Here is a 55,965-nt window from a genome sequence, read left to right on the forward strand (position 1 = left end):
GCGCATCCCCAGACTCGTCCCCGCCGTACTGGCATCCGTCGCCGCGATCGCGTCCCTCACCGGCTGCGGGACCTCGGAGGCCGACGCAGGCACTCGGTCCGGAGGCGGCACACAGGTCACCGTCCGCATCCCGGACCCCGGCAACGCCGGTGTGCTCGCCCTCGGAAAGAAGGACGGGTCGCTGGCCAAGGCGCTTGCCAAGGTGCACGCCAAAGTCGCCTGGACCGGCAGCGCAGGCCCCTTCGCGCCCGCCGCGCAGGCCCTGAACGCAGACCAGCTGGACATCGCCACCGGCTCCATCACCTCCGGCATCACGTCCCTGGCCCAGACGCCCGGATTCAAGTTCTTCGCGGCCACCGCACCCGACCCCGTCGGGGAGGGCATCCTCGCCAAGGAAGGCTCAGGAATCGACTCCGTGAAGGATCTGATCGGCAAGAAGGTCGCCGTGAACCAGGGAGGCACCGGTGAGTACCTGCTGCTCAAGGCCCTGGCCGAGGAAGGCATTCCGGTCGGCAAGGTGAAGCGGGTCTACCTTCGGCCCGACCAGACCGCGGCCGTCTTCAACGCGGGCAAGGTCGACGCCTGGGCGGTCTGGGCGACGTACTCCGTGGCCGAACTGGGCACCGGAAAGGCACGCTTCATCGCCGACGGGCAGGCCATCGGCTCCGACAACTACAGCCTCACCGCCGTGCGCACCGGCTTCGCTCAGAAGCACCCAGAGGTCGTCAAGGCCCTCTACGCGTACCTGCACGACGGCAGCGTGCAGGAGAAGAAGGACCCGGCGGCGTACCTGAACGTCAACACCGGCGCCGGACCGCAGGCGCTGAACGGCGAGGCCAAGCGCATCCAGGTCGAGTTCACCGGCAAGGGCGGCACCGTCGAACCCATCACGGACGCCGACATCGAGCGGTTCAAGGACGTGGCGCGCTTCTACGCCGAACAGAAGGTGACCCCGACCGAGGTCGACATCGCCGCCCACCTCATCGACATCGAGAAGCTGTCGTGACGGCGACACGCATCGAGCTGGTCCAGGAGGAGCCGGCCGATCAGAAGTCCGCCCACGAGGGACTGGTCGTCCCGCGCGCATCGGTGCGGCGGCCCCGCTCGCGGACGTACTCGCTGACCGTACGAGCCCTGGGCCCGCTGGTGTTGCTGGCAGTGTGGTGGATCGCGTCCGCCACCGGCGCGCTGACCCCCGACGTGCTCGCCTCGCCCACCGACGTCGTACGCGCCGTCGGTGAACTGTGGGGCAACGGCCAGCTGCCCGACGCGCTCTCCACGTCGCTCACCCGCTCCGGCATCGGACTGCTCATCGGGCTCGTCGCAGGCCTGACTCTCGGCGTCACCACGGGCTTCACGCGCCTGGGCGACGAACTTCTCGACTCGTCGCTGCAGACCTTGCGTACCATCCCGTTCCTCTCCCTCGTGCCGCTGTTCATGGTGTGGTTCGGCATCAACGAGGTCGCGAAGATTCTGCTGATCGCCGTGGCCACCACCTTCCCGATGTACGTCTCCACCGCCGGTGGCGTCCGCAACACCGACCGCAAGCTGGTCGAGGCCATGCGCAGCTTCGGAATGAGCAGGCTCGCGATCGTGCGGGAGGTCGTCCTGCCCGGCGCGCTGCCGTCGCTGCTCGCAGGGCTCAGGCTCTCCATGACGCTCAGTGTGATCGCGCTGATCGCCGCCGAGGAGATCAACGCCACCGCGGGCATCGGCTATCTCATGGCGCAGGCGCAGAGCTACGCCCGCACCGACATCCTCGCGGTCTGCATCCTCGTGTACGGACTGCTCGGTCTGCTGGCCGACGGGATCGTGCGGCTCCTGGAGCGGGTGCTGATGCCCTGGCGCGCGGCAGTGCAGGGGGAGGCCCGATGAGCATCGCCGTACGCGTCAGGGGCCTGCGCCGGGTGTTCGGCGAGCGCGCCGTCCTGGACGGCCTCGACCTCACGATCGCGCGAGGGGAGTTCGTGGCGCTGCTCGGGGCGAGCGGCAGCGGCAAGACGACACTGCTGCGGATCCTCGGCGCACTGGACGGTGCCGACGGGGGAGAGGTCCTGGTCCCCGAGGCGCGCACCATCGTCTTCCAGGAGCCCCGCCTCGTCCCCTCCAAGCGCGTCCTGGCCAACGTGACCGTCGCACTGCCGCGCAGCGAGGCCGCGCGCGGACAGCGCGCGCTCGCCGAGGTCGGCCTGGAACGGCACGCGCGCGCATGGCCCGCCACCCTGTCGGGCGGTGAGGCGCAGCGCGTCTCCCTCGCCCGCGCCCTCGTCCGCGAGCCCGAACTGCTGCTCCTCGACGAGCCGTTCGCCGCACTGGACGCCCTCACGCGACTGAAGATGCAGGACCTCGTGGGCGAGCTGTTCCGGACGCACCGCCCTGCCGTGCTTCTGGTCACGCACGACGTCGACGAGGCCGTACGCCTCGCCGACCGTGTCTGCGTCCTCCGTGACGGCCGGCTCGTCACCGACGAGCCCGTCGCCGTGGCCCGGCCGCGTGACCCGGGAGACCCCGCTTTCGCCGCCCTGCGCAGGCGGCTCCTGAACGACCTCGGCGTGCACGTCGCCGCTGCCCCGCCCTCCGATACACCCGACACCGCCCTCAGCCCCATCCAGACCGGAGTGATCTGAATGCCCATCACCATCGGCGTCCACAACAGCAACCCGTCCCTTTACTACCTCTCCCGCCTCGACTACGCCGCAGAAGAACTCGCCGCCGTCGGCGAGACAGCGGAGTTCCATCCGTACACCGACGGCGTACGCACCGGACCCCTCCTCACCGAAGGAGTGATCGACTTCGGCGGCACCGGATCGACCCCGCCCATCACGGCGCAGGCGGCCGGGCACGACATCGTGTACACCGCAGTCTCGGCACCTCGTCCCGACCACGGCGCACTCCTGGTCACCGACGACAGCCCGGTGCGCAGCGTCGCCGACCTGAAGGGCGGCACCATCCACCTCGCGATCGGCTCCTGGCAGACCCACCTGATCGCCAAGGCGCTCGACGACGCCGGACTGTCGTACGCCGGAGACGTCACCGCCGAACGCAGCGGTGAAGACAGCGAGAAGCTCCTGCGCTCAGGAGAGATCGCCGCCTGGGTCGCACAGGGCGCACAGCTCGCCGCCGCACGACGCACGGGAGGCGTCCACGTCCTGATCGCCACCGGCGACGTCATCACCGACCGCTCGGTGTTCTTCACCCGCAGGGAACTGGCCGAGCAGCGGCCCGAGGTCGTCGAGGCGCTGACCCGGGCGCTGCGACGGGCCGACGACTGGGCGGCGGCACATCCGCGCGAGGCCGCCCAGATCGCCGCCGAGCACCAGGGCGGCACGGCCGGCGACTGGGAGACGGCACTGCGCGCCCTGCCGTGGCGCATCGAGGAGGTCAGCGACGCGTTCCTCGCCGAGCAGCAGGAGGCCGCGGACATCTTCGTACGCACCGGCTTCATCGAGCGACCCGTCAGGGTCGCGAACGCCGTCGCCCGGAAGGCCTGAGGGAGCGGGACATGGCCTCGGAAGTCCTCTGGTACATCATTCCGCGCGAAGGCGCCTACCCCTGGGAGCCGGCCGGGCGCCGTCCCGTCGACCTCGGCTACCTCCAGCAACTCGCCGGCACCGTCGAACGCCTCGGCTTCACGGGCGCGCTGCTCGCCACCGACCTGTACGACGTGTGGCCGCTCGGCAGCGCCCTGTCCGCCGCCACCAGCACCCGCTTCAAACCGCTGCTCGCCGTCCACCCCGGCCTGATCTCGCCGACCCTCCTCGCCAAGATGGCGCTCAGCTTCGACACTCTCTTCGGGGGCCGACTGCGCTTCAACGTCGTCAACGGCTCGACGAAGGCCCTGCGCGAGTACGGCCTCCAGGTCGAGCACGACGAGCGCTACGAACTCAGTGCCGAATACTGGTCCATCGTGAAGCGGCTGACCGCCGGAGAGGTCTTCGACCACAAAGGCCGCTTCTACGACCTCAAGGACGCCGGAGCCTCCTTCCGCGAGCTGAAGCCGGTGCAGGCCCCGCACGTCCCCCTGTGGTTCGGCGGCTCGTCGGAGCCCGGTATCGAGATGGCCGCCCAGCACGTCGACGTCTATCTGACCTGGGGAGAACCGCCGCATCTGCTCAAGGAGAAGCTGGACCGGGTGCGCGAGCGCGCGGCCGCGTACGGACGGACACTGCGCATCGGGCTGCGGCTGCACCTGATCGTCCGCGACACCGAGGACGAGGCGTGGGCCGCCGCCGACCGGCTGCTGGACGTCACCAGCGAAGCCACCTACGCGCGCCAGCTCGGCGGGAGGGCGGGGGAGGACGGGGTCGGCTGGCAGCGGCAGTTCCGCCAGCACGGCGGCAAGGTCCCGGCGCGGGCCCGCGAGCTGGAGGTCCATCCGAACCTGTGGCCGGGCATGAGCCTGTTCCGGCCCGGGCCCGGCACCGCCGTGGTCGGCTCGGCGTCCCAGGTCGTCGAGCGTCTGAAGGAGTTCGAGGACCTGGGAGTCGACACGTTCATCCTGTCGGCGAACCCGCTCCTGGAGGAGGCGTACCGCGTGGCGGAGACGGTGCTGCCCGCACTGGGTGTCCGGCCCTGACACGGGCCGTCCCCACTCGCGGGCCCTGCCATGGTCCGTCGCCCCCCGGCCCACGTGCCCGACCACGGTGTACGCGTATAGGTTCCTGAGCCATGCCCATGCTTGACGACCTCGACCTGAGGATCATCGCCGCGCTGCAGATCAACGGGCGCGCCTCCTGGCGCGCCATCGCCCAGGCTCTGCGACTGGGCGAGCGAACGGTGGCCCGTCGGGGGGCGCGACTGCTGGAAAGCGGCACGGTACGCGTCACGGGGCTGGAGAACTTCGCCGAGACGGTGGTCATCCGGGTGCACTGCGCACCCGGCCTCGCTCCGCAGACGGCGGCAGCCCTCGCCGAGCGTGACGATGTCGTCTTCAGCTCTACGGTCACCGGCACCGCGGATGTGGTCGCCGAACACGGCGTCACCGTGGAGCGCCTCCGGGCGGAGGGGGGTACGGCTGGGGCCCCCGGAACCGCATCCGCCGTTCGCGGACGGCTTCCCGACACCCTCCGGGAAGCTGGAGTTCCGCTCCGCGTCGGCGGCTGCCGAAGGGCATGACCCGCTGCCGGGCAGTCACCGGTCCCAGGCCCCGGAAGAGGACGGCCGCTACCCGCTGGTCCTGCTGTCCACCGCCTCTCACTTCCGCCTGAACTCCGTCTTCGGGAACAAGCCCGAGCTGCGGCGCCGTGCCGGCGGACCGGAGGTGTCCCTGCATCCCGCGGACGCGGCCGCCTGTGGGGTCAGCGAGGGAGACGCCGTGGTGATCAGCAGTCCGCGCGGGTCCTTCGGCGCGGTCGCGCGCCTGGACGGCCGCGCCACGCGGGGCACGGCCCTCACCGAGAAGGGGCACTGGCCGAGACTCTCCCCGGGCGGCGAAGGCGTCAACGCCACCGTGGCGGAAGACGACGCCGACTTCGGGGGCGGCGCGGTCTTCCACGACAACCGGGTGCGGGTCGAACCGGCCGGGACCGCAGTGACGTAGTGACCTGTGCGACACCTGGCCGTCTCAAGTTGACATTAGCCAATCTTATGGACGATAAAGAACGTGCTTTGGCCATTAATTCACGCAGCGCGATCTTCGAGGCGTGACAGCCGCCGAACGACTACGTGAATGGGTGAAACCGTGTCCCACACCGCCGTCTCGGACCAGCCGACCCCGGACCCCGCCGGGGCCTGGGAGGCATGGCGGGCCGAGCGGCGGCGCTCGGTCACCTCGCCCACCGGGAACCTCGCCCTCGTCGAGACCCGCTGGCTCCCGGCCGGTGAGCGGCCCGACCTCGACGCCGCCCGCGCCGGGCAGCCGGAGACCGTGACGGTCACCACAGTCGAGCGCACCGACCTCGTCACTGGCGAGCCCGAGTACGGCCTGCGGTTCTGGGACGCCCAGTCTCCGGCGATCAAGGACTTCGACGGCGTCGACACCTTCCCGTACGACCCGGCGTGGGTCCTGGAGGCCGACTACACCCCCGTGCCGGGCGCCCGCCGCGTCGCGTTCGAGCACATCCGGGACAACGGAGGCACCCGCGACCTCGTCGTGCCCGGCGACATCTCGCTCACCGTGGACGACCGGGACTACACCCTCAGCGCCTTCGACGACGACGGCACCCTGCTGCTCGTCTTCGGAGACCCCACGAACGGTGACAGCACCTATGGTGCCGGCCGCTTCCTCTTCGTCACGCACACCGGAGAGGGCCGCGTCCGCCTCGACTTCAACCGCGCCTTCGTGCCGCCCTGCGGATTCTCCGATCAGTACAACTGTCCGATGCCGCCGCGACAGAACCGCTTCCACCTGCCCGTCGAGGCCGGCGAGAAGCGCCCTGTCTTCCGCGGCGGCGTCCCCGCGCAGCACTGATCACCACTCCCGGCTTTTCACTTCCCGCAGTACGAAAGCGTGCGTTCCCTCATGAGCATCAAGAAGACCTCCCTGTACGGCACCGCCACCGCCGCCACCCTCGCCCTGACCCTCACCGCCTGCGGCGGGGGCTCCGGCGGCGGCGACGCCTCCGGCGGGACGTACGACAAGAACGCCACCGTCAACATCGGCTCCCTCTACGAGCCGCAGAACCTCGACAACACCGCGGGCGGCGGCCAGGGCGTCACCGAGGCGCTCAACGGCAACGTCTACGAGGGGCTGTTCAGGCTCACCGACGACGGCAAGGTCGAGAAGCTCCTCGCCCAGGACTATAAGGTCAGCGGCGACGGGCTCACGTATACCTTCACCCTGCGCGACGGCGTGAAGTTCCACAGCGGCAAGACGCTGACCAGCGCGGACGTCAAGTACAGCCTGGAGAAGGTGCTCGCCGATGACTCGCAGTCCGCGCGCAAGAGCAACCTCGAGGTCGTCAAGGACGTCGCCACCCCCGACGCGAAGACCGTGAAGGTCACGCTGTCGCAGAAGTCGATCTCCTTCGTCTACAACCTCTCCTACGTCTGGATCATCAACTCCGAGGCGAAGGACCTGAAGACGAGCGAGGACGGCACCGGCCCGTACAAGCTGAACAAGTGGACCCGCGGCTCCGCCCTCAGCCTCGACCGGTTCGCCGGTTACTGGGGCGACGCGGCCGCCAACAAGCAGGTCGTCTTCCACTACTACAAGGACGCCACGGCGCTGAACAACGCGCTGCTGACCAACGCCGTCGACGTCGTCACGAGCGAGCAGTCCCCCGACGCCCTCGACCAGTTCAAGAACAACCAGAACTACAAGGTCAACGACGGCGACTCGACGACCAAGCTGCTGCTCGCCTTCAACGACAAGGCCAAGCCCTTCACGGACGTCAAGGTCCGCCAGGCCGTCTCCGCCGCCATCGACGACAAGAAGCTCCTCGAATCCGTCTGGGGCGGCTACGGCAAGCTCATCGGCTCGATGGTGCCGCCCACCGACCCGTGGTACGAGGACCTCACCAAGGTCAACGCGTACGACACCGCGAAGGCCAAGAAGCTGCTCGCCGAGGCCGGTTACGAGAACGGCTTCAGCTTCACCCTCGACACCCCGAACTACGACCCGCACCCGACCGCCGCGACCTTCATCAAGTCGCAGCTCGCCAAGGTCGGCATCACCGTCAAGATCAACACGATCACGCCCGACGAGTGGTACACGAAGGTCTACAAGAACCACGACTTCACGGCCACGCTCCAGGAGCACGTCAACGACCGCGACCTGGTCTGGTACGGCAACCCCGACTTTTACTGGGGCTACGACAACAAGCAGGTCACCAAGTGGGTCGAGCAGGCCGAGGAGGCGTCGACCACGGCCGAGCAGACCGAGCTGCTGAAGAAGGTCAACCGGCAGACCGCCGAGGACGCGGCCAGTGACTGGCTGTACCTTTACCCGCAGATCGTCGTCGCCAGCAGCAAGCTGTCCGGCTACCCGCTCAACGGCCTCAACTCGCAGTTCTTCGCCTACGACATCAAGAAGAAGGGCTGATGGCGCGGTACCTGCTGCGCCGCCTCGCCTTCCTGCTGGTGTCGCTGGCGCTCGCGAGCGTCGTGCTGTTCGTGCTTCTGCGCATGCTGCCGGGCGACCCCGCCAACGCGCTCAGCTCGGTGGGCGCCAGCCCCGAGCAGATCGCGGCGGCACGGCACTCCATCGGCTCCGACAAGCCGCTGCCCGAGCAGTTCGCCCACTGGATCGGGCAGCTGGCGACCGGTGACCTCGGCACGTCGTTCGTCAGCTCGCTGCCGGTCGCGCCCGAGGTCGGCTCACGGCTGAACGTCACGGTCCCGCTCACGCTCGCAGCCTTCGTGCTGGCGGTCGTCATCGCCGTCCCGGCCGGTTTCGTCGCCGCGTACAAGCGACGGACCTGGTACGGCGCGCTGCTCAGCGGGGTGTCCCAGCTGGGCATCGCCGTCCCGGTGTTCTGGCTCGGCATGATCCTCATCGCGGTGTTCGCGCTGAACGCGGGCTGGCTTCCCGCGGGCGGGTTCCCGCCGGACGGGTGGGTGCAGCCGGGCGAGGCCATCCGCTCGCTCGTCCTGCCCGTTGTGACGATCGCGCTGGTGATGAGCGCCTCGCTGATCCGCTACGTGCGGTCGGCCACGCTCGACGTCCTGGACAGCGACTACCTGCGCACCGCCCGCGCCCTCGGTTCGTCCTTCGGGCGGGCCATGTGGCGGCACGGGTTGCGCAACGCCTCAGTGCCAGTCATCTCCATCCTCGGCATCGAGCTGGCGTCCACGCTGCTCGGCGCGGTCGTCGTGGAGTCCGTGTACGCGCTGCCCGGTCTCGGCTCCATGCTCGCGACCGGCATCGCTCAGCACGACTACCCCGTCATCCAGGGCGTGCTGTTCGTGTCCACGTTCGCGGTGCTGGTCATCGGATTCGCCGCCGACCTCGTGCAGCGGATCATCGACCCGCGGCTGCGGGGCAGGCTGTCGGGAGGTGCCCGATGACGCAGACGGATCTGACAGCTCAGACACAGCAGACGCCGGAGCCGAAGCGGCCGGCCAAGCGTTCCTACACGCTGATCACCGGCTGCGTGCTGGCCGGCCTGATCGCCCTGCTGGCGCTCGTCTCCCTGGTCTGGCTTCCGTACGCCTCCGACGATACGTCCGGCGGACGGCTCACCGGACCGGCCGGAGATCACCTGCTCGGGACCGACAAGCTCGGCCGCGACCTGTTCACCCAGTTGATGACCGGCTCCCGGATCGCCTTCGAGGCGGGACTGGGGTCGGTCCTCATCGCGGCAGCCGTCGGCGTCACGCTGGGCGTGCTGGCCGCCTTCGCGCAGGGCTGGCTCGACGACACGGTCTCCGCGTTCCTCGACATCCTGATCGCCTTCCCGACGCTCCTCCTGGCGATGCTCATCGTCGCCGCCCGCTCGGCCTCGCTGGGCTCCGCCGTGCTGGCCATCGGCCTCGCGCAGAGCGCGGTCGTGGCGCGGCTGGTGCGCGTCCTGGCCAAGCGGGTCCTCGCGCAGGACTACATCACGGCCGCCCGCACTTCGGGCACGTCGTGGCCGCGCATCGTGGCCGGGCACGTGCTGCCCAACATCTGGCCGACCCTCGTGGTGAACCTCGCCCTCCAGTTCGGGCTCGCCGTGCTGGCCGAGGCCGGTCTGTCGTACCTAGGCCTCGGCGCGCCGCCGCCCAACGCCTCGTGGGGCCGCATGCTCCAGGAGGCGCAGGCCACCTTCATCACGGCCCCGGCGGGCGCTCTCGCCCCCGGCATCCTGCTCGTCCTCCTTGTCATCGGCGTGAACCTCATCGCCGACGGCCTGCGCGACGCCCTCGACCCGGCGGCCCGGCGGAGGCGTGCGTGAACATCCTCGACGTACGCGACCTGACCATCCGTACCGCCGACGGGCGCGTCCTCGTCGACCGGCTCTCGCTGACCATCGACCCCGGCGAGCGACTCGGCCTCATCGGCGAGTCCGGTTCCGGCAAGTCGCTGACCACGCTCGCCGTGCTCGGCCTGCTGCCCGACGGGATGACCGCCACCGGCAGCGTCGAACTCGCCGGCACCCAGATCGTGGGCGCCCGCGAGAAACAGCTCACCGACGTACGCGGCAGGGACGCCGCCATCGTCTTCCAGGAGCCGCTCACCGCCCTGGACCCGCTGATGCGCGTCGGCAAGCAGATCGCCGAACCACTGGCCAGGAGGCGGGGGCTGAAGGGTGCCGCGCTGAAGCGGGCTGTGACGGAAGCCCTGGAACAGGTGCGACTGCCCGAACCCGGCCGCATCGCCCGCGCCTTCCCGCACGAGATCTCCGGCGGCCAGCGCCAGCGTGTCGCACTGGCCATGGCGCTGGCCTGCGACCCGAAGCTGCTCATCGCGGACGAGCCCACCACCGCGCTCGACGTCACCGTGCAGTCCGAGATGCTCGACCTGCTCGACACCCTCGTACGGGAACGGGACATGGCCGTCCTCTTCGTCAGCCACGACCTCGCGGTCGTCTCGAAAGTCACGGATCGCGTCCTGGTGATGAAGGACGGACACGCCGTGGAGGAGGGCGACGTGCGCGAGATCGTGCGGGCCCCGCGTGAGGAGTACACCCGGGCGCTGGTGGCCAGCGCCCGGCAACTGGAGTCGGCTCTGGACCTGAGGAGCACGCGATGACGCCCGTACTGGACGCGATGACGCCCGTACTGGAGATGAGCGCGGCCTCCTTCGCCTATCGGGGAAGCGCCGCGCCCGTCGTCGAGGACATCTCCCTCAAGATCGAGGCCGGACAGAGCCTCGCCCTCGTCGGCGAGTCGGGCGCGGGCAAGACGACCCTGCTGCGGCTGCTCCTCGGGCTCGCCCGGCCCACCTCGGGCACCGTCCGCTTCGACGGCGACCAGCTGAACCTGCGCGACCGCCGGCAGATGCGCCGCTTCCGGCGCAGCGTGCAGTGCGTCTTCCAGGATCCGTACTCGTCGCTCGACCCGCGCCGGCGCGTCGGCAGCATCGTCTCCGAACCACTGCGTTCCCTCGGTGTCGACGACCGGCGGACGGCCGTGCCCAAGGTGGCCGAGGCCCTGGAGCGGGTCGGACTGCCCGCCGACGCCGCCGAGCGCTATCCGCACGAGTTCTCCGGCGGCCAGCGGCAGCGCATCGCGATCGCCCGCGCGACCGTCTGCGACCCGCGGGTGCTGCTCGCCGACGAACCCGTCAGCGCACTCGACGTCACCACCCGCGTCAAAGTCGTGGACCTCCTGAGCGAGTTGAAGGAAGAGCGCGGCCTGACCCTCGTCATGGTCTCCCACGACCTGTCGGTGGTCGCCTCGCTGTGCGAACACACGGCGGTTCTCGAGCGCGGCCGCATCGTCGAACAAGGCGACACCGCGCAGGTGCTGGGCGCTCCCGTCGACCCGTACACCCGCTGTCTGGTGGAGAGCGTGCCGCGGCTGCCCGCCTGACGTTCAAGGGCATCCCTATCACGGCCTCGCGAATACCGACTCGTCGTCCGGCGGCCATCGCCGGTAATCGCCTCGAGGGTGAGGTAGGAGGGTGGCGCGGCGGCGGACGCGGTGCCGCCGGCGGCCAGCACTCCGGCCACCGCCGTCAGCAGGAGGGCGAGCAGCAGCCGCCACCGCCCTTGATGGCCTCGTCCGTACCGCATGTTCCGGACCCCCGTGTCCACGCTGTCGCCGGGCTGTCTCCGCGGCGCACACGTTGGGCAAAGGGGCCCGGAGGCGGCATATGTGCGGACCCCATAGAGAGATCCGCAGTATGGGGGTTGAATCGGGGAGGGCAAGCCGACCGTCCACTTCCGGTTGGCTGCTTCGGTGCGGTAGGCCGCGCTGAAGGCGGTCACCGCGGAACTGGGCATCGGTTCGGCCGAGACGGTGCGGACATGGGCCCGCAAGGCCGAGGTCTACAGCGGCCGGCGTCCCCGGGTGGGTTCGGGGGAGGCCGTGGAGATCAAGCGGCTGCGGGCCAAGCTCGCCCTCGACGTGCTCGGCATGGACCTGTGGCGCCGGCTCGTTTGCCGCCGCGTAGGGCGGCCAGGCGTCGGAAGAAGACGCCGAGGGAGGAGTTCTTGTTCCTGATCGCGACCATGGCGGTGATTCCCAGCAGCCGTTTGAGGTTGCTGTTGCCTCGAAAGGTGCGGCCGGACCGGCTCACCCCAGCCGACTCGAGCAGGTGAGCCTTCTTTCGGCTCCCTCCGCATCTTCCGCTTCGGTCATGCCGATGACACGACGGCTTGGCTGGTGTCCCTGTGACCCAGGTGGCGGGGAGTGGGTCAGCCTGTGGGGGAAAGTGTGCTGACCCGTCCACCCAACGCGGCGGAGAACTGGTCGGTCACCTCTTCCAGCGCCTTGGCACTCGCGGGCGCGACGACGGGTGTGCCGTCCTCGCGGGCGATGTCCCGGTCGAGGGTGAACCATCCGGGCACGATGTGGGAGGCGCCCATGGAGCTGAGGACCGGGCGCAGCGCGTAGTCGATGGCCAGAACGTGGGCCTGACTGCCGCCCGTGGCCAGGGGGAGCACGGTCTTGCCGCTGAGAGCGTGCTGCGGAAGCAGGTCGAGAAGCGAAGATCGTCCCCGACGAGCGACCGGGCTCCGCCGTATCAGGGACTACAGCCTGCCAAAGGAGTGGCGACGGCTGCAGGAGAACCACGGCCAGACCTCGTTCATCGGCAAGATCCTCATCCTGGAGCGCGAAGCCCTTCCCGAGCGGGGCGTGGTCGTCTTGATCCGCGACGGCGTGGGCTTCTGACCGCGGTCCGTCGGGCAACCCGGCCGGTGCCGATGAATTCCGTGCACGTGCAACGATCTCCCCTCACATGCCGGCCACACCGTGGTGGGGTGAACCCTCAGCGCTGCAACCGCAGTCCGTACGCGGACTTCGGGCGCGTCGACGGCTCTGCCTGTCGACGCGACTGACGCACCGTTGACACATGTACCGGCCACATGCTTGCATCCCGCCATGCCTCCGCTGGAGCCTCTGACTCGTCGCCGCGCCGTGGACCTCGTCCGCGTAGCCGCCGCGCTGTGTCGGTTCCCCGGTTGATCAGCCCTTCTGTCGGTTCTCTCCTTCGACGACCGCCTCGCACGGGTGCTGTGGTTTTCCCGTTCCCGCGAGGGGGCGTCTGTGTGGACCGGTGTGCACCGTTGCCCGAGCTCTTCTCCCCGTATGACGAGGACCTGCCATGTCTGCCGTCAGCTCCGTCACCCACCACGAAACCACCTACGACCGCCGCAGGCTGCGCCAGTGGCTCGCCGGAGAGGCCAGAGCCGACGGGGTCACACGCCGTCGGCTGCTTACCCTGCTCGCTGCAACCGCAGCCGGCACGGCGTTCCCCCTGACGGCTCCGGCTCACGCCGCCGACCCGCCGATCGTCAAGCCGTTGCCGCCTGAGTGGTTCATCCAGCGCGGCACCAACGCCGAAACCCGCTGGGAGGCCCTGCGCGGCACCGGCTACCACACCCCCAACGAGCTGTTCTTCGTGCGCAACCACACGGCGACTCCCGTCCTGGACGCCGCCGACTGGCGGCTGACGCTGTGGGGTGACGGGCTGCGGGGCACACCCGGCGAGGAAAACCCTGTGGAGTTCGGGTACGACGACCTGCGCGCCCTGCCCGCCGTCACCCGTACCGCATTCGTCGAGTGCGCTGGAAACGGCCGCAGCTATTACACGACCCAGCAGGGCGACACGGTCGCCGGCACCCCGTGGACGCTGGGCGCCGTCGGCGTCGCGCGCTGGCGTGGGGTGCTCCTGGCCGACGTACTGCGCAGGGCCGGGCTGTCGTCGTACGCCGTCGACATCCAGCCGCGTGGCCTGGACGCCGAGTACGTCAGCGGCGGTGAGAGCCTTGGCCGGGTGCGCCGTCCACTGCCGCTGGCCAAAGCACTGAACGACGTCCTGCTCGCGTATGAGATGAACGGCGAGCCGCTACCGTACGACCACGGGTACCCGGTGCGGGTGCTGGTGCCCTCATGGGTGGGGATCGCGTCGATCAAATGGGTCGGCGACATCGAGGTGTCCGCGCAGCCGCTCTTCTCGCCGTGGAACACCACCTTCTACCGGCTGTTCGGCCACGCCTATCCGGAGGAGGGCAGCGCGCCGCTGACCAGGCAGACGATCAAGAGCGCTTTCGAGCTGGCGAGCGGCGCAACCTTCCCGGCGGGAGAGGGCCAGGTGCTGCACGGCCGTTCCTGGTCCGGCGCGGGAGCCATCGCGCGGGTCGACGTCAGTACCGACGGTGGCACGAGCTGGCGGCCGGCGCGACTTCACGACCGGCCGCGTTCCGGCGCCTGGACGCGCTGGTCCCTTCCCTGGACACCCGACACCTCGGGCTCGACGCACCTGCTGGCCCGTGCCACCGACACGACCGGCCGCACCCAGCCGGACACCGCGATCTCCAACACGCAGGGGTATCTGTTCAACGCGGTGGTACGGCATCCGGTGACCGTGGTCTGACGCCGCCCCGCCATCCGGAAGTCGCCTTTCAGGACTGCCCAGGCCGATCGTTCGCCGAGGTCGTATCCGTCCCGGTGGTGGGCTTGGCTCCGGTCCTGAAAAGGACTGGGTCCTGATCGGACTGCGGCGGCAGGTTGTGCCGATGACAGGATCCCTCCCACTCGGCGGTGTTGTGCTCGATGCGGACGAGCTGGATGCCAGATGGGTGGATGCCTGGCGACCGGAACACGTCGCAGAGCGGTTGGCTGGAGTCGGCGCACCTTGGTGCGTTGCGGCGGGATGGGCGCTGGACCTGTTCGGTGATTCCCCTGGTCCCAGGGATGCGGGCGGTGATTTCCATGTCGATGCCGAGGGTGGCCGCGTGCTCGACAAGGTGCTGGCGGTAGCCGCCGTCGACCCACACCTTGCGGATGCCGGGGTGTTCGCCGACGACCTGATCCAGGAGCCGGGTGCCGGCGACGGAGTCCTGCACGCTCGCCGCGGTGACCAGAACGGCCAGCAGGAGACCGAGGGTGTCGGTGACGATGTTCCGCTTCCGCCCGACGATTTTCTTCCCGGGTCGAGTGCTGCGGACCGGTGTTCGCATGCTGGGCGAACTACGCCGTCGACCGCCCCGGAACACCGCTCGCCGTCACGCTCACCGGCAGCTACCGCCACGACAGCACCCAATTCCTGTCACTGCTGGACGCGGTCACGCCGATCCGGGGACTTCGCGGACGCCCCCGGCGCAAGCCCCGACGCCTGGACGCCCCGTCAGGTCTGCGCTCAGCCTCTTCGGTGACTGCGGCGAGCGGTGACGGTGCCGGGCATGCATGCGAAGGGGAGACCGGCCCGCATCAAGTGTGGGGCCTGAGCCGGTCGTTGAGCGCGGCACCGACGTCGGGGCAGTGCTTTTGGACGGTGTCGAGGAAGGCGCGCAGCACCGGGGAGTGATCGCGGGCCGCGAAGGACAGGACGAGATCGGGCAGGGGCGTGCGCGGGGTCACTTCACAGAACCGCACTCCCGGACGCGGGACCGCCCTCATGCGGGACGGCCCCAGGCCGACGCCCACGCCCGAGGAGGCGAGGCCGATGATCGTGTGCACGTCCCTCGCGACGGTCGCGCCGCCGAGAGCCGATGAGTCCGTGCCCAGCAGGGCGCGCAGTCCGGCGACTACAGCGGGCTCGTCGTCGCCAGCCGACACGATCAGCGGCTGTCGCCGCAATTGATCGGCACTTACCGACTGTTGACCCGCGTACGGGTGCACCGTACTTACCACAGCGATCACGTGATCGCGTCCGACCGGGACGGACACGAGATGCTCGGCTCCGGCGCCCCGTGGGGGGCCGAGGGTGAAGGCTACGTCCAGCTCCCCGGCGACGAGAGCTGAGCTGCTGCGGCTGGTCGCCATCTCGTGCAGTTCCAGTCTCACATCGGGCCGCTCACGGCCGAACCGGCTCAGGACGCCCGGCAGCGGGTCGAGCAGTGCCGAGGCGATGAAGCCGAGGCGCAGACGTCCCGTCTCGCCGCGCGCGGCGCGGCCCGCGTCGACCGTGGCCGCCGCGATCTCGTCGAGCGCCCGGCGCGCCCGCGCGAGGAACGCCTCACCGGCGGCGGTCGGGAACACCCCCCGACGTGTGCGGTCGAACAGCCGGGCCCCCACCTCGCGCTCCAGGTCGGCGATCTGCTTGGACAGCGGCGGCTGCGCGATGCCCAGCTCGCTGGCCGCCCGGCCGAAGTGTTCGTGCTCGGCGAGAGCAACCGCGTACCGCAGGTGTCGCGCTTCCATGACTCGCCCTCCATTCCATCGGCCGCTGGCCATACCTCAAAGATATTGCCATGCCACTTATCAGATCTATGAATGGATGGCGCTGTGGTTTCTGTCTGGAATGGAGCCATGAAGAACGTATCTCTGACCGGCACCGTCTTCGTTTTCGTGCACGGCGCCTGGCACAGCTCCGGACAGTGGGCGGCGACGCAGCGCGCGCTGGCCGGACTGGGCGCTGCAAGCGTGGCCGTCGACATGCCGGGGCACGGCTTCGACGCACCCCTGCCCACCGGATACCTGCTGCCCGGCCAGCCGGGCCTGCTGACCGAGAAGTCACAGCTCGCCACCCTGACGATGGACGACTGCGCCGAGGCAGTACTGAGCGTCCTGCACCAGGTGCGTCACCATCACACTGTCGTGCTCGTCGCACACAGCGCGGGCGGCGGTCCCGCGTCCCTGGCCGCGGAGCGGGCGCCCGAGCTGGTGGACCGGATCGTCTACCTGTCCGCTTTCGTCCCGGGCGGGCGGCCGCGGTTCTTCGACTATCTGGGCTCACCCGAGAACGCCCCCGCGCTGGGCCAGAACCTGAATCTCGGCGACCCCGAGGCCCTGGGCGCCGTACGGATCAATCCGCTCTCACCGGATCCCGCCTACCTCGACGAACTGCGGGAAACCCACTACCACGACACCCCCCTGGACCGCTTTGACCGGTGGCGGTCCGCGCTGAGCCCTGATCTGCCCCTGGCGATCCCGACGGCTCCGGTCACCCTGACCGCAGCACGGTGGGGACGAATTCCACGAGCTTTCCTGCGCTGCGCCGAGGACCGGGCGCTGGCACCGGCCGCGCAGGACCTGATGATCGCGGAAGCCGACCTGGCCTTCCCCGGTAACCCGTTCACTGTGCATACCCTGCCCGGCAGCCACAGCCCGTTCGCCGCCCGGCCGGGGCAGCTCGCCGCGGTCCTCGCCTCGTGAGCCGGCATCGGCCCATGAAGGGTTCCCCGTCCCTGAGTGGGGGACGGCTCGCGGCCGGTGGCGACGGGCGGCTCGTACTGCTGGTCGTGCTGAGCGCGACATTCGTGCAGTTGCTCAACGTCACCGTCGCGCAGATCGCCGCCCCGGCGATCCGGGCCGACCTGGGTGCCGGCTCAGGTGCCGTGCAGCTGATCCTGGCCGGGTACACCCTGACCTACGCCTGCTTGCTCATCACGGCCGCGCGCCTCGGCGACCGGTACGGCTACCACCGGCTGTTCGTGCTGGGCACCGTCGTCTTCATGGCCGGTTCAGTAGCTGCCGCGTGTGCTCCCGATGCCACGTTCCTCATCGCGGCCCGGCTGTTCCAGGGCGCGGGCAGCGGCTTGGTCGCCCCGCAGGTTCTGTCGATCATCCAGGTCGCAGTCCCCGCTGCCCGGCGCCCACGGGCTCTCGGCCTGTTCGGTGCCACGATGGGAGTGGCGTCGCTGGCCGGGCCGCTGATCGGCGGACTTCTCGTCGGCGCCGACCTCTTCGGTATCGGCTGGCGCTCGGTGTTCCTGGTCACGGTGCCGGTGGCACTCCTCTCGCTCGCAGGCGCGACCGCACTGCCTCGCACGCGAGGCGCGGCCGGACAGCGCGTGGACGGGGTGGGCGTGTTGCTGACCACCGTGGGCTTCGGTGCGCTGGTGCTGCCGCTCGCGCTGGGAGGGGAAGCCGGCTGGCCCTGGTGGACATGGGCCACGCTGGCCGTGTCCGTTGCCGTTCTCGGCTGCTTCGCCCTGACTCTCCCGCACCGGCCGGATCCCTTGGTGCATCCGTCGCTGTTCCGCGACCGGAGGGCGCGTGCGGGGGTGCTGCTGGTGTTCGTGTTCAACGCCGGGGTGCCGTCCTTCACGTATCTGCTGTTCCTGCATCTGCAGTCGGCCATTGGATATCCCGCCCTCACGGCCGCGCTGACGTCGGCTCCCTTCGCGGCTGCGGCCGTGCTGGGCAGCCGTGGTGCACCCGCGCTGGCCCGCCGACATGGGTTGGCCGTGCTCACGGTCTCGGCGCTGGTATTGGCGGGGACGGCCCTGGCTCTCGCCCCGCTCATCGGCACGGCGGCCGGACGCTGGGCGGCGTTGCCGGTCCTGGCTCTCGGCGGTGCCGCGTTCGGCTCGTTCACCGCCTCCGTGTTCGCTCTCGTGCTGGCGAGGGTCGACGGCTCCGCGGCCGGTTCTGTGTCCGGGCTGTTGCCCACGGCTCAGCAGCTGGGCGGGTCGATCGGGGTGGCTGCGGCGGGGCTCGTCTACTTCGCACCCGCCGCCGGCCCGGGCGCCGCGTTTCGGCACGCCATGATCTACGAGGCCGCCGTCTTCGCCGTCACCGCGCTGATCAGCCTTCGGATGCGCGATCGGAACCGACCAGCCGGTCATGTCTCGCAGAGTGATGTGGTCACTGGCCGAGCTGATTCGGTTCGGGCGGGGGAAGCTGGCGGTCCTCCTCAGCGGGTTTCGGATTGAGAAGTTCGGCCATGGAGCCTTCGGAAAAGTAACGGCGGTCGAAGACTTGCCACTCGTCGTGCAGTTCGGCCAGGACCGCGGCGGCCGGCCGCTCCCGTGCCGCGGGGTCGGGAAAGACATGGACGACGTCGGTCCGCCGTTTGATCTCCCGGTTCAGCCGCTCCAGCGGGTTCGTGGACCAGATCTTCTTCCAGTGCGCGGGCGGGAAGTCCGCGAACGCGGTGATGTCTGTCGCGGCGTCCAGCAGCATCTTCCTGACCTGGGGGAACTGCCGTCCGAGCATGTCTGCGACCACGTCCAGCTGGGTGCGCACGGCCTCCGTGCTCCCGGCATCGTTGCCAGGCCGCGCCGAGGAACACGGTGCGGATCGCGGCCACCAGCCCGCTGTGGCATCACCAGCTGAACGTTCTCCAGGCCGCGGGCCCGGCAAGCTGCTGGGGAAGGGAGGTTTCGAGCGCCGGCGAAGGAGGCGGTGCGTGAAACGTCCCTTCCCCAGGCTCCTAATCTGTGCCAGGGCGGGCCATGGCCGCGTCGACCTCGTCCGCGGTTGGTGCGGTCGCCGGTCCTTGCCGGGTGACGGCGATGGCAGCGGCGACGTTCGCGCGGCGGGTCGCGTCGAGGAGTTTGGTTCCGCGTGCGATGCATGCCATGAGGACGCCGGTGTGTGCGTCGCCGGCGCCGTTGGTGTCGACCGGGGTGATGGCGTGCGCGGGCACGTGTCGGACGCCGATGCGGTCGGCGACGTAGGTGCCGCAGCCACCGTCGCGCACCAGCACGGCCGCCGGCAGCAGGCCGGCGAGCGCCTCGGCGAGTTCGGCGGGCGTGGTGCCCTCGGGCACTGTGCCGGTGAGCCGGCCGAGCGTGAGGCCCGCCTCGCGGGCGTTGAGCGTCCAGAGGGTGGCTCGGGCCGTGATGGCCGCCCAGGCCGCCTCGGGGATCTCGGTGAGCAAGGGAGCGGGGTCGAAGACGACCGCCGTTTGTGGATCGATGGTAGGCAGCCAGCCGGTCAGCGACGCGCCGTTGGCCGGGTGCCGCAGGGAGTACCCCGTGACGTAGACGACGTCGTCGGGTCGCACGGCGACGGCGTTCAGGTGCTCGGGTGTCACCTGCCCCTCGGCGCCGAGCGCCGAGACGAAGGTACGCTCCGCGTCGGCGTCGACGATCGCGACGCTCACGCCGGTGTCGAGGCCGGCGACCGGTGGATTGGGTGCCGCGATGCGCTCGGCCTGGAGGGCCGCGTGCACCTTGTCGCCGAAGGGTCCGGTCCCGACGGTACCGAGGTAGACGACGTCGGCTCTGTCCCGCGCGGCGGCGGCCATGACATTGAAGCCGCCGCCGGCAGTGAGCTCGAACTGATGGGCGTAGACATCGCCGCCGACGGGCGGCATCGCGGGCACGCGCATGACGAGGTCGACGATCGCCTGCCCGGTGTGCAGTACGCGGCCCATCAGCGCTGCCCCGTCCGTGCCGTGGTGCGGGCCCCGCCAAGGGCGAGGTAGCCGAGGAACGCGACGGCGAACGTCACGAGCCAGCCGAGCCCGTTCTGCCCGATCCAGGTGCCGTGCCACGCGCCGGTGAACCAGGGCCTGTCGGCGGGGCCGGCCTGGGTGAACAGGTAGCCGACGACGATCGCCACGGCCCAGCAGGCGACGGCGCGCCACTCGGCTCCGGCGTGGTACCAGTACCGGGACCGGGGAGCGAGGTCGAGCAGGTCGTCGTCGCCGTAGTCGTGGCGGCGGAGCAGGTCGGCGATGAAGACGCCGACCCACGCGGTGATCGGGACAGCGAGCAGCGTGATGAACGAGATGAACGGGTCGTAGAAGTTGTCGGCAATGAGCATGAAGTAGATCGAGCCGAGCGTGGTGACGACGACGTCGACGACGACGGCGTACACCCGCCGGATCGGCACGCCGAGGGTCAGGGTGGTCAGGCCGGCCGAGTACACCGACATGTGGTTCGAGACGAGCAGCCCGCCGAACGCGGTGACGAGGTAGATGACAGACATCCAGGCCGGCATGACATCGGTCAGTGCCGCGACGGGGCCGTTGGCGGCCGCCGCGAGCTTGGAGTCGCCGGACCCGAGCACGCCGCCGAGCGAGATGAGCAGGACGAGCGGGACGCCGGCGCCCGCCGCGGCGCTGGCGACCAGGTGGGTGCCGCGCACCCGGTCGGACTGGTAGCGGGACATGTCGGCTCCGGCGTTGGCCCACCCGATGCCGGTGCCGCCGGCGATGGTGCCGATGCCGGCGACGAGCGCGGCTGTCGAGCCCGCCTTCGTGGCGGTGACTGCGGTCCAGTCCACGTGCGTGAGCAGGTACACGGCGACCACGATGTTCAGTGCGCCGAAGATCCAGGTGGCCCACTTCTGGATGACCAGGAGCGTGGCGTGGCCGAGGCCGGAGACGGTGACGGTGCAGGCGACGAAGATCAGGATGCTCACCACCGCGATGACGGGCACGTCCTTGGCGTTGCTGCTGGTGCCGAAGAAGATCCCGCACAGTGCGGTGAGCGCGAACGCTGCCGTCGACGTGTTGACGGTCTCCCAGCCGAGCCGGGACAGCAGAGACACGAGCGTGGGGCCGATGTTCCCGCGTACACCGAAGACGGCGCGGGAGAGCGTCAGGCTGGGGGCGTGGCCGCGGCGGCCGGCGATCGAGATGACGCCGACGAGCGCGAACGAGGCGAACGACCCGATCGTGGCCGCGACGATCGCCTGCCAGAGGTTGAGGCCGCTCTGGATCAGGGCGATGCCGAGCGGCAGGCCCAGGATCGAGATGTTGGCCGCGAACCAGGCCCAGAACAGTTGCAGTGGGCGGCCGTTGCGCTCGGCGGGCGGAACCGGCTCGATGCCCCGCTGCTCGATGTGCCCGAGGCGCGGCCGCTCCTGGAGGGCGGCTGCGGCGGGCGAGCCTGTCGCCGGGCCCTGGGGCACGGCACTAGATTTGGTCACGACACTCTCCTTTGAGTTCGCGAGCGCGGCGTCGAGGGTCGAACTGGGCGCCGTCGCCCGTGTGGGGCGTTGTTCGGGTCCGCCGGGTCTTGCCCGGCCCGGCGGGACCTGGGCGGAGTCAGCGGAGCCGTTCGTGTCGAAGGCCGAGCAGGCCTTCGACGAGGGGTTCCGGCTTCAGGTCGTTGACGGTCAGGACCTGGCCGACAACGTCGCTGGGCCACGCGGCCATTCCGTGGTGCGCGCCGAGGATCGCGCCGGCGATCGCCGCGATCGTGTCGGTGTCGCCGCCGACCTGTGCCGCGAGGCACAGGGCGTGGAAGGGGTCGTCCGCGAAGCGTGTGGCCAGTGCAAACGCGGCGGGCACGGATTCCTGCGAGGCGACCGACGTGCCGACAATCTCGTAAAGGGCGTCGAGCACATCGGCCTCCGGAAGGCCGGCGACCAGCTTGACCGCCCACCGAATGCGGGCGGAGACGGAGCCGCCGGCGACCCAGTTGCCGACGCGCTCGAGCGGCGCGGCGGCGTCAGCCGCGGAGCGGGCGCCGTCGAGTACCGACAGGCCTGGGTCGTCCAGGGCGCCGGAGACGGCGGCCGCGACCGCCGCGGCCGCGCTCAGCCCGAGACCGGTGTTGTGCGTGAGCCGCGACGCTTCGACGACGGCCTCGGCCAGCGACCCGCCCGTGCTCGGGAAGGCGATGCCGACCGGGGTGATGCGCATCGCGGCCCCGTTCGTGGTGCCCCGGCCGCCGGGGTCGTCCTGCGGCCCGGCGCCAGCCTGGATGGCCGAGATCGCGGCCTTGGTCGAGGGACCGAGCAGATCGAGCGACCCGCGGTCCGCCATGCCCTTCTCCCAGGCCGCCAGCGCATCGGCGAATTCGGCCGGTGCGATATGACCGCCCCCGGCGATCAGCAGCCGGGCGACGAGGACCGCCTGCTCGGTGTCGTCCGTGACCGACCCGGCCCGCATCGACGGCGCGATGGGCTGGTCGGCCACAGCGTCGCGCAGCCCGGTGATGCGGCCGTAGGTGGTGGCGATCCGCTCGCGGCTCATCGACTGCGTGGGCATCCCCAGCGCGTCGCCGATGGCCAGACCGACGAGGGCGGCGGTGGCTCGGTCAGTCACGGTCTCGAGGCTCGGCCTCGTCACAGTGTGCCTCCAAAATTGATGACGATACGGAAGTGATCCGGGTCCAGGAGCGCCGCCACGTGCTCGACGAACCCGCCGTCCGCACCGAACGACGTGCGGGCGGTGCCCAGGAACGCACACCCCTCGGGGCGGTCCAGGATGCGGGCGTCGTCGGCGTCGAGCGGGACGAGCCGCACCTGCTGGCTCCCGCTGACCGGACGTATCCCGGCCCGCTGCAGCGTCGCCCAGATCGATCCGTCGATCAGGCCCGTGACGGGCAGGTCGGCGAGAATCCCGGTGGCGGGCAGGAACGACGACTCGTAGGAGACGGCGGTGCCGTCGGGGAGCCTGCGGATCCTGCGGACCCGGACGGCGTGGTCGGCGGCCAGGGCCGCGTCCGTCAGCGCCTCGGGCGGCAGCGCCGTCGTGTCCCAGGGGACAGAAGCGATGTCGAGGACCTCGGTGGTGATGTCGCTCCCAGCGCTGCGCAGGGCGCGCGCCCAGCCGAGCGACTGGTCCAGGGCCACCCCGTCGAAGGTCACGAACGAGCCGATGCCCGAGCGGGTCGCGATGAGGTTGCGCTGCTGGAGTTCCTGGAGTGCTTGGCGGATCGTCCCGCGCGAGACGGCGAAGCGTCGGGCGAGCTCGTTCTCGCCGTCCAGTTGGTCGCCCGGCTTGAGCTCACCGCTGCGGATGGCCCGGGCGAGAGTCTCGACGATGCGGGACCGCTTATGTGCTCCGATAGACATGTACAGTACCTGTACACCCATTCTCGGGGTGTGTCCAGAGGTGGCCGACGGACAGTTGTGGCGCTGACGGGGCGTCGCGTGTGTCCTCGACCTCGATCCGTACCGGACTGAGTCCGTCGGTGGCGAACGCCTCAACCTCGCAAAGCCGCAGCGCGAGGCGGGCTGATGCTTGACCGAGCAGCCGCCCCTGCAACCACGGCCGGGCCATCCACGGGTTGGTGTGGCAGGTGCGGTAGATGGTGTCGCCGTCACGCAGGAACACGTTGACGCCACACAACCAGCGCGCGAGCCACGACCTCGCCCTGATCCTCGGGCCCTCACCGTGTTTGCGTATTTGCAGGGGTCGGACACGCATATACATGCGGCGGCCTGCTTAACGATCTCTCCGTCGGCAACTGGACAGCGGCGCCGAACCGTCCGCCCTGGCTACCGTCACCCATGTCCACCGGATTCGACGACAGCCCGTCCTCGTCGGCCTGTTCCATGAGGAGGACCGCCACGCTGCCTGACCGAAAGGCTGCTTCACAGCTCACAGCACCGAATCGCGTCTTCGAGCGGCACAGGCACCCCGTGGAGGTCCTCAGGCGCAGGTGGAGTCCTCCGGGAGGTCGCACCAGGGGTCGATGGGGACGCACTCTGTGCGGCGTCCCAGGCTGTCGAGGATCCAGCCCTGTCGCTTCACTGTGCGCAGGACGATTCCGTGGTCGGCGATCTCCAGCTCCGGGCACTCCGCGCTGATGCGGTCCTCCAGGTCGAGGACGCTGTCGACGGAGTGCAGCCACGCGGAGAGCAGGACGTTCGTTTCTCCGCTCGTTGCGGTCAGCAGCCGCACGTCCGGCATCCTTCCCAGCCGCTCGCAGACCTGCTGGCGTCGGCTGACCGGGACGCGTGCCCAGAGTAGGGACGTCACCGGCCATCCCGTGATGTGCTGGGCCACCTCGCTGCGGAAGGCCACCGCGCCCGTCCGCTCCAGCCGGGTCAGGCGGCGCCGCACCGCGGTGTGGCTCGAGCCGAGGTGCTCGGCCAGGTCGGTGACGGGCAGCCGGCCGTCCACCGCGAGGGCGAACAGCAGCTCCCGGTCCTGCGTGTCCAGCGGGCCGGGGACGGTCGTGCGCGGTGGGGTCTCGTCGGTCAGGGACTGCAGGCGCGACTGCTGCGCGCGGGTCAGCGCGTCCAACCGCCAGTCGTTGCCGGCTGCCAGGATGCGTGTGGTGACCTGTGTGTTGAGCCGGACGACGCCGGGCAGGCCGCTCACGTGGTCCAGGACGAAGCGGGAGAGACTGGGCAGGTCTCGGGTGATGGCGTTGACGTGGATGTCGCGCCCGCTGGCCAGTTCCATCACGGACTTCGTCCGGGGGTCACGGGCCAGGGCCAGGGCGACCCGGCCGCGTTCGGCGGGGTCGCAGTCGACGTCGATGAAGGCGTTGCACAGGGATCGCCACAAAGCGGGGCTGCCCGTGGCCGTCACCCAGGCCGTTCCCCGCTGTGAGATCCGGCTCCAGCGGCGGGCGACCGTTACCGCGCTGAGTCCCAGTACGTCGCCCACCGTGGTCCATGAGGCGCGAGGTGCGATCTGGAGGGCGTGGGTGATCGCCAGGTCCGTCTCGTCGAGCTCGGCGGCGAAATCCTTCACATTGGCGCTTCCCATGGTGATTTCCATCGATTTTCGGGCTGGCTGAATGGGAGACGGCCACTATTGACCACCTCACCCCCGCAACACAAGAGCGGAGGTGACCGACATGGCGCGTGGCCGCGCCCTGGCCCGGAGCACAGCTCTCTCACGGAAAGGCCGCATCTCGATGACGCACAGCGAACAGCAACCGTGGGAGTGGGACGAACGCATCTGGCGCGGTCACGTCGAGCGGGTGCGGGCCGGCCGTTCCCTGGCGCCGAAGACCTGGCCGGGCGGAGCGCGGTGCGCCGTGGCCGTGTCCTTCGACTCCGACCACGAGACGCCCGCCCTGCGCGACGGACAGACGAGCCCGGCGAAGCTGGCCCAGGGCGAGTACGGAGCGCGCGTGGCCGTGCCGAAGATCCTGGACATGCTGGAACGCCACCGCATCCCCGCGAGCTTCTTCATGCCCGCGGTCTGCGCGCTGCTGCGCCCGCAGGAGGCCAGGTCCTACACGAAGGCCGGGCATGAGCTGGCCATCCACGGCTGGATCCACGAACGCAACACGCAGCTCGGCGCGGAGAGCGAACGTGAGCTCCAGCTGCGCGCGGCCGACACCCTGGAGCAGATCAGCGGGGTGCGTCCCGTCGGTATCCGTACTCCCAGCTGGGACTTCTCTGCCCACACTCTGTCGATCACCCGGGAGATGGGGCTGCTCTACGACTCCTCGCTGATGGCCGACGACGAGCCGTACGAGCTGGTCGAGGACGGCGAAGCGACGGGTGTGGTGGAGATTCCGGTGGAGTGGATCCGCGACGACGCGCCGTACTTCATGATGGAGCGCTTCGGGTCCTTGCGCCCCTACATCGCGCCGCGGGACGTGCTGCGGATCTGGCAGGACGAGTTCGCTGCCGCCTACGCGGCGGGCGGCCTGTTCCAGCTGACGCTGCACCCGCACATCATCGGGCACCGCTCGCGCCTGACCGTGCTGGACGAGCTGCTGGCGCACATCGCGGGACACGACGGGGTGTGGCTCGCCACCCATCGCGACATCGCCGAGTACTGCCGCGCCCAGCACGACCAAAACTGACCGCCGAGCCCTCCGCGGCCCCGTGACGGACGGTCCCACAGACCCGCCGTCCTACCCGTACCGGGATTCCGTACCACCGGGCATCCCTACTGGAGCCAGCGCGACAGCACCCACGTTCGCGTAACCGGCCACCTTCTCGCACGTCCGCACCAGGGCGTCACTTCGCGGAGGCGCATCCGCGCACCGCACCTGCAGATCACGCCGGTTTGCCGCCTTCTGCCGCGCTCGCCCACCCATCGAGCCGATGACCGCCGCACCCGCGAGGGCTAAGCGGCGACGCAGAACAACGCACCCGCAGCCCCCTCCCGGGGGCTGGTCAGTCCCGCAGGACGACACCGCGCACTCTTCCCGAAGTCAGCTCCGCACGCCGCAGTCCGAACTGTCCCCTGTTTTAGGAAGCGAGGAACCTCCTCGTGAGGACCGCCATCACCGCATCCCACACCGAACCGTCCCGCAGAATGACGCCCGCTCAGCGCAAGGCCATCTTGGCCGGCACTGTGGGCAACACCGTCGAGTGGGTCGACTGGGCGCTCTACTCCATCTTCGCCAAGATCATTGCCGGGGTGTTCTTCCCACAGGGCGACGGCGCCGCCGCCCTGCTCTCCACGCTCGCCATTTTCGCCGTCGGCTTCGTGATGCGGCCGGTGGGAGCCGCCGTCCTGGGTGCGTACGCCGACCGCAAGGGCCGCAAGAAGGGGTTGACCCTCACCATCGGACTGATGGCAGGCGCCGGCTTCCTGATCGCCTTCACCCCCGGCTACGACACGATCGGCATCGCCGCGCCGCTGATCCTGCTGATCGCCAGGCTCGTCCAAGGCTTCTCCGCCGGCGGCGAGTTCGGCTCGTCCTCGGCGTTCCTGGTGGAGTCGGCCGCGTCCGGTCGGCGGGCCTTCGCCGGGTCCTGGCAGCAGGTGTCCGTCGCGGGCGGCACACTGATCGCCTCCCTGCTCGGCACCATATTCACCTCGCTGCTCGGCGAGGACGCCCTGCACAGCTGGGGGTGGCGCGTCGCCTTCGCCGCCGGCGGCCTGCTCGGCCTGCTCGGGCTGTGGCTGCGGGTCAGCGTCGAGGACACCGCCTCGTTCACCGAGGCCAAGGCCGGCGGCAAGGCGCCGAAGAACCCGCTCACGGCCATGTTCCGCGAGCACCCCGCCGCTGCGCTGCGCGTCGCCGGCATCACGGTCGCGGGCACGCTGACGTACTACATCTGGGTCAGCTACCTTCCGACGTACGCCAACCTCACCACGGGCATCTCGTTGGACAAGGCGCTGCTGTCCCAGACGCTGTGTCTGATCGTCTTCATGGTGCTGCTGCCCTTCGCGGGTCTGCTCTCCGACCGGCTGGGCCGCAAGCCCACCATGGCCGGCTTCGCGCTCGGCTTCGTCGTCCTGGCCTGGCCGATGCTCCACTTCCTGAACGGCAGCTTCGTCGTGCTGCTCCTCGTCCAGCTCGTCGGCATGCTGCTGATCCTCGGCTACTCCGCCAACTGCGCCGTGATCATGGCCGAGCAGTTCCCGCCGGAGGTGCGGGCCACCGGCATCGCGCTGCCGTACGCGCTGGCCGTCGCCGCCTTCGGCGGTACCGCCCCCTACGTCACGACCTGGATGAGCGAGTCCGGGCACGCCGACAAGCTCTGGCTGTACGTCTCCGGTGCCGCACTGCTCTCCCTGGCCGTTTACCTGACCATGCCCGAGACGAAGGACAAGGAGTTCTCCTGATGACGCACGCAGTCGTCACAGGCGCCGCGAGCGGCATAGGACGGGCCGTCGCCGAGCACTTCACACAGGCGGGAGCACAGCTGACGCTGGTGGACGTCGACGCCGATCGGCTCGCGGCGGTCGCCGACGCCCTCGGTGCGCGGCACCACGTCGTCGACCTGTGTGACACCGACGGCCCGGCGGCCGCCGTCGGCGACTCCTGGCGAACGCACGGGCCGGTGGACGTCCTGGTGAACGCTGCGGGCATCTACCCATCGCTGGACATGATCGACGTCACGGCCGCCGGCTGGGACCGCGTCTTCGCACTCAATACCCGCGCCCCGGTCCTTGCGACGGCAGAACTGGTCCGCCTTGCGGCCGCGGCCGGGCGGCCCGCCTCGGTGGTCAACATCTCCTCAGGCGCCGCCCTGCGCGCTCGGCCCGGCGGTGGCCCGTACGCCGCCTCCAAGGCGGCGCTGGAGATGGCCACCCGCGCGGCGGCGCTCGAATTCGGGCCGCTCGGCATCCGCGTCAACGCCGTCAGCCCCGGCTTCGTCGCGGTGGACAGCGTCTGCAACCCGGTGGCCGACGCCTATGCCACGGCCGTCTCCGGAAACCCCCTCGGACGCCCGGGTACCCCTGCCGACATTGCGCGCGCGGTGCTGTGGATCGCCGGGCCGGAGGCGTCCTGGGTGACCGGAGAGATCCTTCGGGTGGATGGCGGCAGCAGCGCCGGAGCGGCACACCTGCCGCGTCTGTGGCCGCCGGATGCTCCTGCGGCGGACCGTACCGGCACGCGGGCAGCGGACACGGACACCAGTACCACTACGGACATCGCAACGGGCGCCGGCGCCAGCGGGAGTGCGGCGGCCTTCCCCGCCCCTCTCCACCACACCCCGGGCACGCTCCCGAACAGCACGAAGGGACCCACCACATGAAGGGCGACGCATACGCCGTCGTCGGCGCCGGAGCGATCGGCGGCACTCTCGCCCACCGTCTCGCGGCGGCCGGACACCCGGTGACCGTCATCGACACCGACGCCGACCACGTGGCCGCCATCCGCGCCGACGGACTGACCATCCTGCGCGGCGAGGAACGCGAGAGCGTCCGCCTCGACGCGGCGACGCCCGAGGACTACCAGGGACCGCCGCTGCGGCGGGTGCTGCTCAGCGTCAAGGCGCAGGCGACAGAGGCGGCCATGCGCTGGATCGCGCCGCGTCTGACCCCGGACGGCTACGTCGTCTCGGTACAGAACGGCTTCAACGAAGAACTGATCGGACAGCACGTCGGCACGGAACGAACCATGGCCGCGTTCGTCAACATCTTCGCCGACGTCGTCACGCCCGGAGTGGTGCGCGACGGAGGTCCGGGAGCCTTCATCATCGGCGAGCCGGGCGGCGCACCCGTGTCCGAACGGGTGCGCGACCTCGTCGCCGACCTCCAGGCATGGGGACCCGCGCAGGCCTCCGACAACGTCGAAGGCTATCTATGGGCCAAGGCCGCCTTCGGCGCAATGCTCTCCGCGACCGCGCTCGCCGACGCACCCATGGCGGAACTGATCGACCGTCACCGCGCCGCCATGTACGCCCTGGCCGCCGAGGTGTACGCCGTGGCCGACACGGCGGGGATACGGCTGGAACCGTTCGACGCCTATGACGCGCCCGCGTTCCGGCCCGGCGACCCGGTGGCGCGCGACGCCGCCTGCGACCGGCTGACCGCCTGGCTGCGCACTCAGCCCAAGGACCGCAGCGGCATCTGGCGGGACCTGGCCGTACGCCGTCGTCCGGTGGAGGTGACCACGCACTACGAGCCCGTCATCGAGCGCTCGCGCCGGGCCGAGCTGGACACCCCGGTGCTCAGCGCCGTACTGGAGGGCCTGCGGGCACTGGAACGCGACCCATCGGGGATGTCCGAGGCCCGGCTGGACGCCCTCGATGCTCTGGCCAAGGCCGCAGGAGAGCACACAACGGCCGGGAAGGACAACAGCGACGGGCGCAGCGCGGCTGTGTCACCTGTCGGCGTCACGGCCATCCCGGCGAAAATGATCGACATCCCGGCGGAAGACGACAAGAGACTCGGGGACCTGCCCATCGGCCCGGCGCTAACCGACGCACACGCTGTCGCCGTGCGCGACTGGCTGGATGTTCACCGTGAGGCGATGGCCGACGATTTGGCCGCCTACACGTCTCTGGAAAGCCCTAGTGACAACAAGGAGTGCCTGGCCGCCTGCCTCGACTGGTTGCGCGGCTGGCTCGACGCCTCGCTCGGCGCCCCCGAGAGCGAGGAACTACTCCCGCGTGACGGCGCCGGGGACATCCTGATCCGCCGCTACGCCGGCACAGGCCCGTCGGCCGCCTCCCCTGTGCTGCTCGTCGCCCACTACGACACCGTCTGGAGCACCGGCACACTCCACGACTGGCCGTACCGGCGCGAGGACGACCGCATCAGTGGCCCTGGGGTTTTCGACATGAAGGCGGGGTTGGTCCAGGCGGTGTGGGCGCTGCGCGCACTCAGGGAGCTGGATCTGCCGGTTCCGGCGTGCACGTTGCTGCTCAACGGGGACGAGGAGACAGGCAGCCAGGCATCCAACGAGGTCATCGTGGCCGAGGCAGGGGCGTCCAGGGCGGCACTCGTCTTCGAGGCGAGCGCCGACGGCGCGGTGAAGACGACCCGCAAAGGCGTGGGACTGTTCTCCCTGACCGTGCGGGGCGAGGAGGCGCACGCCGGCCTCGACCCGATGCGTGGCGCGAGCGCGGTCAACGAGATGGCCCGGCAGGTGCTCGCACTGGAGGGGATCGCCGCCCCGGCGGCCGGGACGACAGTCAATGTCGGTGTGTTGCGCGGCGGCACCCGCAGCAACGTCACCGCCGGTGAGGCGGTGGCACACCTGGACGTCCGGGTCGCGACCGCCGCCGAACGCGATCGGGTCGACGCCGCGCTAGCCGCCCTCGTCCCGGTCGACCCCCGGACGACCCTGAAACTGGACGGCGGCTGGAACCGCCCGGTCTTCGAGCGCACGGAGGGCGTCGGCCGACTCTTCGCCGTCGCCCGCGACTGCGCCGCGCCGCTCGGTCTCGACCTGCGGGAGACCGCAGTGGGCGGTGCCAGCGACGGAAACTTCATCCTCGCCGCGGGCACTCCGGTACTCGACGGACTCGGAGCGGTAGGCGGCGGCGCCCACGCCCGCAGCGAGCACGTGACGCTGAGCGGAATGGTCGAGCGTTCCGCACTGGCTGCGGGCGTCCTCGCCGCGTTCGCCGGTGCATGACATTTCCGGACCGGCATGCGCGGACACCCCCGATCCGGCATGCGCGCTTGTCACAGACGGCGCGCATGCCGGTGCAGGCCAAAGCGGACGGCACCGGCGAAGGCACGATCGCCATCTGTCCACGAAGGGGACTGTAAATCGTTCGGCCCTGTTTCACATTCGGTGGTGATGGAGGGTGGCGCTATCCGAGGAGGATGCGGTGGCGGAGGAGGGAGAAGCCTGCTCGGCCGTGCATCTGGCGCGCGATTCGCTGGGTCTTGGTGTAGACACCTTCGGTGGGGCCGTTGCTGTGCGGATGTGTGAGTGCGGCGTCCACGGCGTCGCGGTCTCGGTCCAGGCCCCGGGTGAAGGCGTGCAGATGGGGCAGATCGGCTGAGCGAACCTCGAGGATCCAGCGCGAGAGCCCGTCGGCGTTTCCTGCGCAAGGCGTCACGGGTTCGGCGAAGCCTCGGACAACGGCGGCCAGGGGTGCGGCCGCGATGCCGCCCAGGGTGATCGTGAGACGCGGAGAACACACCGGAGGGGTCACTCCGGTTCGGGGGTCCCGCGTACCGGGTGTGGAGGGTCAACGCGTTGCTTGCCCGCCCGCGATCTGCGGTGTTTTGCGCGACTGTCTCCCATGGGCCCGAGGTAGCGTCATTCGCACGAACGGCGCGAGAGGCTCCCTCCGCCACAAACTGTGGGTCCGGCCGGATCGATCGGAGGTGTGTTCGTGTCGGTCGACATGAGCATCCTGGACGAAGCAAAGTTGGACGAACTGCTCGGGAAGGTCGTGACCGATCTGGGCGCGGTCGCGGCGGCGCCCCTGGTCTTGCTCGGGGAGAGGCTGGGGCTCTTCCGGGCCCTCGTGGACGGCGAAGCCGTCACCCCGGGGCAGCTCGCGGAGCGCACCCGGACCACCGAGCGCAACGTCCGCGAATGGCTGTCCGCGATGGCCGCCAGCGGATACCTGACCTATGAGGGCGGTGACCGCTTCCGTATGGCACCGGAACAGAGTGCCGTCTTCGCCGACGAGAACAGCCCGGTCTTCGCGCTGGGCGGGTACCAGTCGTTCCTGTCCTGCGGCTCGGCCGAGGAACGGGAGCGGCTGGAGCGCGCCTTTCGGGACGGCCACGGCGTCGGCTGGCACGAACACCACCCGGACTTGTTCGCAGGGACGGCCCGCTTCTTCCGTCCGAGCTACGCCGCGCATCTGGTGGACGAGTGGCTGCCGGCGCTGACCGGCGTGGTGGAGAAGCTTCGCACCGGCGGCAGGGCGGCCGACGTGGGCTGTGGACTGGGCCACTCCACCGTGATGATCGGCAAGGCGTTCCCGGGCGCGCTGGTGACCGGCTTCGACAATCACGGGCCGTCCGTTGACGCGGCCCGGGAGCTGGCCGCGGAGATCGGTGTCAAGGGCCGGGTCTCGTTCGAGGTGGCCGGTGCCAAGGACTTCGGTGGCGGGCCGTACGAACTGATCGCGTTCTTCGACTGCCTGCACGACATGGGCGACCCGGTCGGCGCCTTGGCGCACAGCCGGGAGCAGCTGACCGACGGTGGCAGCATCATGCTCGTGGAGCCGTTGGCGGGCGACCGGCTGGAGGAGAACCTCACCCCGCTGGGCCGCGCGTTCTACGGCGCCTCGACCCTGATCTGCACACCGGCATCGCAGTCCCAGGAGGTCGGCCGCGCTTTGGGCGCCCAAGCGGGCGAGGAGCGCACCCGCCAGGTCGCGTGGGAGGCTGGCCTGACCTGTTTCCGCCGGGCGGCACAAACCCCGTTCAACGTCGTCTACGAGGCTCGCGTCTGACCGCGGAACGCCGGTGGCCTGCTCATGCCGAGGACATCCTGATCGGGCCGCACGCCCTGCGGCTCCTCGATCCAACCCCAGATGAATGCCTTACCTGGAGGACTCGCTAAGGGCCCCGAACGCGCCGACCTTGAGGCACATGCAGGCTGTCCGCGGCACACCGCCGAGTAATTGTCACGAGTTGTGGAAGGTGCTTCAGCCGGTCCAGGCACCTGCCCGGAGGAAGTCCGGGATGACCGCCCTCAGAGCGTGCGCGTGATCGGTGGACAAGGAGCGGACTTCTGCCACAGCGGCTTCCCTGGTAGTTGAGGCGCGCAGCACCGCGAGTGTGGCGCGTTCGGCCGTGATCTCCCTGTTCTCCCATGGCCCTGGTGGGGGGATGTCCCTGGGGTTGATGATCCGTGTTCCGGTCGGTTCCGGATGGGTCAGTGTGTCATCGATGGTCTCGTGCAGTTCCAGAGCGCCACTGCAGGCTCCCCGACCATGTTTCGCCGGGTTCTCGCCGAGATCCGCCCGCAGGGAGTAGGTGAGCACGAGCACGGATCGCAGTGCCCAGTACCCGATCTCGCCAGAGCTCTGGGCGGACATCTCCGGCACTTGGTCGAGCGTTTTAGCAAGCTCCTCCCGCTGCGCTGCGCTCGCGGCCGACCAGGCAACGTCCAAACCCTGCAAGTACAGCCGTGCCGTCCGTTCGGAGGCACAAGCATCAGCCACGGGTAGAAGTCGCTGTCCGCACCCCGTAGCGAAGAGCTGCACCTGCCAGGGCGCAAACTCGCGGAGTCCCCCGACGATCTCCCTGAAGGCGCTCATCATTCCCCTCACCACGAAAACCTTCGGTGGGAGACTCTATGCCGCTGAAGGTGTGCAGGGCCCGGTCGGACAGCACCGTGTCCATCTCCTCCGCTTGGCCGGTGTGAAGCGGCAGCAGGTCCAGCCGCCTGGTGCTGACGCCCTGGGCCACGATGGTGCTCACGCCGCGACCGTCTCGGAGCGTTCCATGAGGAGGCCGTTTTCAAAGCGGTCTCCGGCGCGGACGAGGGCGACGAGGTGGGGTGCGTTCACGGCCCGCCACCTCTGCTGGGCAGACTCGACGAGCTTGAAGACCATGACCAGGGTGGCGGTGCGGGAGCCGGCGCCGCGGGTGACCCTGGTCCGCAGCCGGACGGTGGAGAAGGTCGACTCAATGGGGTTCGTGGTCCGCAGGTGGATCCAGTGCTCGGCCGGAAAGTCGAAGAACGCCAGCAGTTGCTCCTGGTCATCGATAATCTTCTTGACGGCCCTGGGGAACTTCGCGCCGTAGAGCTTGGCGAACGTGGTGATCGCCGCCTCGGCGTGGTCGCGGTCCTCGGCGTTGTAGATGTCCTGGATGGCCTTCTTCGCGCCGGGCTGGGCGGACTTCGGCGTGGCGTGACGGGCACCCGTGCCCGCATAGCGCGGTGAAGCAGGAAGCCCCCGGAAGGGTCAGACGATCCAGGCCGGAATCCCTGGACTTTAGGCCAGGGAGCACGTCAAAGTCCCGCGATGACGAGTCCCGCGACGCCGTTGCCCAGGGCGTCGACGACCGCCGGAGTGGAAGCCGATGACGGAGGTACGACGGCCGGCCTGCCGAGCAAGGTGGGTTTTGCCCTCACCAGGGGACATGTCCGCCGTTCCGATCAAGGAATGCCAGGCCCTTGCTGTCGAGGTGTGCGAGCAACACGTCCACCAGGAGTGGGGTGCTCTCTTCCACGGAGTAGGGGGCATCGTCGCCGCCGAGTGCCGTGCGGATCCAGCCCGGGGCCATGAGCAGCAGGGAGCGGTCGGCGTCGGTCTGGCGGGCGGCATAGCTGCGCATGAACATGTTCAAGGCTGCTTTGCTACCGCGGTAGACCTCGCGCAGCCCGTTGGTGTTGTTGGTGATGCTTCCCTGTCCCGAGGACATGACGCCGATCAAACCAGTGGGCGTCACCAGGTCGTCAAGGGCTTCGATGACGCGCATGGGGCTGAGCGCGTTGGTCACCATGACGTCGATGAAATCCTGGGTGGGGACGGCCCCTATGGGGGTCATTTCGTTGTTGGTGGTGCCCGCGTTGACGAACAGGACGTCGAGTTGCACTCCGGTCAGACGCTCGTGCAGAGGCATGAGTTCCTCGGGTTTGGTGATGTCGAGGTGTTCGACGCGGACGCGTTCGGGGCGGTGGTCGGCGAGGTCGTGCAGCGGGGTGCCGGCGCTGCCGCGAACGGTGCCGATGACCGACCACCCGCGCTCGGCGAGTTCGGCCGCCATAGCACATCCGAGTCCTCGGGAGGCTCCGACGATCAGGGCGGTCCGGGTGGTGTGCTCATCAATGACGGACTGCGACATGTCGCATGTTCTCCTTGTTGTGGTGCGGCTTGAGGTGAGGGGCGCGGGGCCGGCTTCTGCTGCGCTGGTCTTGGGTCAGGGTGTGAGGGGATCGACTCCGAAGAGGGCCGCGGCGTTGGCCGAGCGGACCTTGTGCCGGTCGGCGTCGGTGGCGAAGTGCTCGAAGAACGTGTCGATCTCTGCTCGGGTGGGCTGCTGGAAGGGGTAGTCAGTAGAGAAGATCAGCCGGTCGACGGTCGTCACGGTCAGTGCATGCTGCAGCAGGGCCGGGTTGAGCATCCCCGACGTCGTCAGGAAGACGTTGGTGCGGATGTAGTCCGAGACCGACCGCCGGAGCCCGGCAAGGCGGGCGAGACTGTCGGCGCGGTCGAGCCAGAAGGGAAGCAGTTCACCCCAGTGGCCCAGCACGATCTGCAGGTCGGGATGGCGATCGAAGGTGCCGCGCAGGATGAGGCGCAGTGCCGCAGTCGCCGCCTCCACGTGCCAGCCCCAGCCGAAGGTGGCCAACCCGAGTTCCGTCGTGGGGTCGAAACCTCGGTAGGCGGCGGCACGCAGCGCGTCGGACGGGATCTGCGGGTGAATGAAGACCGGCTGACCGAGGCCGGCGGCAGCAGCGAAGAAGTCGTCGTAGGCGGGGTCGTCGAGGAACCGGTCGCCGGTGCGGCCGTAGACCATGGTGCCCACATGGCCTTGCTGTGCGGCACGTTCCAGCTCGGCGGCGACATGCCGCGGGGACGACAGCGGCATGGTCGACAGGGAGGAGAAGCGGGTCGGGTGGGTACGGGCCGCTTCGGCGGCGGTGTCATTGGCGAGGCGGCTGAGTGCAATCGCCTCCTCGGCCGGCAGGGCCTGGGTCCCCGGCGGAGTAAGGGCGAGTACGGCCAGGTCGATTCCCTGGGCGTCCATGGTGGCGATCCGGTTGGCGTCCAGGTCTTCAAGTCGCCGGCCGAGGTCACCGCGCTCGTTGAAGAGGAGACTCTCATCCGGATGGGACACGGCTTTGAGCGCGGAGGTCAGCTCCGGCAGCATCCAATGTTCTTCGATGGCGACGAGGGGCATGTTCAGTACTCCTTCTGTGTTCCGCGCGCACACGCTTGTGCGCTGACTGAGAAGTCGGGGAGCTGCCAGCGACAGAGCTTCGGCAGGCCTGGCCCTTACATGCGCAACGACGTAGTCGACCTTCGATCGTGTTGTGCGGCTCCTAGGGCGGGAGCGCGCCTCGCGAGTTACCTGTCAGATGATAGCTATCATCTGACAGGTAAAATATACTGCTGATGTGGATGAGAAACAGAAGGCCCGACTGTTCGAGCTCGCCGATCTGATCCTGGCGGTCAGTCGACACCTTCACGCAGCCAAGGCGGACCCGGCAGAGGCGTGGACGCCACTCGAAGCGGCGGTCATGCGCTTCATCGACCATCAGCCGGGCGTCACGGCGACGCAGGCGGCCGAAGCCACCCAGCTGATCTCCAGCAACTTCAGCCGGGCGCTGCGCAAACTTGAACAGAAAGGCCTGGTGCGTCGCGAAGCCGACTCGGAAGATGCCAGGCGGGTACGCCTGTATCCGACTCCGAAGGCTGCTGAAAACCTGAGGCGTCTCGAGGACGTCTGGAGCGGCCTCCTGGCCGAGGTCTTCCCTGATGCCGCTGAGGCGGACGCGACGATCGCCACGCTCCGACGCGTCGAGTCGCAACTCATCGGCCGGATCCGCGGCGGCACGCGCCCTTACTGATCAAGCCCTGTCAGCGCACGCAGTCAGCTGATGTCGTCGGTCTTCACGACGGACTTGTTAGACGAAGCGGGCGCGCACTGCGGCGCGCACCGACGCACGGTCGTACCGGCCCGCCTGGAAGCGAACGACCAGCGGGCGATCTGCGCTGCCCTCGCGGAGCACCTGGTCATCGTCCTCCTCCTCGGCCACGGCGAGCGCCAGGGCGTCACGGGCGTTGGTAAGGGTCTTGCGGTCAGTGCCGCCAGATCGCCCCTCGTAGGGCAGCCCTTCCTCCAACATCGCAGCCACCACAGACCACCCGCGGACATCACGCCTGGGCGGAGGGGGGAAGTCATGACCAGCGCAAATGAGGGGCCGAGCACAGTTTGGGCGGCGACAGAGGCGGGTGGGGGCGAAGCGGCCACCGAAAGCGCTCCATGGAGGTCTTAATTTAACTGTCTGGTAAGTTAAATCTATGCAGCGGAACACAACCTCCCGCGCCCGTCTGCTGGCCGCAGCCGAGCAGGTTTTCTACGAGCGGGGCATCGCGAACACGAACATCGACGCCGTCGCCAGAGCGGCCGGGGTGACCAAACCAACGGTGTACGCACACTTCTCCTCCAAGTCGGCCCTCGCGGCCGGAGCTCTCGAAGCACGGCAGCAACGAATCGCGGCGGACCTCGCCGCGCACTTGTCGGGTGAAGCCGCCGGAGCGCCGCGCCTGAACGCCCTGTTCACCTGGCTCACATCCTGGTACGGGCATTCAGGTCACCGCGGTTGCGCCTTCCTCAACGCGGCCGCAGAGTCCGCGGCCGACGATGTGGTGGCCGCTGCCGTACGGGCCGAGAAGCAGTGGCTCCTGGAGCTGCTGCATGACCTGTGTGAGGAGGCCGGATGCGACTCACCGGGCGAACTCGCCTCGCAACTGCTGCTCCTGATCGACGGAGTCGCCGCGAGAGTCCTCGTGCATGGGCCGGACCGGGCCACCGAGTCCACGGCAACTGCGGCGCGCGCGGCAGCAATACTCATCACGGCTGCCTCCCGGAACCATGACCAGTCTTAAGGACCGCCCGGGGCAGAGGTCGACACGGCTCGTACTGGGCTTGGCCCTGTACGGGATGAGCCTCGCGCTGCTGGTAAAAGCCGACCTCGGAACCGATCCGTGGACCGTGTTCACTCAAGGCCTCTCGCAGATCACCGGGCTCTCCCTCGGACAGACCACCATCGTCATCTCGCTGGCTCTTCTGGCCCTGTGGGGCCCACTGCGCCAGCGCCCCGGCGTAGGCACGGCAGCGAACGCAGTGCTGGTGGGCCCATTTCTGGACCTGGGGATCGCCTGGATCCCCGCGCCGGACCAGTGGGGCGTGCGTGTGGTCTTCCTTGCGATGGCCGTGGCCGGCGTCGCCATAGCCACAGGACTGTATGTCGGGGCCGGGTGGGGACCCGGACCGCGCGACGGGCTGATGACCGGGCTTACGCAACTCGGCGTACCGCTGATCGCAGCCCGGGCCGGGATCGAGGTGACAGTGCTCGTCGTCGGCTGGCTACTCGGCGGCCACGTGGGCCTGGCCACCGTGGTTTTCGCCACAGGCATCGGGCCCCTGGTCGGATACACCCTGCCGAGACTGACGCTGCGCGCAAAAGGGCACTTCGTCAACGGCGAGGACTCCGCGCAAACCTGAATGGGCATTCCGTAGGGCGACCGGCGCACAGAACAGCGGCAACTGCCGCAATGAAACGCATCTTCATAGGCCAGCAGGCGTTGCTCTGGGCCCAGGACGGTCACGGACGAGCAGGTCGCCGCAGTGGTCAGCAGAACGCTGGAGAGCACGCCGAAGGACGCCACGCACTGGTCGACGCGGGCGATGGCCAAGGAGATGGGCCTGTCGCAGTCGACCGTGTCGCGGATCTGGCGGCCTTCGGCCTGCAGCCGCACACCCACCACCGCTGGGTGATGGCCGTGGTATCGACACATCGCCCTGGCCATGCTCGCCCACGCCTTCCTGACCACCCTCGCCGCCCAGGCAGACGGTGACGCAAGGGGGGCAGCAGAAACGGATCAGCCCTCGCCCCGCTCACCGTGGCAGAGATCAGGCGCCTGCTGGACACTCTCCTGCCACATCCCCGCCCCCACCAGGGCAGACGCCACCATGCCCTGAGCTGGTCCCGCTGGCGCGGACGCCACAAAGCCACAGCCCGCGCTGCCACTATCGAAAAAGAGCCAGCTCAGGACACGAAATCTGACTGGAGTAGTACTCCTGTGTCGTTTAGCGATACGCTGTGCACTATATCGGGCCAAGCGGGCCTGTTCCTAGATGCGGGACGGCCGTGCCGCAAATGCTACGCTCTGGGCCCTGATCGGCACTGATGAAAGCGCGGATGTGACGGCGATGGAGAAGCCGGCCGGCAGTGTGCGGCCTTTGAGCAGCGCGTTGAGCACCCTTCGTGTCCTGGAGGAGGTCGCCGCTCGCCAGCCCATCGGGGTCTCCGAACTCGCACGGGTAACGGCTATGCCCAAGAGCTCTGTGCAGCGTTGCCTCGTCACTCTGCAGCAGGCGGGGTGGTTGCGGATCATCGACCCCGACCGCACCCGGTGGGGCGTGACGATGAAGGCGCTCACCATCGGACTGCGCGGTACCGGCGAGCAGGACCTGCGCGACCTCGCCCGGCCGGTGGTCAAGCGGCTCGCGGCGGAGACGGACGAGACCGTGCACTTCTCGCTGCGGGACGGCGACGACATCGTCGTCATCGCCCGCGAGGACAGCACCCACGCGGTCCGGGTGTTCGTCGAGGTCGGCAGCCGGGTGCCGTTGCGGGCGTCGTCCACGGGCCTGGCGATCCTCGCGGGGCTGGCCCCGGCGGAGGTCGACGAGGTGCTGAGGAAGCCGGTCGAGAGCTTCCCCGAGCCCATCCCGACCGCCCGCGAGCTGCGTGCGGAGATCGCCCGCACAGCCGAGCGGGGATACGCGCTCAACGGGTCCGCGTGGTTCCGTCCGCATGTGACCTCCCTCGGCGCGGCGGTGCGCAACGCGGCGGGGCGTCCTTTCGCCGGTCTGACCCTGGCGATCCCGGAGATGCGTTTCGCGCCTGCGGACGAGGCTCGGCTGGCCCGGCTGACGATGTCGGCGGCCGAGGAGCTCAGTGAGCTGATCTCCTCGGCCTGAGGAGCTCAGAAGGCCCGGTGGTACTGCCGGGGCCAGAACTCGGATCCTCGATCGCGCAGGGCCCAGTAGGGATCCCGCAACAACGCACGACCCACGAGCACGGCGTCCACGAGCCCGGGCACCGCCTCGCCGAGGCGGGTGGTTTCGCAGACCGCCCCGGACGCGGCGACGAACACCCCGGCCGTCCGGAACAGCGGGCCGTACCGGGCGTTGTGCAACGGCTCGGACAAGCGTCCGGCCTCGGGGACCAGCCCGCCGGAGGACAGGTCCACCATGTCGGCGCCGTTCGCCCCCAGTTGCTTGGCGACGAGGGTCATGTCTTCGGTGGTGAGCCCGCCCGCGAGCAGGTCCTCGGCGGGCAGTCGTACGACCAGTGGCTTGTCCTGCGGCCATCCGGAGCGCAGAGCGCGCACCATCTCCAGCGGGAACCGCAGACGGGCCTGCAGATCCCCGCCCCACTCGTCGGTGCGGCGGTTGGCCAGCGGCGACAGGAACTGGTGGAACAGATAGCCGTTGGCGCCGTGCAGTTCCAGCAGTCGGTACCCGGCGCGATGGGCGTTCCGCGACGCCCGGTCCAGGTCCTCGAGCACCCTCGTCCCGTCCGCGGACGTCATCTCGCGAGGGACGGCGAGCCCGGCGAAGGGCACCGCCGACGGGGCCAAGGGCTGCCACCCGCCATCCTCCGGTGCGACCGCGCTGCGCGTCCCGGCGTTGTCCCATGGCACGCCGTGCGAGCTCTTCCGGCCGGCGACGCCGAGCTGGAGCGCAGGCACCGACCCGGCGGTCTCGATCACCTGCACGAGCCTGCGGTGGCCGGCGACCTGTTGCTCGCTCCAGAGACCGAGGTCACGGGCGGTGGTGCGCATGTCCGGCGCGACGGCAGTGCACTCGACCATCACCATGCCGAGGCCACCCGCCGCCCGGGCGCCGTAATGGGCGAGGTGCCAGTCGGTCGGGGTGCCGTCGGCGCCCGCGGAGTACTGGCACATGGGGGAGAGCCACACCCGGTTGGGCAGCGTCACGTCCCGCAGGCGCAGCGGCGTCCACACCGTCATGCAGTCCTCCTGGCGGCCACGAGGAACTCGGCGGTCCCGGCAGGCTTCTCGAGGAGGAAGTGGTGGCTGCCCGGCTCGAGGGCAACGGCGCCGCCCATCGAGTGCCCGACGGCGACGCACCGGGCGGCCGACTCGGCGCCGAGCACCGCGGTGGCGTCTCGGGCGAACTCCGCCATCGTCCAGTCGGTGCGTGCGCTCGTGGAGTCGCCGTGCCCGGGGAGGTCCACGGAGATGACCCGGTCGCCGGGGGGCAGGAACGTGGCGACGGGGGCGAAGTCCGTCCGGCGGCATCCCGAGCCGTGGATGTACACCCAGGTGGGCCCGTCCGCCGGGCCGTCTCCGGTGTAGTGGATCGTCGTGTCCTCGGCGCGGGACACCGTGCGGACGGACTCCTCGGCGCTGATCATGGCCACCTCATCACGTGTATCGCGTTAGTGCACAGCGTATCGAATAGCGGCACATTAGGCGCGGGCTGCGGGGGTGTCAACCGTCGGCGGGGGGCATCTGCGTAACCGCCCCGAAGCGGCTCGCCGTCGCGCCGGCGCCCGGCGGGGGCGTCGCGCAGAAGCCGAGCGCCGCGAGCCGCTCGCCCGCCGCCTCGACGGCCACCCCCGCATCCGCCTCGGCGAGTTCCGGCCCCCGGCGTGCCGGACCCGGTGAGGCCGAGGGCGTCCAGGCTGCTGGGCAGACCCTCGGTGCCGTGATCGAGGGCCTGGTTGGTGGCGAGCGGGACGCCGCCGATCCCCAGGGCTCGCAACGGGTCAGCGGTCCAGGTAGGGAGCCTGATCGTCATCTCCTTCCCGGTCGGTGATCACTGTCCGCGAGCGGTGCCTCGAGATCCGCGATCGCGCCGTCGCCGATCAGGGCAGGTGCGTCGGGGGTGTGCCGTCGGCGGTCGGGCGAGGGCGGTGTCGCCGCCCAGGACGATCTTCATGTTGACGTCTTCCGTAACGGCAGGGCGGTTGACGGGGAAAGAAATCGTGCCGCAAAGTGGCATCGCTGTGCCGCAATGATGAACAGTTGCCAGTGTCCCGGAGGCGAGACCACCGATGCCACCCACCCGTTACAGCGGATACCAGTCCTTCTCCTACCTACAGGCCGGAACGGACTACGACGAGTTCGAGCCCTCACCGGACATCGACCGGCTCCCGGCGTACGACCTCGGCCTGACCGACGAGGAGACGGCACGCACCGAGCGACTGCTCGCCGAGAACGTGGTGGTTTCGCTGCACGACCACCCGGTGAAGCTGCCCCGCCACGCGCGGACCGAGCTGCTGGACTGGAGCCGCGGAGCGCGGCTGGCCTACGGCTACGAGGGGCTGAGCCGCTCCGGGCTCGACGCGGTGTTCGACAACCTGGGCTGGGGGGCGTGCGAGTCCCGCAACGGCTGGAAGTGGGACGACGTCATCACCGACCTCGGGATGCGGTTCTGCGACTTCGCCCACCAGGACTTCGTGATCCGCGCTGAGTCCGTCGACGACATCCGCCGCGCCCACGCCGAAGGGCGCCTCGCCGTCGTGGCGGGTCTGGAGGGCGCGGCCCTGATCGAGAACGAGATCGACCGGCTCGACGTCCTCTACGGGCTCGGGGTGCGGCAGATCGGAGTCACGTACAGCGACGCCAACGCTCTCGGCAGCGGCCTGCGGGAGAAGGGCGACGGCGGGCTCACCGGGCTCGGCCGCAAGGCCGTCCGCCGGATGAACCAACTCGGCATGGCCATCGACGTGTCCCACTCCGCAGACCGGACCGCGCTGGAGGTGATCGAGGCGAGCGAGCGCCCGGTCCTCATCACTCACGCCGGGGCACGGGCGGTGTGGGACACCCCGCGGATGAAGCCCGACGAGGTGATCCGCGCCTGCGCCGAGTCCGGCGGCGTCATCGGGATCGAGGCCGCCCCCTACACGACCGTGAGCACCGAGCACCGTGCCCACGGCATCGACTCCGTGATGGACCACTTCCGGTACTGCGTGGACCTGGTCGGGATCGAGCACGTCGCCTTCGGGCCGGACACCTTCTTCGGCAACCACCTCGACATGCACCACGTGATGAGCCAGAAGTGGGGCGTCGAGGACACCATCCGCTCGGGGCCCGAGTTCGAACCGGTCGAGGCGGTCGCCGGGCTGGAGAACCCGGGGGAGTGCTTCCGCAACATCACCGGTTGGTTGGTCAAGCACGGTTATCCGGACGACGAGATCGCCGCCGTGATCGGCGGCAACGTCCTGCGGGTACTGGAGAGGATCTGGTGAGCGGGCCCCTGAAGCGCAGCCGGGTCCTGCCCGCCGCGATGGTCGGTCACGGCGTCGAGTCCTACGACTTCGTCGTCTACGGCGCCTCGGCGACCATCATCGCGAAGCACTTCTTCCCAGCGGGTGATCCCACGCTCGCGATCCTGTCCTCACTCGCCGTCTACGGTCTCGCCTTCGTGGTGCGCCCGCTGGGCGCCGCGATCTTCGGCAGCATCGGCGACCGGCTCGGCCGGCGCACGGCGCTGTCGACCGTCGTGCTGATCATGGCCGTCTCCACCGCGGCGATCGCGGTGCTGCCGACGTACGGGTCGGTGGGCGTCCTCGCCCCGATCCTGCTGCTGATCTGCCGGCTGGCGCAGGGGATCTCGATGGGGGCCGAGTACACGAGTGCCGCGTCGTACGTCATGGAGCAGGCCCCACCCGGTCGACGCGGGACGTGGCTCAGCGCCGTCGGCAGCGCGACCTACGTCGGCTCGGCGTTGGCCTCCTTCGCACTGCTGGCACTGCGGCTGATCTCCCAGTCGGCCTACGAGGACTGGAGCTGGCGGCTGGCGTTCCTCGCGGGCGGGCTGATGGCGCTCGTCGGGCTCTACATGCGGCTCAAGCTGGACGAGACACAGACCTTCCAGGAGCTGGAGTCAGCGGGGGAGAGGGCGTCGCGGCCGATCCGCGACACCTTCCGCAACTGGCGGGTCTTCCTGCTGTTGTTCACGATGTTCGCCCTGCTCGCGGTCGTGGTGCACAACCTGCTCGGCTACCTCCCCACTTACCTGACGACGACCGGTGGCGTCTCCGCCGACACGGCGCTCGTCTCCGGTGGGGTGGCCCTGCTGGTGTGCGCGGTGCTGTGCCTCCCGGCCGGGATCGCCGCCGACCGGGTCGGGCGCAAACCAGTGCTGGTCGTCGGCGTCGGCGTCGCCGTCGTCGGCTCGCTGCCCGCCTACCTGATGGCGGGCGGGGACACCTTGGCGAGCACGCTGGCCACCCAGATCATCCTCGTGATCCCCGCGGCACTGGTCACGGTGGGCTCCACAGTGGTCGCGGTGGAGCTCGTCACCGCCCGGATCCGGGCCACCAGCACGGCACTGGCCTACAACGTCGCCTACGCGATCTTCGGCGGCACCGCCCCGATCCTCGGCGCACTGCTGACCAGGTGGTACGGCCGGCTCGCGCCGGGTGGGTACATCACCGCACTCGCGGTCGTCGCGCTCGTCGTCCTGGTGGTGGCGCTCCCGGAGACCCGCACACACGCGCGGGCGCAGGCCGTGGAGGAGGCGCTGCGATGACGGCGGTGAAGGACCGCCTCGCCGCCGAGTCCCTCGGCCAGACCTTCACCGACCACCCGGACAAGGCCGTCGGCTCCACGGACACGGCAGAAGTCTTTGCCCGCATGCGCGCCATCCACCCGGTATGACACCAGCGAGGAGAGAACAGTTGACCTACGACCCCGCAACCTTCGAGCCCCTGCGCTACCACAGCGCGACCGCGGCCTTCAAGGACGGCACCGACTCCCCGCGCGACTACCTCGAGCGGTGCCTGGCCACGATCACCGAGCGCGAACCCGTCGTGCGGGCCTGGGTGGTGCTCAACGAGGAAGGAGCGCGCGAGCAGGCAGACGCCAGCACCGAGCGCTGGCGCCGAGGCGAGCCACTCTCGCCCGTCGACGGCATGCCGATCGGGATCAAGGACCTGCTGGAGACCCGCGACATGCCCACCCAGATGGGCTGCGCCGCCTTCGCAGGCAACTTCCCCAAGCGCGACAACGCCGCAGTGTGGGCACTACGCCAAGCCGGCGCGGTCATCCTGGGCAAGACGGTGACCACTGAGCTGGGCGGCCCGGAGCCGAGCCCCACGACCAACCCGTTCGACCCCCGGCGCACCCCGGGCGGCTCCTCGTCGGGATCCGGCGCCGCCGTCGGCGCTCGCATGGTCCCGGCGGCGATCGCGACCCAGACCGGCGGCTCGCTGATGCGCCCGGCGAGCTTCAACGGCGTCTGGGGACTCAAACCCTCCCAGGGCGCCATCAACCGCGGCGAGCGCCAGACCGCCAGCATGACCACCCACGGCGTGCACGCCGGATCCGCGCAGGACATGTGGCTGGTCGCCGTCGCCATCGCTTCACGCGCGGGCGGCGACCCGGGCAGACCCGCCCTCCACGGCCCTGCCACGCCCCCACCCGCCCGGGTGCCCGGCACGATCGCACTGATCGAGACCGAGGCCTGGGGGCGGCTGGAACCGTCGAGTCTGCGCGCATTCGAACAGGTCGTCGCCCAGGTCGAGGCCGCAGGCGTGACGGTGCTGCGCCGCAGCGACGACGCCGTGGTCGAGCGCTTCGAACAGGCCCTGGTCGGGGCGACAGAGATCGGCAGCGGAATCCTCGCCTGGGAGCACGCGTGGGCGTTCCGCGACCTCGCGGCGGATCGCCCCGATGACTTCAGCGACCGGGTCAAGCGATTCTTCTTCGACACCGCCGCGCGGCTTGGGGCCGAAGGCTACGAGGAGGCGCTCCGCGCGCGTGCCGATCTCACAGCCGCCTACGCGCTGCTGGGCGCCCGTGCCGATGCCGTCCTGCTCCCCACCTCGAGCGGGCCGGCGCCGATCTGGTCCGGGGACGTGCCCGGCGAACCACCGGTCCGCTGGCCCACCGGGGATCCCGGCTTCAACTTCCCGAGCTCGCTCCTGGGCGCACCCGCGGTGAACGTGCCGCTCATGGCCGTCGACGGCCTGCCCTTCGGCCTGCAGGTCATGGGCCAACCCGGCACGGACGCCCGCACCGTCGCGATCGCCCGCTGGATGGGGGAGGACCTCAAGCCGGTCAGCATGTGAGCAGTGCCGCTGCGTCCGAACAGATGCGTAGTCGTGCTGCCGGGGGCGGCCTCGGCTCCTGACCGCCGGCGAGCGGATCGCCGATGCCCCGCCACAGGTGCCGAAGTGCATCGGAGCGCGTCCTGGTCCGCTGCCTTCCAAGCGGCTGCGCCTGCCGAGTCGACGTCACCTTGCGGCGTGGTGCGGCACATTCAGTGGAGCGCTCAGCAGCGGTTCGCGGCACGGCGCAGCAGCGGGGTGAGGCGGTGCGGCACGAGTTCGCGCATGGCCAGGGCCGTGGTGGTGCGTTCGATGCCGGGAACGGCGAGGATCTGCCCCGCGACGCGGTACAGGTCCTCCGCGTCCGCGGCGACGACCCGTACGAGCAGGTCGGTCTCCCCGCTGAGCCCGAAGACCTCCACGACCTCCGCGATGCCTGCCAGAGCCTGGGACACCTCGGCCAGCTGATGCTGATTGACCTGCGCGGTGACGAACGCGGTCAGCGGGTGGCCCAGCGCTTTCGGGGTGATCCGGCGTTCGAAGGAGCCCAGCGCGCCGCTCTGCTCCATCCTGGCCACCCGGGCCTGGACGGTGTTGCGGGACAGCCCCAGCTGCTCGGCCAAGGCGACGACGGTGGCCCGCGGATCGGCCGCCAGGGCGAGCAGGATCCGGGCGTCGGTGGCATCGATGGTCCGTTCACTGTTCATGATGCTCGGTCGGCGCCTCTCATACGCTTCGAAATTTGAGCAGAATGCTCAGCTATAGGAGTACATATAGTGCATCCGGAGATCCATCCGTCTACTGATGGAGCACAACGTCAATTTCTTCAGAGCATGGTGCATCGCGGAGGTGGTCCTGTGACGATCGCGGAAACAAGGCCGGCCAACGGCAATGACCCGGTCCTTGACCGGGAGGAGGAACTCGCTCTGCTGGAGGCGGTCGAACAGCGGGTGCTGTGGCTGTCCACCGCGATCATCGACCATGCCAACCGGGTGCGACCGAACCCCTCGGGGCTGAAGGTCGGTGGCCACCAGGCGTCCAGCGCCTCGATGACCTCGATCATGACGGCCCTGTGGTTCCACGCGCTGACCGCAAACGACCGGGTGTCGGTCAAGCCCCATGCCTCACCGGTGCTGCATGCGATCAACTACCTGCTGGGCGAGCTGGACGCGTCTTACCTGACCACCCTGCGCGCCTTCCGGGGCCTGCAAAGCTATCCCAGCCGGTCCAAGGATCCCGACCCGGTCGACTACTCCACGGGCTCGGTCGGTATCGGCGCCACCGCCCCTGTGTGGGGTGCCCTCGCACGCCGCTACGTGGAGGGCCACTTCGGCGGCGCCGGTACGGGACGCCAGTACTCCCTGCTGGGCGACGCGGAGCTGGACGAGGGCGCGATCTGGGAAGCGATTCAGGACCCGATGGTGCCGGGCCTGGGTGAGGTGGTGTGGGTCGTCGACCTGAACCGGCAGTCCCTGGACCGAGTCGTCCCCGGTATCGCCGCGGACAAGCTGCAGGGCATGTTCGCCGCGGCCGGCTGGCAGGTGATCACCCTCAAGTACGGGCATCTCCTGCAGGAGTTGTTCACCCGGCCGGGCGGCCAGGCCCTGCGCGCCCGTATCGACGCCATGGGCAACCCCGAATACCAGCGCCTGCTGCGCTGCTCCGCCGACGAGCTACGCGAACGCCTGCCCGGCGCCGGCTCCACGGGCGGACCGATCGCCGCCCTCATCGAGCCCCTGGACGATGCCTCGCTGCTGTCGGCGCTGCGCAACCTGGGCGGCCATGACATCGGGGCGCTGATGGACGCGTTCGACGGCGTCGACGACACCCGCCCGACTGTGATCTTCGCGTACACGGTCAAGGGGTACGGGCTGCCCACCGAGGGCCACCCCCAAAACCACTCCTCGCTGCTGACCGCCGACCAGATGAGGACACTGGCCGACCGTCTGGGAACGGATCTCGACCGCCCCTGGGAGGCCTTCGCCGACGGATCGCCGGAAGCAGCCGTGTGCGCGGCGGCTGCCAGGCGGCTGCACCGCCCCGAACACGTATCGGAGCAGCCCCCCGAGGTCCCCGCCGACCTCGCCCGACCGGCACCGACCGGCACCGGCAACACTCAGCAGGCCCTCGGACGCGTCCTTCTGGACCTCACCCGGCGGGCACCGGAGGCAGCGGGCCGGATCGTCACCGTCAGCCCGGACGTCAGCTCCTCCACCAACCTCGGCGGCTGGCTCAACAAAGTCGGCGTGTGGTCACCGACCGAACGCACCGACTGGTTCGCCGATGACGCCGAGACCATTCTGCACTGGCGGGAGCGGCCGACCGGTCAGCATGTGGAGCTGGGCATCGCGGAGACCAACCTCGTCAGCCTGCTCGGCGAGCTGGGCGCCACCTGGAGCCGCTGGGGCCAGCCGCTGCTGCCGATCGGCGTCGTCTACGACCCCTTCGTCAACCGGGCTCTGGAGCCGTGGTCGTTCGGCATTTACGCCGGCGGCCAGTCGATCCTGGTCGGCACCCCGTCTGGCGTCACGCTCGCCCCGGAGGGCGGCGCGCACCAGTCGATCACCACACCCTCGCTGGGCATCGAGCAGCCCGGCTGCGTCACCTATGAGCCCGCGTTCGCGATCGACACCGAATGGTGCCTGCTGGCCGCGCTCGGCAACCTCGGCCGGCCGGACGGGAATTCGACCTACCTGCGGCTGTCCACCCGGCCCGTCGACCAGTCCGCGGCCGCCGTGCCCAGCGACCCGGCCGCCCGCGAACGCCGCCGCCGACACGTGACAGCCGGGGCCTATCGGCTGCGGCAGCGCGAGAAGCCCGTGGTGACCCTCGCCGCGATGGGCGCGCTGGTCCCCGAGGCCCTGGCCGCCGCCGACCGGCTCGCCGCCCTCGGCCACGCCGCGGACGTGGTGAGCGTGACCAGCCCGGACCTGCTCTTCCGAGCACTTCAGGCCCGCCGCGGCCTGTCGGAGGACCCGACCTGGATCCTCGACCAGGTCTTCCCCGCCGACCGAGCCACGCCCCTCGTGACCGTCCTGGACGGCCACCCCCACACTCTCGCCTTCCTCGGCACGATCCAGAACACGCCCACCACCACCCTCGGCGTGACCCGGTTCGGACAGTCGGGGTCGATCGAGGACGTCTACCGCTACCACGGCATCGACACCGACAGCATCGTCGCCGCCGCGCTGGACCTCGTCGACTGAAAGAGATCCTTCACATGCCTCTGAACGAACCTGACGGCGGTGGGGGAAAGGCCACGCCCGCGTCTCCGCACCCGATCCCCTCCCGCCCCTGAGTTCCGTCCGGCGGTACGCCCTGTTCTGCCGCAAAGACGTACCGCCGGACGGTTGGCGATGGAGCAGTCCCACTGCGTCACACCGCCTGGCGGCCGTTCCCCAACCCCGTCCACGGCACGTCATCTGCCCTGACAAGCCAGCCGTGCCGTGCCGTCGGACGGTCTTCCACATCCCCGCCGTCCGCCCTGCGAGGAGGCCGGGCAGACGCAGGCTCTGAATGATGGGACACGCCGTGAAGTCTCTGAGTGGAGTCGAACGAGAGTGGTCCGGGGCGCGGCCCGTTCCCCCACCGACCGCGCCCTCAACCGGTCGCCCGCTTCTGGCCGCGGGCGGCAGAATCGGAGCGGTCGTCTCCAAACGGCCGACAGGTCACTCCTGCGCCGACGACCGACCACACGTCCCGTCCGGACCGCGACACCATGACTCCTCCGCGGAGCTCGACGGAAACAACCTGACCACCACACCCAGCGGATGGCTCCTGAAGATCACCATCAGTTCCCCGCCTGCAGTCGCTCACTGGGAGAACCAGTGGCAACTGCTCGGCCCGCTGATGTCCTTCGACCCGGCGTCCTGCACCTGGAGCACCCTCCTCGGAGCCATCGACCCGGCCGCCCTGAACGTGCTGGAGCGCTGCTTCACATCCGCCCGCGACTACCGCGCCGACGTGCAAATGGAAGCCGTGCCGGCCCCGACCAGTGGCTCGGCCCTGTCTTCGTCCGGCCCCCGAACGGCACCGCTCCCGTATGGATCGACGTCAGCCACCGTGGTGTGCTTGGTCCTGCCGCACCTTGGATGAGCGCCGTCGTCGGCTCTATCTGGCCAGCGAGGCCACCGCGATCGGCCACGGCGGCATCACTCTGGTGGCGGGCCTCCAGTACCAGTACCGCCACCGTCGCATGAGCCCGACCGCTCGGTCCGGGACCGGGAGGTCGCCGTTCGGGTCCGAGTGACACCCTTGGTCCACCGCAGACTGCCCGCGGATGGTTCGAAACGGGAAACCCAGCCTGCAGGGCAGGCCGAGGACGCCCAACACGTCCAAGCTGCCTCGCGTCAGGTTGCGGCGTGCGGTACATGGGGCGCCGCCAGAACGCGCCGTGCTCGTTCCAGTACCGGCTTGTCGATCATGTGGCCGTCAACCGTAGTGACGGACTCTCCGGCGTCGAGGACGGCGCGTGCCCACTGCAGTTCCCGTGCCGAAGGCGCGAAACCGTCCGCGACGTACGGCAGTTGGTGGGGATGAACGCAGAGTTTGCCAGCAAAGCCCAGCCGTCGTCCGTGGGCGATGTCGGCGCGCAGTACCTCAGGATCGCGTACGGCGGTGGTGACACCATCGATCGGCGGAGCGATCCCCGCTGCGGCCGAGGCGACGACGAGTCGCTGGCGGGCGTAAGCCAGTGCTGTGTGGTCATCATGGGCAACACCGAGTTGTGCGGCCAAGTCGACGTTACCGAAGGCGGCTCGTGCGACGCCGAAAGCGGCGCACACCTCGTGAACGCGCTCCACGCCGAGAGCTGTCTCGACGAGGGCGACGAGGTCACACCGGCCGGCTGTACGGGCGGCAAGTTCCGAAAGGATGACGGGGTCTTCGGCTTTGGGCACCATGACTGGGCAGCAGTGTTCGGCAGCCTTCGCGAGGTCCGCTTCCGACCACGGCGTTCCTGGTGCATTGATCCGCACGACGGCCCGATTGCCGAGTGCCAGCCAGGCCGTGGCATTCTCTCGGGCGCGCTCCTTGTCGTCGGCGGCCACGGCGTCTTCGAGGTCGATGACGACAAGGTCGGCACCGGATGCGACCGCCTTGTCGAAACGGTCGGGCCGGTCTCCCGGCACGAACAGCAGGGTCCTGGCTGCGGCGATGCGGTTGCGCAGGTCGGTCATCCGAAGCTCACCTCCGCCGTGGCGTGCTGCGCCTCCCGGTGAGTGGCGATGGACAGTTGGGCGCCCCCGCCGGCCGGAGTGCCGCAAGCCGAGATGCGCTCGCCGGCGAACACTGGTCGCCTGAGCCGGTAGGAGAGGGACCGCACTTGCCTTCCTGACGCGTGGCGCCGAGGCAGTTCGAGCATGAGCAGGACAAGCAGGGGGCCGTGGACGACGAGGCCGGGGTAGCCCTCGTCGTTCCGGCAGTACGGGGCGTCGTAGTGAATGCGGTGCGCATTCGCGGTCAGGGCACTGAAGCGGAACAGCAGCGCCGGGTCAGGCCGGAGGGGAAGCTGCCAGGGCGAGTCGGTCCGGGGAGGAGCCGACTCGTCGAGCTTGTCGGGGTGTTGAGCCGTGCTCCGTCCCGACCGGTAGACGATGTCCTGTTCTTCGACGAGGCGGGTTCGGCCGCCCTGCCGGAACTCACGACGCTCGGTGACGAAGAGCAGTTCCCCCGTGCGTCCGCGCTTGGAGGTCACCGCGCTCAGGCTACTGAGGCGTTGGGCGGGTTCGCCGAGGCGGAGCGGTTCCGTGACCTCGCAGCGGCCGCCAGCCCACATGCGCTGTCGATTGGGAATGGGCGGCAGGAAGTGCCCGTTCGCTGGGTGACCGTCGTGGCCGAGCTCGCTGTGTGCCGGCCAGTTCAAGAAGTGCAGCCAGTGCCAGAGCGGCGGAATCGGGTCCCCGGCCTCCGCAGCGCTGCCGGGCAGGTCGAAAACGGCCGACAGTGCTGCCACCGGGCCGGCATGCAGGGAATCTTCGTCCCTGACCGGTGCAGGAGCCCAGGAATCCAGGTACGAGTCGAGCGGGGCTGTCCCGGACGGGGCGCTGGGAGTGGGGGACATCGTCGACCTCCAGGGGCGGGTGAGCACGGTTCGATTTCGTGGAAGCGGCCATGCGGGGATGCCGAAGTGGCGCGGACCGTCTGGCTTGCATCTATCATTAACCGTGATAAGGCAGACTGAATAATAGAAATCTGTGATGCGGCTATGTCGTAGAGACATGGCCGGCAGCGCTCCGCCCCCGGTTACGCGGCGCATGGCGGCCCCGCCCTGATCGCCGCGCAGGGCCAGGACGGACAAGGTGAGGGGGAGCGTCAAGCACGTCCGGCGGGACCATCGGTGTCCTGGACGGCGGAGGGCCATCTTCCTTGAGTCACCGCCAAGTTGACCTGTCGGACCAATTCCTGCGCGACCACGTCCACCGCAGGCGGCGTGCGCCCGAACCTCGGTGCACCCAGGACGATTGAGCGCCACACGTCAGGTTCGCTCAACGGTGCGGCGCTGATCGTGCCCCGCGTGACTTCCTCGGCGGCGCCCAGGCCAGGCAGCACCGTCCAGCCCTGCCCTGCGAGGACAAGTTGCTTTTGCAGGCGCATGGAGTTCGTCTGCACGACGACCTCCAAGTCGACTCCCGCTCGTACCGCCGCCGCATCGATCAGACTGCGCAGTGCGTGCCCCGAGGCGGGCATCACCAGCGGATTCCTGGCCACTTCCGCGAAGGGCACGGGACGGTCGACGCGCAGGCCGGCGGAAGCCGGAGCGACGGCCCACAGGCGCTCGCGCACCAGGGGGCGGGCGCTGAGCGAGGGAGTGCTGTCCAGGTTGTACAGCAGTGTCAGATCAAGATCCCCGTCGTCAAGCCATTGCTGTAGATGCCCTGAGTACGCGGTCATCAGCCGTAGCCGAACGCCGGGGTGGTGGCGCGCGATCGCCGACACGAGCGGCTCGGCAAGTAGATCGCTGGTGCTCTCCAGCAAGCCAATCGTGACGATGCCGGCCACCGCGCCCGGGGCCGGCCGTACCTCGGCGCGCGCTCGCTCCAGCTCGCCCAGTGCGCGCCGCGCGCGGTCCACCATGATCGTCCCGGCTCTGGTGGGCCGCATGCCCTGCGCGGTCCGCTCGAACAGTGCAACGCCGAGCTCCTGCTCCAGGGTGCGGATCTGCCGGGTAACGGCGGGCTGCACCAGGTGCAGCAGCTCTGCAGCCCGCGTCACGCTGCCGACCTCGGCCACCGTGACGATCGCTTTGAGCTGCTTGACGTCCATGACTCCCGCCTTTCGGGCCGGTATCCCATGCGCGCATGAGGGTATCACCAAATGCTATTTCTCTTGATTGCTCATGAGACTTCATGATGGCAGCCCGGATGCAGGCATTGCACCTCCTTGGAGTCACTCATGACCGAGCACCCCGAAGAACTGCCGCTACACGGCATCACCGTCGTCAGCGTCGAGCAGGCGGTGGCCGCTCCGTTCGCCACCCGCCAGCTGGCCGACCTCGGCGCCCGCGTCATCAAGGTGGAGCGGCCGGGCGGTGGCGACTTCGCTCGCCGCTACGACACCACGGTGCACGGTGAGTCCAGCTACTTCGTATGGCTCAACCGATCCAAGGAGTCCGTGACGCTGGACCTCAAATCGGACTCGGGCCGGGTGATCTTGGAGCAGCTGCTCGCGAAGGCAGACGTGTTCGTGCAGAACCTCGCTCCGGGCGCAGCCGCGCGGATGGGCCTGGGCGCGAAGGACCTGGCCGAGCGCTTCCCCTCACTTGTCCCGTGCTCGGTCTCCGGTTACGGAACCAGCGGCCCGTGGGCCAACCGCAAGGCCTACGACCTGCTGGTGCAATGCCAGACGGGTCTGGTCTCGCTCACCGGCAACGAACACGGCTCTGCGAGGGTCGGGATATCGATCGCCGACATCGCCGCAGGTATGTACGCCTACTCGGGGATCCTCACCGCCTTGTTCAAGCGAGCGACCACAGGGGTCGCGCGAGCGGTCGAGGTGTCGTTGTTCGAAGCGCTGGCCGAGTGGGTCAGCCAACCCGCCTATTACACCCGCTACGGCGGCACCCAGCCTCCCCGCATCGGCACGCAGCACGCCACCATCGCCCCGTACGGCGCCTACACGGCCGCCGACGGCAAGGACGTGCTGCTCACCGTCCAGAACGAGCGCGAGTGGGCCGCACTGTGCGAGCGGTTCCTACGGCGCTCCGAGCTTGTCGGAGACAAGCGCTTCGCCACCACCTCCGACCGGGTGGCGCACCGAGCGGAGCTGAACGCGATCCTGGCCGCCCGCTTCACCGAGCTCAGCAGCAAGGAAGCCATGAAGCTGCTGGACCAGGCAGGCCTCGCCAATGCCGGCGTCAACGACATCGAGGACTTCCTGGCCCACCCGGTGCTGGAGGCACGCGGTCGTTGGCGGGACGTACGGATCCCGGGGGGAGCGATAGTGCCCGCCCTTGTGCCCCCGGCCGATCTTGGCGGCGTCTCCCCGCGCATGGGCGCGGTGCCCGCAGCGGGCGAACACACAGACAGCATCCTGGGCGGGCTGGGATACAGCTCGGCAGCGATAGACCGGCTGCGTGCCGAGCACGTCATCTGAACCACCGGCCGACCTCAACCCCATGGCTCTGGAAGGAGCGTCACAGCATGAGCATTCTGGACATCCTGTCCGACGACGAACAATTCATGGTCAGGACGGTGAAGGAGTTCGTCGACAAGGAGGTGAAGCCCGTCGTCCAGGAGCTTGAGCACGCCAACACCTACCCCGAGGCCCTCATCGAGCAGATGAAGCGCCTTGGTATCTACGGTCTCGCGGTACCCGAGGAGTATGGAGGCACCCCGGTCTCCACACCCTGCTACGTCCTCATCACTGAGGAGTTGGCCCGCGGCTGGATGAGCCTGGCCGGCGCGATGGGCGGACACACCGTGGTTGCCAAGCTTCTGCTGCACTTTGGCACCGAGGAGCAGAGGCGCCGCTGGCTTCCGAGGATGGCCACCGGTGAGATCCGGGCGACCATGGCGCTGACCGAGCCGAGCGGCGGCTCAGATCTGCAGGCCATGCACACGGTCGCCCGCAAGGACACCGACGGATACGTCGTCAACGGGGCGAAGACCTGGATCACCAACGCCCGTCGCTCACAGCTGATTGCCCTGCTGTGCAAGACCGACCCCGCGGCGAGCCCGGCACACCAGGGCATCTCCATCCTGCTCGTCGAACATGGTCCAGGCCTGACCGTCTCGCGGGACCTGCCCAAGCTCGGCTACAAGGGCGTGGAGAGCTGCGAGCTGTCCTTCGACGACTTCCGTGCGCCTGCGGAAGCCCTGCTCGGCGGAGTCGAGGGCAAGGGTTTTGCGCAGATGATGAAGGGGCTGGAGATCGGCCGTCTTCAGGTCGCCGCCCGCGCCCTCGGTGTGGGGCGCGCGGCGCTGGAGGACGCCCTCGCCTATGCCCAGGAACGCGAATCGTTCGGCAAGCCGATCTGGAAGCATCAGGCGATCGGCAATTACCTCGCAGACATGGCCACGTCACTGACGGCGGCTCGCCAGCTCACCCTGTTCGCGGCACGGGAGGCCGAGGCCGGCCGGCGCGTCGACATGGAGGCTGGCATGGCGAAGTTGTTCGCCTCCGAGACCGCCATGCAGATCGCCCTCAACGCCGTCCGTGTCCACGGTGGTTACGGCTACTCCACCGAATTCGACGTCGAACGCTACTTCCGCGACGCACCCTTGATGATCGTCGG

General features: G+C 69.6%; 49 protein-coding genes and 8 pseudogenes (1 of these 57 only partly in view). 36 read left to right on the forward strand and 21 right to left on the reverse strand.

The annotated features are described in order from the left end of the window. The first annotated feature begins 4 nt into the window (after positions 1–4). From IE318_RS35510 to IE318_RS35570, 13 genes are all read left to right on the forward strand, one after another. Entirely contained in the window at positions 5–1,006 is a 1,002-nt protein-coding gene (locus IE318_RS35510) for an NrtA/SsuA/CpmA family ABC transporter substrate-binding protein (RefSeq protein ID WP_189907051.1), read from the forward strand. Between the two features lie 17 nt (positions 1,007–1,023). Then, positions 1,024–1,875: an ABC transporter permease gene (locus IE318_RS35515; RefSeq protein WP_189907053.1), complete on the forward strand. Its 852-nt coding sequence runs from the start codon at positions 1,024–1,026 to the stop codon at positions 1,873–1,875. Beyond that, positions 1,872–2,627, forward strand: a complete 756-nt coding sequence (locus tag IE318_RS35520; protein ID WP_189906974.1) for an ABC transporter ATP-binding protein — start codon at positions 1,872–1,874, stop codon at positions 2,625–2,627. The genes IE318_RS35515 and IE318_RS35520 overlap by 4 nt, the downstream gene beginning before the upstream one ends. Further along, positions 2,628–3,491: an ABC transporter substrate-binding protein gene (locus tag IE318_RS35525; RefSeq protein ID WP_189906976.1), complete on the forward strand. Its 864-nt coding sequence runs from the start codon at positions 2,628–2,630 to the stop codon at positions 3,489–3,491. 11 nt (positions 3,492–3,502) lie between these two features. Continuing rightward, the gene (locus IE318_RS35530; RefSeq protein WP_189906978.1) at positions 3,503–4,576 is read left to right on the forward strand and encodes an LLM class flavin-dependent oxidoreductase; all 1,074 of its coding nucleotides are present in this window, start codon (positions 3,503–3,505) and stop codon (positions 4,574–4,576) included. A 92-nt stretch (positions 4,577–4,668) separates the two neighbouring features. After that, positions 4,669–5,115 carry an Lrp/AsnC family transcriptional regulator gene (locus tag IE318_RS35535; protein ID WP_189906980.1) on the forward strand — a complete coding sequence of 149 codons (447 nt, stop codon included), beginning with the start codon at positions 4,669–4,671 and terminating at the stop codon, positions 5,113–5,115. Positions 5,116–5,179: 64 nt separating this feature from the next. Continuing rightward, on the forward strand, positions 5,180–5,539 hold the full coding sequence (locus IE318_RS35540; protein WP_268256769.1) for a molybdopterin dinucleotide binding domain-containing protein: 360 nt from the start codon (positions 5,180–5,182) through the stop codon (positions 5,537–5,539). 129 nt (positions 5,540–5,668) lie between these two features. Beyond that, entirely contained in the window at positions 5,669–6,409 is a 741-nt protein-coding gene (locus tag IE318_RS35545; RefSeq protein WP_189906982.1) for a DUF1684 domain-containing protein, read from the forward strand. A gap of 51 nt (positions 6,410–6,460) precedes the next feature. Next, positions 6,461–7,981: an ABC transporter substrate-binding protein gene (locus IE318_RS35550; RefSeq protein ID WP_189906984.1), complete on the forward strand. Its 1,521-nt coding sequence runs from the start codon at positions 6,461–6,463 to the stop codon at positions 7,979–7,981. Beyond that, complete coding sequence (locus IE318_RS35555) at positions 7,981–8,946, forward strand: ABC transporter permease (protein ID WP_189906985.1); 966 nt, start codon at positions 7,981–7,983, stop codon at positions 8,944–8,946. Before IE318_RS35550 ends, IE318_RS35555 begins: the two co-directional genes overlap by 1 nt. After that, complete coding sequence (locus IE318_RS35560; protein WP_189906987.1) at positions 8,943–9,815, forward strand: ABC transporter permease; 873 nt, start codon at positions 8,943–8,945, stop codon at positions 9,813–9,815. Before IE318_RS35555 ends, IE318_RS35560 begins: the two co-directional genes overlap by 4 nt. Beyond that, the gene (locus IE318_RS35565) at positions 9,812–10,612 is read left to right on the forward strand and encodes an ATP-binding cassette domain-containing protein (protein ID WP_189906989.1); all 801 of its coding nucleotides are present in this window, start codon (positions 9,812–9,814) and stop codon (positions 10,610–10,612) included. The genes IE318_RS35560 and IE318_RS35565 overlap by 4 nt, the downstream gene beginning before the upstream one ends. Then, a complete protein-coding gene (locus IE318_RS35570; RefSeq protein ID WP_229903963.1) occupies positions 10,609–11,394 on the forward strand; it encodes an ABC transporter ATP-binding protein in 786 nt (261 codons plus the stop codon). Before IE318_RS35565 ends, IE318_RS35570 begins: the two co-directional genes overlap by 4 nt. Before the next feature lie 827 nt (positions 11,395–12,221). Here IE318_RS35570 and IE318_RS35575 read toward each other — a convergent pair. Beyond that, positions 12,222–12,515, reverse strand: a pseudogene (locus IE318_RS35575) (NAD(P)H-dependent oxidoreductase); the annotation flags it as partial. Between the two features lie 394 nt (positions 12,516–12,909). On the opposite strand from IE318_RS35575, the gene IE318_RS46715 reads away from it, so the two are divergent. Continuing rightward, entirely contained in the window at positions 12,910–12,993 is an 84-nt protein-coding gene (locus tag IE318_RS46715) for a putative leader peptide (RefSeq protein ID WP_362036415.1), read from the forward strand. Positions 12,994–13,132: 139 nt separating this feature from the next. After that, positions 13,133–14,404, forward strand: a complete 1,272-nt coding sequence (locus tag IE318_RS35580) for a sulfite oxidase (RefSeq protein ID WP_189906991.1) — start codon at positions 13,133–13,135, stop codon at positions 14,402–14,404. Positions 14,405–14,702: 298 nt separating this feature from the next. Here the strand turns inward: IE318_RS35580 and IE318_RS35585 are convergent. Next, positions 14,703–14,963: pseudogene (locus tag IE318_RS35585) on the reverse strand (transposase); the annotation flags it as partial. Positions 14,964–15,010: 47 nt separating this feature from the next. Between IE318_RS35585 and IE318_RS35590 the strand changes: the two are divergent. Next, positions 15,011–15,163, forward strand: a pseudogene (locus IE318_RS35590) (IS5/IS1182 family transposase); the annotation flags it as partial. A gap of 77 nt (positions 15,164–15,240) precedes the next feature. Here the strand turns inward: IE318_RS35590 and IE318_RS35595 are convergent. Continuing rightward, positions 15,241–16,173 carry a LysR family transcriptional regulator gene (locus IE318_RS35595; RefSeq protein ID WP_189906994.1) on the reverse strand — a complete coding sequence of 311 codons (933 nt, stop codon included), beginning with the start codon at positions 16,171–16,173 and terminating at the stop codon, positions 15,241–15,243. 108 nt (positions 16,174–16,281) lie between these two features. Here IE318_RS35595 and IE318_RS35600 point away from each other — a divergent pair, with 108 nt between their 5' ends. Beyond that, a complete protein-coding gene (locus IE318_RS35600; protein ID WP_189906996.1) occupies positions 16,282–17,127 on the forward strand; it encodes an alpha/beta hydrolase in 846 nt (281 codons plus the stop codon). A 14-nt stretch (positions 17,128–17,141) separates the two neighbouring features. After that, positions 17,142–18,629 (forward strand): MFS transporter, encoded by a 1,488-nt coding sequence (locus IE318_RS35605; RefSeq protein ID WP_229903964.1) that lies wholly within the window; start codon positions 17,142–17,144, stop codon positions 18,627–18,629. Here the strand turns inward: IE318_RS35605 and IE318_RS35610 are convergent. The 6 genes and pseudogenes from IE318_RS35610 to IE318_RS35635 all read right to left on the reverse strand — a co-directional run. Then, positions 18,562–19,018, reverse strand: a pseudogene (locus tag IE318_RS35610) (transposase); the annotation flags it as partial. The gene IE318_RS35605 and the pseudogene IE318_RS35610 overlap by 68 nt on opposite strands. 111 nt (positions 19,019–19,129) lie before the next feature. After that, positions 19,130–20,077, reverse strand: a complete 948-nt coding sequence (locus tag IE318_RS35615) for a PfkB family carbohydrate kinase (RefSeq protein ID WP_189906998.1) — start codon at positions 20,075–20,077, stop codon at positions 19,130–19,132. Beyond that, entirely contained in the window at positions 20,077–21,579 is a 1,503-nt protein-coding gene (locus tag IE318_RS35620; protein WP_229903965.1) for a purine-cytosine permease family protein, read from the reverse strand. The genes IE318_RS35615 and IE318_RS35620 overlap by 1 nt, the downstream gene beginning before the upstream one ends. A gap of 118 nt (positions 21,580–21,697) precedes the next feature. Next, a complete protein-coding gene (locus IE318_RS35625) occupies positions 21,698–22,702 on the reverse strand; it encodes an ADP-ribosylglycohydrolase family protein (RefSeq protein ID WP_229903966.1) in 1,005 nt (334 codons plus the stop codon). Between the two features lie 20 nt (positions 22,703–22,722). Continuing rightward, entirely contained in the window at positions 22,723–23,454 is a 732-nt protein-coding gene (locus IE318_RS35630; protein WP_189907000.1) for a GntR family transcriptional regulator, read from the reverse strand. A 580-nt stretch (positions 23,455–24,034) separates the two neighbouring features. Continuing rightward, the gene (locus tag IE318_RS35635; protein ID WP_189907002.1) at positions 24,035–25,102 is read right to left on the reverse strand and encodes an Lrp/AsnC family transcriptional regulator; all 1,068 of its coding nucleotides are present in this window, start codon (positions 25,100–25,102) and stop codon (positions 24,035–24,037) included. 151 nt (positions 25,103–25,253) lie between these two features. On the opposite strand from IE318_RS35635, the gene IE318_RS35640 reads away from it, so the two are divergent. From IE318_RS35640 to IE318_RS35655, 4 genes are all read left to right on the forward strand, one after another. Next, positions 25,254–26,156 (forward strand): polysaccharide deacetylase family protein, encoded by a 903-nt coding sequence (locus tag IE318_RS35640; RefSeq protein ID WP_189907004.1) that lies wholly within the window; start codon positions 25,254–25,256, stop codon positions 26,154–26,156. Between the two features lie 458 nt (positions 26,157–26,614). Next, the gene (locus IE318_RS35645) at positions 26,615–27,874 is read left to right on the forward strand and encodes an MFS transporter (protein WP_189907061.1); all 1,260 of its coding nucleotides are present in this window, start codon (positions 26,615–26,617) and stop codon (positions 27,872–27,874) included. Next, positions 27,874–28,791, forward strand: coding sequence for an SDR family NAD(P)-dependent oxidoreductase (locus IE318_RS35650; RefSeq protein WP_189907006.1), 918 nt, complete (start codon positions 27,874–27,876; stop codon positions 28,789–28,791). Before IE318_RS35645 ends, IE318_RS35650 begins: the two co-directional genes overlap by 1 nt. Further along, on the forward strand, positions 28,788–31,121 hold the full coding sequence (locus tag IE318_RS35655) for a 2-dehydropantoate 2-reductase (RefSeq protein WP_189907008.1): 2,334 nt from the start codon (positions 28,788–28,790) through the stop codon (positions 31,119–31,121). Before IE318_RS35650 ends, IE318_RS35655 begins: the two co-directional genes overlap by 4 nt. A gap of 181 nt (positions 31,122–31,302) precedes the next feature. Here the strand turns inward: IE318_RS35655 and IE318_RS35660 are convergent. Continuing rightward, a pseudogene (locus IE318_RS35660) lies at positions 31,303–31,587 on the reverse strand (transposase); the annotation flags it as partial. Between the two features lie 246 nt (positions 31,588–31,833). Between IE318_RS35660 and IE318_RS35665 the strand changes: the two are divergent. Then, on the forward strand, positions 31,834–32,910 hold the full coding sequence (locus IE318_RS35665) for a methyltransferase domain-containing protein (RefSeq protein WP_229903967.1): 1,077 nt from the start codon (positions 31,834–31,836) through the stop codon (positions 32,908–32,910). A gap of 195 nt (positions 32,911–33,105) precedes the next feature. On the opposite strand, the gene IE318_RS35670 is transcribed toward IE318_RS35665, so the two are convergent. The 4 genes and pseudogenes from IE318_RS35670 to IE318_RS35685 all read right to left on the reverse strand — a co-directional run bounded on the left by IE318_RS35670 (position 33,106) and on the right by IE318_RS35685 (position 36,313). Beyond that, positions 33,106–33,723: a hypothetical protein gene (locus IE318_RS35670; protein ID WP_189907010.1), complete on the reverse strand. Its 618-nt coding sequence runs from the start codon at positions 33,721–33,723 to the stop codon at positions 33,106–33,108. 156 nt (positions 33,724–33,879) lie between these two features. Then, positions 33,880–34,317: pseudogene (locus IE318_RS35675) on the reverse strand (transposase); the annotation flags it as partial. Positions 34,318–34,537: 220 nt separating this feature from the next. Beyond that, positions 34,538–35,254, reverse strand: coding sequence for an SDR family NAD(P)-dependent oxidoreductase (locus IE318_RS35680; protein WP_189907012.1), 717 nt, complete (start codon positions 35,252–35,254; stop codon positions 34,538–34,540). A gap of 75 nt (positions 35,255–35,329) precedes the next feature. Next, positions 35,330–36,313, reverse strand: coding sequence for an amidohydrolase family protein (locus IE318_RS35685; RefSeq protein ID WP_189907014.1), 984 nt, complete (start codon positions 36,311–36,313; stop codon positions 35,330–35,332). Between the two features lie 217 nt (positions 36,314–36,530). On the opposite strand from IE318_RS35685, the gene IE318_RS35690 reads away from it, so the two are divergent. Next, positions 36,531–36,983, forward strand: coding sequence for a MarR family winged helix-turn-helix transcriptional regulator (locus IE318_RS35690; protein WP_189907016.1), 453 nt, complete (start codon positions 36,531–36,533; stop codon positions 36,981–36,983). Between the two features lie 57 nt (positions 36,984–37,040). Here IE318_RS35690 and IE318_RS35695 read toward each other — a convergent pair whose 3' ends face one another. Then, positions 37,041–37,262 (reverse strand): hypothetical protein, encoded by a 222-nt coding sequence (locus IE318_RS35695; protein WP_189907071.1) that lies wholly within the window; start codon positions 37,260–37,262, stop codon positions 37,041–37,043. A 175-nt stretch (positions 37,263–37,437) separates the two neighbouring features. Here IE318_RS35695 and IE318_RS35700 point away from each other — a divergent pair, with 175 nt between their 5' ends. The 5 genes and pseudogenes from IE318_RS35700 (at position 37,438) to IE318_RS35715 (ending at position 40,126) form a co-directional block, all read left to right on the forward strand. After that, a complete protein-coding gene (locus IE318_RS35700; RefSeq protein WP_189907017.1) occupies positions 37,438–38,025 on the forward strand; it encodes a TetR/AcrR family transcriptional regulator in 588 nt (195 codons plus the stop codon). Beyond that, on the forward strand, positions 38,012–38,644 hold the full coding sequence (yczE, locus tag IE318_RS35705) for a membrane protein YczE (protein WP_444546220.1): 633 nt from the start codon (positions 38,012–38,014) through the stop codon (positions 38,642–38,644). The genes IE318_RS35700 and yczE overlap by 14 nt, the downstream gene beginning before the upstream one ends. Positions 38,645–38,722: 78 nt before the next feature. Further along, positions 38,723–38,898 (forward strand): annotated as a pseudogene (locus IE318_RS35710) (IS630 family transposase); the annotation flags it as partial. Between the two features lie 25 nt (positions 38,899–38,923). Beyond that, positions 38,924–39,121, forward strand: a pseudogene (locus tag IE318_RS46895) (IS701 family transposase); the annotation flags it as partial. 231 nt (positions 39,122–39,352) lie between these two features. Beyond that, complete coding sequence (locus IE318_RS35715; protein WP_189907021.1) at positions 39,353–40,126, forward strand: IclR family transcriptional regulator; 774 nt, start codon at positions 39,353–39,355, stop codon at positions 40,124–40,126. Positions 40,127–40,131: 5 nt separating this feature from the next. Here IE318_RS35715 and IE318_RS35720 read toward each other — a convergent pair whose 3' ends face one another. Together IE318_RS35720 and IE318_RS35725 are read right to left on the reverse strand one after the other, a co-directional pair. Further along, positions 40,132–41,181, reverse strand: a complete 1,050-nt coding sequence (locus IE318_RS35720; protein ID WP_189907023.1) for an oxidoreductase — start codon at positions 41,179–41,181, stop codon at positions 40,132–40,134. Beyond that, positions 41,178–41,588, reverse strand: a complete 411-nt coding sequence (locus tag IE318_RS35725; protein ID WP_229903969.1) for an alpha/beta fold hydrolase — start codon at positions 41,586–41,588, stop codon at positions 41,178–41,180. Before IE318_RS35725 ends, IE318_RS35720 begins: the two co-directional genes overlap by 4 nt. 642 nt (positions 41,589–42,230) lie before the next feature. On the opposite strand from IE318_RS35725, the gene IE318_RS35730 reads away from it, so the two are divergent. The 4 genes from IE318_RS35730 to IE318_RS35740 are packed head-to-tail and all read left to right on the forward strand — an operon-like array spanning position 42,231 to position 46,253. Continuing rightward, entirely contained in the window at positions 42,231–43,427 is a 1,197-nt protein-coding gene (locus IE318_RS35730; RefSeq protein ID WP_189907028.1) for a dipeptidase, read from the forward strand. Next, positions 43,424–44,713 carry an MFS transporter gene (locus IE318_RS35735; RefSeq protein ID WP_189907030.1) on the forward strand — a complete coding sequence of 430 codons (1,290 nt, stop codon included), beginning with the start codon at positions 43,424–43,426 and terminating at the stop codon, positions 44,711–44,713. Before IE318_RS35730 ends, IE318_RS35735 begins: the two co-directional genes overlap by 4 nt. Beyond that, positions 44,710–44,841: a hypothetical protein gene (locus IE318_RS46205; protein ID WP_268256768.1), complete on the forward strand. Its 132-nt coding sequence runs from the start codon at positions 44,710–44,712 to the stop codon at positions 44,839–44,841. The genes IE318_RS35735 and IE318_RS46205 overlap by 4 nt, the downstream gene beginning before the upstream one ends. Positions 44,842–44,861: 20 nt before the next feature. Further along, positions 44,862–46,253, forward strand: coding sequence for an amidase (locus IE318_RS35740; RefSeq protein ID WP_189907032.1), 1,392 nt, complete (start codon positions 44,862–44,864; stop codon positions 46,251–46,253). 203 nt (positions 46,254–46,456) lie between these two features. On the opposite strand, the gene IE318_RS35745 is transcribed toward IE318_RS35740, so the two are convergent. Continuing rightward, entirely contained in the window at positions 46,457–46,939 is a 483-nt protein-coding gene (locus tag IE318_RS35745; RefSeq protein WP_189907033.1) for an Lrp/AsnC family transcriptional regulator, read from the reverse strand. A 219-nt stretch (positions 46,940–47,158) separates the two neighbouring features. On the opposite strand from IE318_RS35745, the gene IE318_RS35750 reads away from it, so the two are divergent. Next, entirely contained in the window at positions 47,159–49,438 is a 2,280-nt protein-coding gene (locus tag IE318_RS35750; RefSeq protein ID WP_189907065.1) for a thiamine pyrophosphate-binding protein, read from the forward strand. Between the two features lie 1,143 nt (positions 49,439–50,581). Here IE318_RS35750 and IE318_RS35755 read toward each other — a convergent pair. The 3 genes from IE318_RS35755 to IE318_RS35765 are packed head-to-tail and all read right to left on the reverse strand — an operon-like array spanning position 50,582 to position 53,495. Further along, positions 50,582–51,409 carry an HpcH/HpaI aldolase/citrate lyase family protein gene (locus IE318_RS35755; RefSeq protein ID WP_189907035.1) on the reverse strand — a complete coding sequence of 276 codons (828 nt, stop codon included), beginning with the start codon at positions 51,407–51,409 and terminating at the stop codon, positions 50,582–50,584. Next, positions 51,406–52,593: an HTD2 family dehydratase gene (locus IE318_RS46960; RefSeq protein ID WP_506005420.1), complete on the reverse strand. Its 1,188-nt coding sequence runs from the start codon at positions 52,591–52,593 to the stop codon at positions 51,406–51,408. The genes IE318_RS35755 and IE318_RS46960 overlap by 4 nt, the downstream gene beginning before the upstream one ends. Next, entirely contained in the window at positions 52,545–53,495 is a 951-nt protein-coding gene (locus tag IE318_RS35765) for a LysR family transcriptional regulator (RefSeq protein WP_189907037.1), read from the reverse strand. The genes IE318_RS46960 and IE318_RS35765 overlap by 49 nt, the downstream gene beginning before the upstream one ends. A 129-nt stretch (positions 53,496–53,624) precedes the next feature. Here IE318_RS35765 and IE318_RS35770 point away from each other — a divergent pair, with 129 nt between their 5' ends. Next, on the forward strand, positions 53,625–54,824 hold the full coding sequence (locus tag IE318_RS35770) for a CaiB/BaiF CoA transferase family protein (RefSeq protein ID WP_189907039.1): 1,200 nt from the start codon (positions 53,625–53,627) through the stop codon (positions 54,822–54,824). A gap of 47 nt (positions 54,825–54,871) precedes the next feature. Next, positions 54,872–55,965: the 5' portion of an acyl-CoA dehydrogenase family protein gene (locus IE318_RS35775; RefSeq protein WP_189907041.1), read on the forward strand. It continues 73 nt past the right edge of the window; the window shows 1,094 of its 1,167 coding nt (coding positions 1–1,094); the start codon lies at positions 54,872–54,874; the stop codon falls past the right edge of the window.

It is taken from the genome of Streptomyces spiralis, assembly GCF_014654675.1.
Taxonomy (GTDB): domain Bacteria; phylum Actinomycetota; class Actinomycetes; order Streptomycetales; family Streptomycetaceae; genus Streptomyces; species Streptomyces spiralis.

What these genes read in the sequence shown, in the direction of transcription:
- IE318_RS35520 (WP_189906974.1), top strand. Translation starts at nt 1,872, where the DNA reads ATGAGCATCGCCGTACGCGTCAGGGGCCTGCGCCGGGTGTTCGGCGAG.
- IE318_RS35525 (WP_189906976.1), top strand. Translation starts at nt 2,628, where the DNA reads ATGCCCATCACCATCGGCGTCCACAACAGCAACCCGTCCCTTTACTAC.
- IE318_RS35530 (WP_189906978.1), top strand. Translation starts at nt 3,503, where the DNA reads ATGGCCTCGGAAGTCCTCTGGTACATCATTCCGCGCGAAGGCGCCTAC.
- IE318_RS35535 (WP_189906980.1), top strand. Translation starts at nt 4,669, where the DNA reads ATGCCCATGCTTGACGACCTCGACCTGAGGATCATCGCCGCGCTGCAG.
- IE318_RS35545 (WP_189906982.1), top strand. Translation starts at nt 5,669, where the DNA reads ATGGGTGAAACCGTGTCCCACACCGCCGTCTCGGACCAGCCGACCCCG.
- IE318_RS35550 (WP_189906984.1), top strand. Translation starts at nt 6,461, where the DNA reads ATGAGCATCAAGAAGACCTCCCTGTACGGCACCGCCACCGCCGCCACC.
- IE318_RS35555 (WP_189906985.1), top strand. Translation starts at nt 7,981, where the DNA reads ATGGCGCGGTACCTGCTGCGCCGCCTCGCCTTCCTGCTGGTGTCGCTG.
- IE318_RS35560 (WP_189906987.1), top strand. Translation starts at nt 8,943, where the DNA reads ATGACGCAGACGGATCTGACAGCTCAGACACAGCAGACGCCGGAGCCG.
- IE318_RS35570 (WP_229903963.1), top strand. Translation starts at nt 10,609, where the DNA reads ATGACGCCCGTACTGGACGCGATGACGCCCGTACTGGAGATGAGCGCG.
- IE318_RS46715 (WP_362036415.1), top strand. Translation starts at nt 12,910, where the DNA reads ATGCCTCCGCTGGAGCCTCTGACTCGTCGCCGCGCCGTGGACCTCGTC.
- IE318_RS35580 (WP_189906991.1), top strand. Translation starts at nt 13,133, where the DNA reads ATGTCTGCCGTCAGCTCCGTCACCCACCACGAAACCACCTACGACCGC.
- IE318_RS35595 (WP_189906994.1), bottom strand. Translation starts at nt 16,173, where the DNA reads ATGGAAGCGCGACACCTGCGGTACGCGGTTGCTCTCGCCGAGCACGAA.
- IE318_RS35600 (WP_189906996.1), top strand. Translation starts at nt 16,282, where the DNA reads ATGAAGAACGTATCTCTGACCGGCACCGTCTTCGTTTTCGTGCACGGC.
- IE318_RS35605 (WP_229903964.1), top strand. Translation starts at nt 17,142, where the DNA reads ATGAAGGGTTCCCCGTCCCTGAGTGGGGGACGGCTCGCGGCCGGTGGC.
- IE318_RS35615 (WP_189906998.1), bottom strand. Translation starts at nt 20,077, where the DNA reads ATGGGCCGCGTACTGCACACCGGGCAGGCGATCGTCGACCTCGTCATG.
- IE318_RS35630 (WP_189907000.1), bottom strand. Translation starts at nt 23,454, where the DNA reads ATGTCTATCGGAGCACATAAGCGGTCCCGCATCGTCGAGACTCTCGCC.
- IE318_RS35635 (WP_189907002.1), bottom strand. Translation starts at nt 25,102, where the DNA reads ATGGGAAGCGCCAATGTGAAGGATTTCGCCGCCGAGCTCGACGAGACG.
- IE318_RS35640 (WP_189907004.1), top strand. Translation starts at nt 25,254, where the DNA reads ATGACGCACAGCGAACAGCAACCGTGGGAGTGGGACGAACGCATCTGG.
- IE318_RS35645 (WP_189907061.1), top strand. Translation starts at nt 26,615, where the DNA reads ATGACGCCCGCTCAGCGCAAGGCCATCTTGGCCGGCACTGTGGGCAAC.
- IE318_RS35650 (WP_189907006.1), top strand. Translation starts at nt 27,874, where the DNA reads ATGACGCACGCAGTCGTCACAGGCGCCGCGAGCGGCATAGGACGGGCC.
- IE318_RS35655 (WP_189907008.1), top strand. Translation starts at nt 28,788, where the DNA reads ATGAAGGGCGACGCATACGCCGTCGTCGGCGCCGGAGCGATCGGCGGC.
- IE318_RS35670 (WP_189907010.1), bottom strand. Translation starts at nt 33,723, where the DNA reads ATGATGAGCGCCTTCAGGGAGATCGTCGGGGGACTCCGCGAGTTTGCG.
- IE318_RS35680 (WP_189907012.1), bottom strand. Translation starts at nt 35,254, where the DNA reads ATGTCGCAGTCCGTCATTGATGAGCACACCACCCGGACCGCCCTGATC.
- IE318_RS35685 (WP_189907014.1), bottom strand. Translation starts at nt 36,313, where the DNA reads ATGCCCCTCGTCGCCATCGAAGAACATTGGATGCTGCCGGAGCTGACC.
- IE318_RS35695 (WP_189907071.1), bottom strand. Translation starts at nt 37,262, where the DNA reads ATGTTGGAGGAAGGGCTGCCCTACGAGGGGCGATCTGGCGGCACTGAC.
- IE318_RS35700 (WP_189907017.1), top strand. Translation starts at nt 37,438, where the DNA reads ATGCAGCGGAACACAACCTCCCGCGCCCGTCTGCTGGCCGCAGCCGAG.
- yczE (WP_444546220.1), top strand. Translation starts at nt 38,012, where the DNA reads ATGACCAGTCTTAAGGACCGCCCGGGGCAGAGGTCGACACGGCTCGTA.
- IE318_RS35715 (WP_189907021.1), top strand. Translation starts at nt 39,353, where the DNA reads ATGGAGAAGCCGGCCGGCAGTGTGCGGCCTTTGAGCAGCGCGTTGAGC.
- IE318_RS35720 (WP_189907023.1), bottom strand. Translation starts at nt 41,181, where the DNA reads ATGACGGTGTGGACGCCGCTGCGCCTGCGGGACGTGACGCTGCCCAAC.
- IE318_RS35725 (WP_229903969.1), bottom strand. Translation starts at nt 41,588, where the DNA reads ATGATCAGCGCCGAGGAGTCCGTCCGCACGGTGTCCCGCGCCGAGGAC.
- IE318_RS35730 (WP_189907028.1), top strand. Translation starts at nt 42,231, where the DNA reads ATGCCACCCACCCGTTACAGCGGATACCAGTCCTTCTCCTACCTACAG.
- IE318_RS46205 (WP_268256768.1), top strand. Translation starts at nt 44,710, where the DNA reads ATGACGGCGGTGAAGGACCGCCTCGCCGCCGAGTCCCTCGGCCAGACC.
- IE318_RS35745 (WP_189907033.1), bottom strand. Translation starts at nt 46,939, where the DNA reads ATGAACAGTGAACGGACCATCGATGCCACCGACGCCCGGATCCTGCTC.
- IE318_RS35755 (WP_189907035.1), bottom strand. Translation starts at nt 51,409, where the DNA reads ATGACCGACCTGCGCAACCGCATCGCCGCAGCCAGGACCCTGCTGTTC.
- IE318_RS46960 (WP_506005420.1), bottom strand. Translation starts at nt 52,593, where the DNA reads ATGGCCCTCCGCCGTCCAGGACACCGATGGTCCCGCCGGACGTGCTTG.
- IE318_RS35765 (WP_189907037.1), bottom strand. Translation starts at nt 53,495, where the DNA reads ATGGACGTCAAGCAGCTCAAAGCGATCGTCACGGTGGCCGAGGTCGGC.
- IE318_RS35770 (WP_189907039.1), top strand. Translation starts at nt 53,625, where the DNA reads ATGACCGAGCACCCCGAAGAACTGCCGCTACACGGCATCACCGTCGTC.